The organism is Rhodococcus sp. NPDC057529 (genome assembly GCF_042802055.1).
Lineage (GTDB): Bacteria > Actinomycetota > Actinomycetes > Mycobacteriales > Mycobacteriaceae > Rhodococcus_F.
This window is the reverse complement of the sequence record NZ_JBHVEY010000009.1, coordinates 180,557-236,576: the sequence shown is the minus strand read 5'-3', so window position 1 is coordinate 236,576 and position 56,020 is coordinate 180,557. Positions and strand designations below refer to the sequence as shown.

The 56,020-nt window shown below is 69.3% G+C and carries 58 protein-coding genes and 1 pseudogene (2 of these 59 cut by a window edge); 20 read left to right on the top strand and 39 right to left on the bottom strand.

Features of this window, described 5'->3' with window-relative positions; genetic code table 11:
* Window positions 1-866: the 5' portion of an MFS transporter gene (locus ACFU5V_RS19890; protein WP_378701361.1), read on the bottom strand. The gene continues 415 nt to the left of window position 1, outside the view; only the first 866 of its 1,281 coding nucleotides appear in the window; it begins with the start codon at window positions 864-866; its stop codon lies beyond the left edge, outside the window.
* An 11-nt stretch (window positions 867-877) separates the two neighbouring features.
* Here ACFU5V_RS19890 and ACFU5V_RS19885 point away from each other — a divergent pair, with 11 nt between their 5' ends.
* Both ACFU5V_RS19885 and ACFU5V_RS19880 read left to right on the top strand, forming a co-directional pair.
* Window positions 878-1,816, top strand: coding sequence for a LysR family transcriptional regulator (locus ACFU5V_RS19885; protein WP_378701359.1), 939 nt, complete (start codon window positions 878-880; stop codon window positions 1,814-1,816).
* A 22-nt stretch (window positions 1,817-1,838) separates the two neighbouring features.
* Window positions 1,839-1,961: pseudogene (locus ACFU5V_RS19880) on the top strand (2-phosphosulfolactate phosphatase); the annotation flags it as partial.
* Between the two features lie 13 nt (window positions 1,962-1,974).
* On the opposite strand, the gene ACFU5V_RS19875 reads toward ACFU5V_RS19880, so the two are convergent.
* On the bottom strand, window positions 1,975-2,940 hold the full coding sequence (locus tag ACFU5V_RS19875; protein ID WP_378701357.1) for an NAD(P)-dependent alcohol dehydrogenase: 966 nt from the start codon (window positions 2,938-2,940) through the stop codon (window positions 1,975-1,977).
* 234 nt (window positions 2,941-3,174) lie between these two features.
* On the opposite strand from ACFU5V_RS19875, the gene ACFU5V_RS19870 reads away from it, so the two are divergent.
* The 3 genes from ACFU5V_RS19870 (at window position 3,175) to ACFU5V_RS19860 (ending at window position 4,827) form a co-directional block, all read left to right on the top strand.
* Window positions 3,175-3,819, top strand: a complete 645-nt coding sequence (locus ACFU5V_RS19870; RefSeq protein ID WP_378701355.1) for an LUD domain-containing protein — start codon at window positions 3,175-3,177, stop codon at window positions 3,817-3,819.
* Window positions 3,820-3,902: 83 nt separating this feature from the next.
* Window positions 3,903-4,355, top strand: coding sequence for a SixA phosphatase family protein (locus ACFU5V_RS19865; RefSeq protein ID WP_378701353.1), 453 nt, complete (start codon window positions 3,903-3,905; stop codon window positions 4,353-4,355).
* Window positions 4,356-4,389: 34 nt separating this feature from the next.
* Window positions 4,390-4,827, top strand: a complete 438-nt coding sequence (locus ACFU5V_RS19860) for a protein-tyrosine phosphatase family protein (RefSeq protein WP_378432211.1) — start codon at window positions 4,390-4,392, stop codon at window positions 4,825-4,827.
* 83 nt (window positions 4,828-4,910) lie between these two features.
* On the opposite strand, the gene ACFU5V_RS19855 is transcribed toward ACFU5V_RS19860, so the two are convergent.
* From ACFU5V_RS19855 to ACFU5V_RS19845, 3 genes are all read right to left on the bottom strand, one after another.
* Window positions 4,911-7,184 carry a polyribonucleotide nucleotidyltransferase gene (locus ACFU5V_RS19855; protein ID WP_015890378.1) on the bottom strand — a complete coding sequence of 758 codons (2,274 nt, stop codon included), beginning with the start codon at window positions 7,182-7,184 and terminating at the stop codon, window positions 4,911-4,913.
* Between the two features lie 313 nt (window positions 7,185-7,497).
* Window positions 7,498-7,767, bottom strand: coding sequence for a 30S ribosomal protein S15 (gene rpsO, locus ACFU5V_RS19850; protein WP_005240682.1), 270 nt, complete (start codon window positions 7,765-7,767; stop codon window positions 7,498-7,500).
* A gap of 110 nt (window positions 7,768-7,877) precedes the next feature.
* Entirely contained in the window at window positions 7,878-8,852 is a 975-nt protein-coding gene (locus tag ACFU5V_RS19845; protein ID WP_025432373.1) for a bifunctional riboflavin kinase/FAD synthetase, read from the bottom strand.
* A 176-nt stretch (window positions 8,853-9,028) separates the two neighbouring features.
* On the opposite strand from ACFU5V_RS19845, the gene ACFU5V_RS19840 reads away from it, so the two are divergent.
* A complete protein-coding gene (locus ACFU5V_RS19840; RefSeq protein ID WP_378431045.1) occupies window positions 9,029-9,742 on the top strand; it encodes a metal-dependent transcriptional regulator in 714 nt (237 codons plus the stop codon).
* Between the two features lie 4 nt (window positions 9,743-9,746).
* Here ACFU5V_RS19840 and truB read toward each other — a convergent pair whose 3' ends face one another.
* The 11 genes from truB to rimP form a co-directional block, all read right to left on the bottom strand.
* Entirely contained in the window at window positions 9,747-10,664 is a 918-nt protein-coding gene (gene truB / locus ACFU5V_RS19835) for a tRNA pseudouridine(55) synthase TruB (RefSeq protein WP_378701351.1), read from the bottom strand.
* A 38-nt stretch (window positions 10,665-10,702) separates the two neighbouring features.
* Window positions 10,703-11,386 (bottom strand): 4'-phosphopantetheinyl transferase Npt, encoded by a 684-nt coding sequence (npt, locus tag ACFU5V_RS19830; protein ID WP_378431043.1) that lies wholly within the window; start codon window positions 11,384-11,386, stop codon window positions 10,703-10,705.
* Window positions 11,383-12,312 (bottom strand): metallophosphoesterase, encoded by a 930-nt coding sequence (locus tag ACFU5V_RS19825; RefSeq protein ID WP_087555737.1) that lies wholly within the window; start codon window positions 12,310-12,312, stop codon window positions 11,383-11,385. Before ACFU5V_RS19825 ends, npt begins: the two co-directional genes overlap by 4 nt.
* A gap of 1 nt (window position 12,313) precedes the next feature.
* Entirely contained in the window at window positions 12,314-13,702 is a 1,389-nt protein-coding gene (locus ACFU5V_RS19820) for an MATE family efflux transporter (protein WP_378701349.1), read from the bottom strand.
* A gap of 12 nt (window positions 13,703-13,714) precedes the next feature.
* Window positions 13,715-14,716 (bottom strand): bifunctional oligoribonuclease/PAP phosphatase NrnA, encoded by a 1,002-nt coding sequence (locus ACFU5V_RS19815; protein WP_378431040.1) that lies wholly within the window; start codon window positions 14,714-14,716, stop codon window positions 13,715-13,717.
* 11 nt (window positions 14,717-14,727) lie between these two features.
* Window positions 14,728-15,216: a 30S ribosome-binding factor RbfA gene (gene rbfA, locus ACFU5V_RS19810; RefSeq protein ID WP_015890370.1), complete on the bottom strand. Its 489-nt coding sequence runs from the start codon at window positions 15,214-15,216 to the stop codon at window positions 14,728-14,730.
* 111 nt (window positions 15,217-15,327) lie between these two features.
* Window positions 15,328-15,618 (bottom strand): DUF503 domain-containing protein, encoded by a 291-nt coding sequence (locus ACFU5V_RS19805; RefSeq protein ID WP_015890369.1) that lies wholly within the window; start codon window positions 15,616-15,618, stop codon window positions 15,328-15,330.
* Between the two features lie 101 nt (window positions 15,619-15,719).
* The gene (gene infB / locus ACFU5V_RS19800) at window positions 15,720-18,629 is read right to left on the bottom strand and encodes a translation initiation factor IF-2 (RefSeq protein ID WP_378701346.1); all 2,910 of its coding nucleotides are present in this window, start codon (window positions 18,627-18,629) and stop codon (window positions 15,720-15,722) included.
* A gap of 105 nt (window positions 18,630-18,734) precedes the next feature.
* On the bottom strand, window positions 18,735-19,088 hold the full coding sequence (locus tag ACFU5V_RS19795) for a YlxR family protein (RefSeq protein ID WP_378431037.1): 354 nt from the start codon (window positions 19,086-19,088) through the stop codon (window positions 18,735-18,737).
* Between the two features lie 44 nt (window positions 19,089-19,132).
* Window positions 19,133-20,164 (bottom strand): transcription termination factor NusA, encoded by a 1,032-nt coding sequence (gene nusA, locus ACFU5V_RS19790; protein WP_072937876.1) that lies wholly within the window; start codon window positions 20,162-20,164, stop codon window positions 19,133-19,135.
* On the bottom strand, window positions 20,161-20,733 hold the full coding sequence (gene rimP, locus ACFU5V_RS19785) for a ribosome maturation factor RimP (protein WP_378431035.1): 573 nt from the start codon (window positions 20,731-20,733) through the stop codon (window positions 20,161-20,163). The genes nusA and rimP overlap by 4 nt, the downstream gene beginning before the upstream one ends.
* Before the next feature lie 197 nt (window positions 20,734-20,930).
* Here rimP and ACFU5V_RS19780 point away from each other — a divergent pair, with 197 nt between their 5' ends.
* From ACFU5V_RS19780 to ACFU5V_RS19765, 4 genes are all read left to right on the top strand, one after another.
* The gene (locus tag ACFU5V_RS19780; protein ID WP_378701344.1) at window positions 20,931-21,458 is read left to right on the top strand and encodes a hypothetical protein; all 528 of its coding nucleotides are present in this window, start codon (window positions 20,931-20,933) and stop codon (window positions 21,456-21,458) included.
* Window positions 21,455-21,898: a ferritin-like domain-containing protein gene (locus ACFU5V_RS19775; RefSeq protein ID WP_378701342.1), complete on the top strand. Its 444-nt coding sequence runs from the start codon at window positions 21,455-21,457 to the stop codon at window positions 21,896-21,898. Before ACFU5V_RS19780 ends, ACFU5V_RS19775 begins: the two co-directional genes overlap by 4 nt.
* A gap of 98 nt (window positions 21,899-21,996) precedes the next feature.
* Complete coding sequence (locus ACFU5V_RS19770; protein WP_378431033.1) at window positions 21,997-22,482, top strand: nuclear transport factor 2 family protein; 486 nt, start codon at window positions 21,997-21,999, stop codon at window positions 22,480-22,482.
* On the top strand, window positions 22,479-23,306 hold the full coding sequence (locus ACFU5V_RS19765; protein ID WP_378701340.1) for an SDR family NAD(P)-dependent oxidoreductase: 828 nt from the start codon (window positions 22,479-22,481) through the stop codon (window positions 23,304-23,306). The genes ACFU5V_RS19770 and ACFU5V_RS19765 overlap by 4 nt, the downstream gene beginning before the upstream one ends.
* Before the next feature lie 10 nt (window positions 23,307-23,316).
* Here ACFU5V_RS19765 and ACFU5V_RS19760 read toward each other — a convergent pair whose 3' ends face one another.
* Window positions 23,317-24,165 (bottom strand): ABC transporter permease subunit, encoded by an 849-nt coding sequence (locus tag ACFU5V_RS19760; RefSeq protein ID WP_378701338.1) that lies wholly within the window; start codon window positions 24,163-24,165, stop codon window positions 23,317-23,319.
* Complete coding sequence (locus tag ACFU5V_RS19755; protein WP_378431030.1) at window positions 24,162-25,100, bottom strand: ABC transporter ATP-binding protein; 939 nt, start codon at window positions 25,098-25,100, stop codon at window positions 24,162-24,164. The genes ACFU5V_RS19760 and ACFU5V_RS19755 overlap by 4 nt, the downstream gene beginning before the upstream one ends.
* Before the next feature lie 73 nt (window positions 25,101-25,173).
* On the opposite strand from ACFU5V_RS19755, the gene ACFU5V_RS19750 reads away from it, so the two are divergent.
* Both ACFU5V_RS19750 and ACFU5V_RS19745 read left to right on the top strand, forming a co-directional pair.
* Window positions 25,174-26,388, top strand: coding sequence for a sensor histidine kinase (locus ACFU5V_RS19750; protein ID WP_378701336.1), 1,215 nt, complete (start codon window positions 25,174-25,176; stop codon window positions 26,386-26,388).
* Complete coding sequence (locus ACFU5V_RS19745; protein WP_378701334.1) at window positions 26,385-27,053, top strand: response regulator; 669 nt, start codon at window positions 26,385-26,387, stop codon at window positions 27,051-27,053. Before ACFU5V_RS19750 ends, ACFU5V_RS19745 begins: the two co-directional genes overlap by 4 nt.
* Before the next feature lie 20 nt (window positions 27,054-27,073).
* On the opposite strand, the gene ACFU5V_RS19740 is transcribed toward ACFU5V_RS19745, so the two are convergent.
* On the bottom strand, window positions 27,074-28,519 hold the full coding sequence (locus ACFU5V_RS19740) for an MFS transporter (RefSeq protein WP_378701331.1): 1,446 nt from the start codon (window positions 28,517-28,519) through the stop codon (window positions 27,074-27,076).
* 101 nt (window positions 28,520-28,620) lie between these two features.
* On the opposite strand from ACFU5V_RS19740, the gene ACFU5V_RS19735 reads away from it, so the two are divergent.
* Window positions 28,621-29,220, top strand: coding sequence for a TetR/AcrR family transcriptional regulator (locus ACFU5V_RS19735; protein WP_072937867.1), 600 nt, complete (start codon window positions 28,621-28,623; stop codon window positions 29,218-29,220).
* Between the two features lie 57 nt (window positions 29,221-29,277).
* Window positions 29,278-29,925 (top strand): FHA domain-containing protein, encoded by a 648-nt coding sequence (locus tag ACFU5V_RS19730; RefSeq protein WP_072937866.1) that lies wholly within the window; start codon window positions 29,278-29,280, stop codon window positions 29,923-29,925.
* Here ACFU5V_RS19730 and ACFU5V_RS19725 read toward each other — a convergent pair whose 3' ends face one another.
* The 5 genes from ACFU5V_RS19725 to ACFU5V_RS19705 form a co-directional block, all read right to left on the bottom strand.
* Window positions 29,926-30,888, bottom strand: coding sequence for an alpha/beta fold hydrolase (locus ACFU5V_RS19725; protein ID WP_378701329.1), 963 nt, complete (start codon window positions 30,886-30,888; stop codon window positions 29,926-29,928).
* Window positions 30,889-31,261: 373 nt separating this feature from the next.
* Complete coding sequence (locus ACFU5V_RS19720) at window positions 31,262-31,561, bottom strand: hypothetical protein (protein WP_378431023.1); 300 nt, start codon at window positions 31,559-31,561, stop codon at window positions 31,262-31,264.
* A 124-nt stretch (window positions 31,562-31,685) separates the two neighbouring features.
* On the bottom strand, window positions 31,686-32,099 hold the full coding sequence (locus tag ACFU5V_RS19715) for a hypothetical protein (RefSeq protein ID WP_174705457.1): 414 nt from the start codon (window positions 32,097-32,099) through the stop codon (window positions 31,686-31,688).
* A 135-nt stretch (window positions 32,100-32,234) separates the two neighbouring features.
* A complete protein-coding gene (locus tag ACFU5V_RS19710; protein WP_378431022.1) occupies window positions 32,235-33,965 on the bottom strand; it encodes an acyl-CoA dehydrogenase family protein in 1,731 nt (576 codons plus the stop codon).
* Between the two features lie 68 nt (window positions 33,966-34,033).
* The gene (locus tag ACFU5V_RS19705) at window positions 34,034-35,779 is read right to left on the bottom strand and encodes a proline--tRNA ligase (RefSeq protein ID WP_378431020.1); all 1,746 of its coding nucleotides are present in this window, start codon (window positions 35,777-35,779) and stop codon (window positions 34,034-34,036) included.
* A 56-nt stretch (window positions 35,780-35,835) separates the two neighbouring features.
* On the opposite strand from ACFU5V_RS19705, the gene yaaA reads away from it, so the two are divergent.
* Entirely contained in the window at window positions 35,836-36,579 is a 744-nt protein-coding gene (gene yaaA, locus ACFU5V_RS19700) for a peroxide stress protein YaaA (RefSeq protein ID WP_378701327.1), read from the top strand.
* Window positions 36,580-36,635: 56 nt separating this feature from the next.
* Here the strand turns inward: yaaA and ACFU5V_RS19695 are convergent, their stop codons facing one another.
* Genes ACFU5V_RS19695 through ACFU5V_RS19680 form a run of 4 tightly spaced genes read right to left on the bottom strand, consistent with a single transcriptional unit; the run spans window position 36,636 to window position 40,111 of the window.
* A complete protein-coding gene (locus ACFU5V_RS19695) occupies window positions 36,636-37,028 on the bottom strand; it encodes a universal stress protein (protein ID WP_378431019.1) in 393 nt (130 codons plus the stop codon).
* Complete coding sequence (locus tag ACFU5V_RS19690) at window positions 37,025-38,584, bottom strand: tripartite tricarboxylate transporter permease (protein WP_378431018.1); 1,560 nt, start codon at window positions 38,582-38,584, stop codon at window positions 37,025-37,027. The genes ACFU5V_RS19695 and ACFU5V_RS19690 overlap by 4 nt, the downstream gene beginning before the upstream one ends.
* 1 nt (window position 38,585) lies before the next feature.
* Entirely contained in the window at window positions 38,586-39,125 is a 540-nt protein-coding gene (locus ACFU5V_RS19685; RefSeq protein ID WP_378431017.1) for a tripartite tricarboxylate transporter TctB family protein, read from the bottom strand.
* Window positions 39,122-40,111 carry a Bug family tripartite tricarboxylate transporter substrate binding protein gene (locus tag ACFU5V_RS19680; protein WP_378431047.1) on the bottom strand — a complete coding sequence of 330 codons (990 nt, stop codon included), beginning with the start codon at window positions 40,109-40,111 and terminating at the stop codon, window positions 39,122-39,124. Before ACFU5V_RS19680 ends, ACFU5V_RS19685 begins: the two co-directional genes overlap by 4 nt.
* A gap of 67 nt (window positions 40,112-40,178) precedes the next feature.
* On the opposite strand from ACFU5V_RS19680, the gene ACFU5V_RS19675 reads away from it, so the two are divergent.
* Both ACFU5V_RS19675 and ACFU5V_RS19670 read left to right on the top strand, forming a co-directional pair.
* Window positions 40,179-41,795, top strand: a complete 1,617-nt coding sequence (locus ACFU5V_RS19675) for an ATP-binding protein (protein ID WP_378701324.1) — start codon at window positions 40,179-40,181, stop codon at window positions 41,793-41,795.
* 30 nt (window positions 41,796-41,825) lie between these two features.
* Entirely contained in the window at window positions 41,826-42,500 is a 675-nt protein-coding gene (locus ACFU5V_RS19670) for a response regulator (RefSeq protein ID WP_087555714.1), read from the top strand.
* Between the two features lie 6 nt (window positions 42,501-42,506).
* Here the strand turns inward: ACFU5V_RS19670 and ACFU5V_RS19665 are convergent, their stop codons facing one another.
* The 10 genes from ACFU5V_RS19665 to mqo form a co-directional block, all read right to left on the bottom strand.
* On the bottom strand, window positions 42,507-42,887 hold the full coding sequence (locus tag ACFU5V_RS19665) for a hypothetical protein (protein WP_378701322.1): 381 nt from the start codon (window positions 42,885-42,887) through the stop codon (window positions 42,507-42,509).
* A 217-nt stretch (window positions 42,888-43,104) separates the two neighbouring features.
* Entirely contained in the window at window positions 43,105-43,476 is a 372-nt protein-coding gene (locus tag ACFU5V_RS19660; protein ID WP_206005232.1) for a glyoxalase superfamily protein, read from the bottom strand.
* Window positions 43,477-43,519: 43 nt separating this feature from the next.
* Window positions 43,520-44,953, bottom strand: a complete 1,434-nt coding sequence (locus tag ACFU5V_RS19655) for an MFS transporter (protein ID WP_378701517.1) — start codon at window positions 44,951-44,953, stop codon at window positions 43,520-43,522.
* A gap of 101 nt (window positions 44,954-45,054) precedes the next feature.
* The gene (cobA, locus tag ACFU5V_RS19650; protein WP_378431014.1) at window positions 45,055-46,281 is read right to left on the bottom strand and encodes a uroporphyrinogen-III C-methyltransferase; all 1,227 of its coding nucleotides are present in this window, start codon (window positions 46,279-46,281) and stop codon (window positions 45,055-45,057) included.
* Between the two features lie 47 nt (window positions 46,282-46,328).
* A complete protein-coding gene (locus ACFU5V_RS19645) occupies window positions 46,329-46,709 on the bottom strand; it encodes a cobalamin biosynthesis protein (RefSeq protein WP_378701320.1) in 381 nt (126 codons plus the stop codon).
* Window positions 46,702-48,102, bottom strand: coding sequence for a cobyrinate a,c-diamide synthase (locus tag ACFU5V_RS19640; RefSeq protein ID WP_378701318.1), 1,401 nt, complete (start codon window positions 48,100-48,102; stop codon window positions 46,702-46,704). Before ACFU5V_RS19640 ends, ACFU5V_RS19645 begins: the two co-directional genes overlap by 8 nt.
* The gene (gene cobO, locus ACFU5V_RS19635) at window positions 48,096-48,710 is read right to left on the bottom strand and encodes a cob(I)yrinic acid a,c-diamide adenosyltransferase (RefSeq protein ID WP_378431011.1); all 615 of its coding nucleotides are present in this window, start codon (window positions 48,708-48,710) and stop codon (window positions 48,096-48,098) included. Before cobO ends, ACFU5V_RS19640 begins: the two co-directional genes overlap by 7 nt.
* 36 nt (window positions 48,711-48,746) lie before the next feature.
* Complete coding sequence (locus ACFU5V_RS19630; protein ID WP_378701515.1) at window positions 48,747-50,660, bottom strand: VWA domain-containing protein; 1,914 nt, start codon at window positions 50,658-50,660, stop codon at window positions 48,747-48,749.
* A 211-nt stretch (window positions 50,661-50,871) separates the two neighbouring features.
* Window positions 50,872-51,405 carry a GNAT family N-acetyltransferase gene (locus ACFU5V_RS19625; RefSeq protein WP_378701316.1) on the bottom strand — a complete coding sequence of 178 codons (534 nt, stop codon included), beginning with the start codon at window positions 51,403-51,405 and terminating at the stop codon, window positions 50,872-50,874.
* A 64-nt stretch (window positions 51,406-51,469) separates the two neighbouring features.
* The gene (mqo, locus tag ACFU5V_RS19620; protein WP_378701314.1) at window positions 51,470-53,014 is read right to left on the bottom strand and encodes a malate dehydrogenase (quinone); all 1,545 of its coding nucleotides are present in this window, start codon (window positions 53,012-53,014) and stop codon (window positions 51,470-51,472) included.
* A gap of 121 nt (window positions 53,015-53,135) precedes the next feature.
* Here mqo and ACFU5V_RS19615 point away from each other — a divergent pair, with 121 nt between their 5' ends.
* From ACFU5V_RS19615 to ACFU5V_RS19605, 3 genes are read left to right on the top strand one after another with little or no spacing between them, the layout of a single operon-like run.
* Window positions 53,136-54,146, top strand: coding sequence for an alpha/beta hydrolase (locus ACFU5V_RS19615; protein ID WP_378431006.1), 1,011 nt, complete (start codon window positions 53,136-53,138; stop codon window positions 54,144-54,146).
* Window positions 54,143-55,528 (top strand): mycothione reductase, encoded by a 1,386-nt coding sequence (gene mtr, locus ACFU5V_RS19610; RefSeq protein ID WP_378701312.1) that lies wholly within the window; start codon window positions 54,143-54,145, stop codon window positions 55,526-55,528. Before ACFU5V_RS19615 ends, mtr begins: the two co-directional genes overlap by 4 nt.
* Window positions 55,525-55,854: a YnfA family protein gene (locus ACFU5V_RS19605; protein WP_015890329.1), complete on the top strand. Its 330-nt coding sequence runs from the start codon at window positions 55,525-55,527 to the stop codon at window positions 55,852-55,854. Before mtr ends, ACFU5V_RS19605 begins: the two co-directional genes overlap by 4 nt.
* Window positions 55,855-55,885: 31 nt before the next feature.
* On the opposite strand, the gene ACFU5V_RS19600 is transcribed toward ACFU5V_RS19605, so the two are convergent.
* Window positions 55,886-56,020 carry the end of an alpha/beta fold hydrolase gene (locus ACFU5V_RS19600; RefSeq protein ID WP_378701310.1) on the bottom strand. It continues 432 nt past the right edge of the window, so only the last 135 of its 567 coding nucleotides appear in the window; its start codon lies off the right edge, out of view; its stop codon occupies window positions 55,886-55,888.

Genomic DNA, 56,020 nt, shown 5'->3' with positions numbered 1-56,020 from the left:
ATCAGCGACACCACCGTCGGCGCGAGCTGGTAGGGGGCGGCCTCGAGCCGGAAGGGCAGATAGTTGAACACCGCCACCATGCCGCCGACGAGCAGCGCACCGATGCCGAACAGTGCCAGCAGCCGGACATCCCGCAGATGAACGGCGAGACCGCCACCGGACCGGACGGAGGAGCGCCGCCCCTGCCCGGCGGGTAACAACACCATCAGGACCGCCATCAGAATCGCCAGGACCACACCGAGAATCGCCAGCGCCGGACGCCACCCGAGGTGATCGGCCACCGGGACGACCAGAAGCCGGCCACCCAGCCCACCCAGAGATGTTGCAGCGACGTAGGAACCGGCCAGCACCGCGGTCCGCGCCGGGGCGGCGACCTCGTGGAGCAGCGTCATCGCCAGCGCGGGCAGCCCACCGAGTGCGACGCCCTGCACGAAACGTCCCGCCACCAGGGCCTCGAACGTGGGAAGCCAGGGGACGGCCACGGCGAGAAGCCCGGCAGTTGCCGCCGCATACCGCATCGCGGTAGGGCGTCCGACTCGATCCGAGAACCGGGCCCACGGCAGCACCGACAGCGCCAGCCCGAGGGTGGCCGCCGAGACCAGGAGCGAAGCCTGTGCGGCACTGACGGACGCGTCCTGCCCGATCTGCGTGAGGAGCCCTTGCGGCGCATACATCAACGCGAAGGTTGCCAGGCCCGCACACCACAGGGCCGCCGAGAGTCGCCGGTCCCGACTCGGCTCCTGCGGTACGTCTCGCGAGGCGACCGCCTCGTGGGTGTCCTTCTCGGTGAATTGCGTGGCGGACATGCAGTCGACGGTAAAGCGGCACGACCGATGAATCCAATGCAAGTTGAACGAAGAACTCATACAGTTGGGTCATGAATAGCGAGACGGTCAAGGCGCTGCTGCCGCACCTTCCCGTTCTCGTCGCCCTCGGCGAGGTCGAACACGTGACCGTTGCCGCCGCGATGCTCGGAATGCCCCAGCCCACGGTCAGCCGGATTGTCCGCCGGATGGAGAAGCAACTCGGCACACCACTCCTGGAGCCGGACGGGCGGGGCGTCCGGTTGACGGATGCAGGCCGGACACTGGTGCCGTACGCGCAACGCGCACTCGAGGCCGTGGTGGACGGCCTCGACGCCGTCCGGACCCAGGATCGCAGGACGCGGGCAACCGTTCGCATCGCCTTTCAGACGTCGCTCGGCGAGCTCCTCGTGCCCGAGTTGATTCGGATCGTCCGCGCAGAGGATCCGGCGATCCGTTTCGTCCTCAGCCAGGGTGCGCGGCGCACGTGCCTGAACACCCTCGTCGACGGGGAGGCCGATATCGCCCTCGTCTCTCGTCTCGACCCTCCGCCGGACGGACTGACGGTCACGCCGCTGTTCGAACAGCCACTCGTCGTCCTGGTGCCCGCCGAGCACCCGCGGGCCGGGGCGACATCGACGACGATCCGTGACCTCGCATCCGAGCCGATCATCACGCTCAAGCCGGGCTACGGCCTCCGCGGGTCCGTCGACGACCTGTTCGCACGGGCCGGCGCCCTCCCCACGATCGCGTTCGAAGGCGAGGACCTGCGGACCGTGTCCGGCCTGGTGGCCTCCGGCTTGGGCGTCGGCATCATGCCCGCCGCCGACACTCCCCCACCCGGCTGCGCGCAGATTCGCCTCGACGATCCCCGGGCGACCCGAGACATCGGCGCCGCGCTGCTGCCCGGCGTCCCGCGAACCGCGGTCACCACGGTGCTCACCGCCCTCGTCGCGCTCACTTCGACGGAGAACCGTCACGACGAGCAACCGAACCCGAGGGAGTCGACGTGAATCGCGAACACCTCCACGGTCAACGCCGGCATCGGTGGTGTCGGTGATCGCCGCCGGTGAGAGGTGGCCGGGCGGCGAACTCCGACCGGCGGTCGAAGATTTGTGGGGAGCGCGCGCCGCGATGTGCGCGCCGATCGCAATCGGATCGGCGTGATCGGTCAACCGCTGACGGTGACGGTCACGTTGCCGACCTTGTGGCCCAGTTCGACGTACCGATGTGCATCGACGATCCGATCCATCGGGAAATTGCGGTCGACGACGACGCGGAACCGCTCGGATTCGATCAGTTCCTTCACGTAGGCGAGGGCCTTCTTCTTCTCGACCGACATCCCCGGCCGCACGGTTCGTCCGCCGCGCAGCGCAGTCCACGCACCGAGCGGCCAGTTGATCAGGCCGGTCGTGGGGAGGTAACAGCCGCGCGGGGTGAGCGCCCGTCGGCATCGCGCGAACGAGGTCGCGGTGACGGTGTCGAAGATGACGTCGTACGTCTCGTGACGGACGGTGAAGTCTTCCGTGCGGTAGTCGACGACGTGATCGGCGCCCAGGTCCGTGACCAGATCGGCGTTACGGGAGCCGCACACGGCGGTCACCTCGGCACCGAGGTGTTTGGCCAGTTGCACAGCGGCGGTTCCGATGCTCCCGGAGGCGCCGATGACCACAACGTGCCGGCCGCTACGGACGTGTGCCTTGTCGCGAAGGAAGTAGAGCGCCGTCGAGGGGCCGTCGACCGCGGCGGCCGCCTCCGCGAAGCCGATGCCGGCGGGCTTCCGCTCGAGCGACGCGGACTCGGGCAAGCAGACGTATTCGGCACACGCACCCAGGTGAAATCCGGCGAATCCGAAAACCTGGTCGCCGGTGGCGAACCGGCGTACATCCGCGCCCGTCGCTTCGATCTCCCCGGAGAATTCGAGCCCGAGAATCCGCCGATTCTTCCGCGGCCGAGTGACACCGAGGACGACACGTCCCCAACGGGGCGACCCCCTGCGCATGAGGGTCTCGGCCCGCGTCACCGTCGTCGCGTGCACGCGCACCACAACCTCGTCCGGCTTCGGTGTCGGTCGCGCAACTTCACGGACACCGAGAACCTCCGGCGGTCCGAACTCGGTATACACGACTGCTTTCACCGGTCACTCCTGCTCCCGCGTGCTCATCCTGGATCGGTGCCGCGATCGATCTCATCATCGCGCATTCCGACGCCGAACGGACGAGCCGCCGGCTGATGACGCGGCGCTGCCGATCACATCGGCTGTTCGGCGACGGCTGCGCGATCGAGCGCGGGAGAATTGTGACCACTGTGCCGGCCGCAGAAGGGTGCGGGGTGCTCGCAGCCGCAAGCCGATATCGAGAGGATTCGCAACATGACCGAAAATCCCATTGTCGAACTCGCTGTGGACGAATCGTTCGCGGTGCCCGCAGACCCCGACCGAGTGGAGAGGGCAGCGGAAAGTCTGCGGCGCAACGGATTCACCGCGCACATCGCCGACACCATCGACGCCGCGCACACCCTCGTGACCGACCTGCTCCCGACCGACAAGACCATCTTCACCACGACCAGCGAGACACTCAGACACTCCGGCCTCGACGACACCATCAACTCGTCCGGAAGATTTCGCAGCCTGCGCGCCGAGCAATCCGACTGGGACATGAGCGCACGCCACGACGACGTACGCGTCACCCGCTCGGCACCCGACGTCGTGATCGGGAGCGTGCACGCGGTCACCGAGGACGGAAGGCTCGTCACCGCGTCCGCGAGCGGCAGCCAACTCGCCCCTTACGCATCCGGTGCCGACCTGGCGGTGTGGGTGGTCGGAGCCCAGAAGGTGGTGCCCGACCTGGCGACCGCTCTGCGTCGCATCGAAACCTATTCCTATCCCAGGGAAGACGCGCGCGCCCAACATGTTTACGGAGTCCGCAGCACAATCTCGAAGATCCTGATCAACGGACGCGAACTGGTCCCGGGCCGCGGGACCGTCGTTCTCGTCCGTGAAGCCATCGGATACTGAGAGCACGCCAAGAGCGTCACACTTCGGTGCCCCGGCGCCTATGCTGACCCGCACACGCACGCTCTCGTCGAGGGAGGCCCGGGATGTTCGTCCTGCTCCGGCACGCCCATGCGATAGGAAAGCAAGACTGGAGCGGGCCCGACGCCGACCGGCCCCTCAGCGCTCTCGGACGGGACCAGGCCGCCGGCCTCGTCGCCACGCTGACCGGAGTCGAGTTACGAGTCCTGTACTGCAGCCCGACCACCCGGTGCCTCGACACTCTCGCCCCCTTGGCCGCCGGCTACCGCCTGCCCATCCACGAGCATCCGCTGCTCGCCCCGGACGCGGCTCCCGACGAACTGTGCGCCGCGCTGGACACCATCGACCTCGACGGCACGTTGTGGTGCACCCACGGTGAAGTCCTCACCGGGCTGGCCGCATGCACCCGCGCTGACGGAACGCGCACCTACCCCATCGGGCAGACCGCGAAAGGCGGAGCCTGGCTGCTGAACGCACATGCCCCACTGCGCTATATCGGCCCCGTCCCGCCGCAGTAGAGCCACGGTGTAACTCCCGCATAGGGTGACGACCATGATCGACACCTGGGATGCCGACGCTCCCGGAATCCTCCGCCTGCCGTCCGGGCGTCTCGTCCGCGGCCGGGGGCTGCGACGACCGCTCCCCGACGGCCCCCTGCCCGATTTCGCCGTGTACCTGCTGGGGCGCACGCCGCCGCCGGTGCAGTGGGACTCACGGTGGGTCCGGTGGCCGGATTTCGCACTGCCCCGGGACCGCCGCGACACCCTGGATGCGCTGGGCGAGGTGTGGCGCCGTGCCGCATCCGAGCGGGTGGAGGTGGCGTGCGGAGGCGGCCGCGGCCGGACGGGCACCGCCCTCGCCTGCATCGCCGTGCTCGACGGGGTGCCTGCGCGGGACGCCGTCGCGTACGTGCGACAGCACTATCACCGGCACGCCGTCGAGACGCCGTGGCAGCGGCGGTATGTCGGACGGTTCACCGCCGCATCCTGACACCGCCGACCGGCACGACACGAGAACGCCGACGGCCCCGCACAGATTCGTGCGGGGCCGCCGGCGTGGTGACCGGGAGAAGACTACTTCTCGGCAGCCGCCTCTTCGCTCTGCTCGGCCGGAGCCGCAGCGCCGTCTTCCTCGACGGGGATCAGCGAGATCTTGCCGCGGTTGTCGATGTCGGCGATCTCGACACGCAACTTCGAGCCGACGCTCACGACGTCCTCGACCTTGGCGATGCGCTTGCCGCTGCCCAGCTTCGAGATGTGCACCAGCCCGTCGCGGCCGGGGAGGAGCGACACGAACGCACCGAAGGCGGTGGTCTTGACGACCGTACCCAGGAAGCGCTCGCCGACCTTCGGCAGCTGCGGGTTGGCGATGGCGTTGATCATGTCGATCGCGGCCTGCGCGGACGGGCCGTCCGTCGCACCGACGAACACGGTGCCGTCATCTTCGATGGAGATGTTGGCGCCGGTCTGCTCGGTGATGGAGTTGATCATCTTGCCCTTGGGGCCGATGACCTCACCGATCTTGTCGACGGGGACCTTGATGGCCGTGACGCGCGGGGCGAACGGGCTCATCTCGTCCGGGGTGTCGATGGCCTCGGCCATGACCTCGAGGATCGTGGCCCGCGCGTCCTTTGCCTGCGACAGCGCGCCGGCGAGGACCTTCGACGGGATGCCGTCGAGCTTCGTGTCGAGCTGCAGAGCCGTGACGAAGTCCTTCGTGCCCGCGACCTTGAAGTCCATGTCGCCGAACGCGTCCTCGGCACCGAGGATGTCGGTGAGTGCGACGTAACGGGTCTCACCGTCGACCTGGTCGGAGACGAGGCCCATGGCGATACCGGCGACCGGAGCCTTCAACGGCACACCGGCGTTGAGCAGTGCGAGCGTCGACGCACACACGGAGCCCATCGAGGTGGAGCCGTTGGAGCTGAGGGCCTCCGACACCTGACGGATGGCGTACGGGAATTCCTCGACGCTGGGCAGCACGGGCATGAGAGCCCGCTCCGCCAGCGCGCCGTGACCGATCTCGCGGCGCTTCGGCGAACCGACGCGTCCCGTCTCACCGGTGGAGTACGGCGGGAAGTTGTAGTGGTGCATGTACCGCTTGGTCGTCTCGGGTCCGAGCGAATCGACCTGCTGCGCCATCTTCACCATGTCGAGGGTGGTGACACCCAGGATCTGGGTCTCGCCGCGCTCGAACAGAGCGGAGCCGTGGGCACGCGGAACGATGGCGACCTCGGCCGACAGCGAACGGATGTCCGTGATGCCGCGGCCGTCGATGCGGAACTGATCGCGCAGGATGCGCTGACGGACCAGCTTCTTCGTCAGCGAGCGGAATGCCGCGCCGAGTTCCTTCTCGCGTCCCTCGAAGTTCGGGGCGACCTGCTCGAGGACCTCGACCTTGACCTCGTCGGTCTTGTCGTCGCGCTCCTGCTTGCCGGCGATGGTCAGCGCCGCGCTGAGCTTCTCCGCTGCGGCGGCCTCGACGGCGGCGAACACGTCGTCCTGGTACGCCGGGAAGACGGGGAAGTCACCGGTGGGCTTGGCCGCCTTGACCGCGAGCTGCTGCTGTGCGGTGCACAGGCGAGCGATGAACGGCTTGGCGGCTTCGAGGCCCTCGGCCACGATCGTCTCGGTGGGAGCCTGTGCGCCACCGTCGATCAGGGAGATCACGTTGTCGGTGGCCTCGGCCTCGACCATCATGATCGCGACGTCGGCGTCGTCACCGCTGCCGGAGACGATGCGGCCGGCGACGACCATGTCGAAGACGGCGTTCTCGAGCTGCTCGACGGTGGGGAATGCGACCCACTGGCCGGCCTTGTTCTCGTCCGACGTGATGAGTGCGACACGCACGCCACCGACGGGGCCGGAGAACGGCAGTCCGGCGATCTGGGTGGAGGCCGACGCGGCGTTGATCGCGACCACGTCGTACAGGTCCTGCGGGTTCAGGCTCATCACCGTGACCACGACCTGGATCTCGTTGCGCAGGCCGTCGACGAACGACGGACGCAGCGGCCGGTCGATCAGGCGGCAGGTCAGGATCGCGTCCGTGGAGGGGCGGCCCTCACGACGGAAGAACGAGCCGGGGATGCGGCCCGCGGCGTACATGCGCTCCTCGACGTCCACCGTCAGGGGGAAGAAGTCGAAGTGCTCCTTGGGGTGCTTGCTGGCGCTCGTCGCGGACAGCAGCATCGTCTCGTCGTCCAGGTAGGCGACGACGGCGCCGGCGGCCTGCTGCGCGAGGCGACCGGTCTCGAAACGAATGGTGCGGGTTCCGAAGGACCCGTTGTCGATCACGGCGGTGGATTCGAACACGCCCTCATCGACCTCTACTGCGGAATTCTCTGTCATCTCTTCTTTTCACTTCCCTCTCGTCTTCGCCGTACCCGCGGGGGCGTTCTCACCCTCCTGGCGAGAACTGCGCACCTGAGGGACATCCCCCTCTCGAGTTCTCGGGATGTCACTGTGCGGAGGCGGCCGTCGATCGAAGTCCGCCGGACCGTGTCCGGAAGACCACTACCGAAGACCGACACCACATTCTCGGGTGCATACGGTAGTGCTGCCCTCGGCAGCTAACACCGATAGCCAGCGAGGCCCAGTCTAAGCAAGGCCCCGCCGGCTACCGGAGTGATTTGCGATCGAAATGATCGCGATGTTGCGAAACTCAGCGACGCAGGCCGAGACGCTCGATCAGCGAGCGGTAACGCTCGATGTCGACCTTCTGGACGTACTTGAGCAGACGACGACGGCGTCCGACCAGCAGCAGGAGGCCGCGGCGGGAGTGGTGGTCGTGCTTGTGCATCTTGAGGTGTTCGGTGAGATCGACGATGCGCTTGGTGAGCATGGCCACCTGCGCCTCCGGCGAACCGGTGTCGGTCTCGTGCAGGCCGTACTCGCTCAGGACCTGCTTCTTCTCTTCGGTGGTCAATGCCACTGGTTCACTCCTGGTGATGACGTTCGCGTGCAAGGATCGAAACTCGGCGCGGCCGCCGCGAACCGCAGCGCACGCCAGCGGTCAACTTTACCAGCTGAAATGCACGTGCTTTACCGCACGTCCTCCGAGGCCGCGAGGATCGCGCGCGCACGCTCGGCGTCCTTGCCCATCGCGACGATCAGGTCGTCCACGGAATCGAACTTCTCCATCCCACGGAGACGCTCGACGAGGTCGACGGCCACGTGCTGGCCGTACAGGTCGGCTTCCCGATCGAGGACGAAGGCCTCCACGGTGCGCGTCCGCCCGGAGAACGTCGGGTTGGTGCCCACCGACACGGCAGCCATGTACCGCTCGCCGGACGTGACGGTGCCCAGGTCGACTCCGTGCCCGAGCACGGTGAACCAGGCGGCGTACACGCCGTCCGCGGGAATCGCGGCGTACATCGGCGGCGCGACGTTCGCGGTCGGGTAGCCGAGCTGGCGTCCGCGACCGTCGCCGTGGACGACGACGCCCTCGACACGGTGCGGGCGGCCGAGCGCCTCCGTCGCGGCGGCCATGTCACCGGCGTCCACGCAGGAGCGGATGTAGGTGGACGAGAACGTGACTGCGTGCTCCGCGAGCAATGTCACACCGTCGACCGCGAACCCGAACCGGTCGCCGATCTGCCGCAGCAGGTCGACGTTGCCCGCGGCCTTCTTGCCGAACGTGAAATTCTCACCGACGACGACGTCGGCCACGTGCAGGCGCTCCACGAGAATCTCGTGGGCGTACCGCTCCGGCGTCAGCTTCATGAATTCGGCGGTGAACGGCATGACGCAGAACACGTCGATGCCCAGCTCCTCCGCGAGCTCCGCCCGGCGGGCGAGCGTCGTGAGCTGGGCGGGATGACTGCCCGGTCGAACCACTTCCATCGGATGGGGATCGAAAGTCATGAGCACGCTGGGTATTCCACGCGTGCGGGCAGCCGCCACCGCTCGACTGATCAATTGGGCGTGACCTCGGTGCACGCCATCGAATACGCCGATCGTAAGAACACAACGACCCCAATCGGCAGGAACCTCGTCGAGACCACGCCATCTCAGCACGAGTGGCAGCCTACGGTGCCGCGCGCCGATGTTCATCTTCGGACCGGTCGTCCGGCGGTCCGGCGTGGCGGGGAAACGTCACGACCTCGCGGTTCGCCGTCGCCGGTGACGTCCCCCGGGGATCGATCAGGTGTGTCGATGTGTCTCGCCGGTAAGACTTGCCTAAGCTCGTTGGCGTGGCCGTGAACAAGAATGACCAGAGCGTGACCGAGGACTCGACCTCCGAGACCGGGGCGCTCTCGGCAGTGGCGCAGGACTACCTGAAGGTCATCTGGACCGTTCAGGAGTGGTCGCAGGAGCGGGTCTCCACGAAACTGCTCTCCGAGAAGATCGGGGTGTCCGCGTCGACCGTGTCGGAGGCCATCCGGAAACTGTCCGATCAGGGCCTCGTCGATCACGCCCGCTACGGGTCGATCGCCCTGACCGAGGCGGGGCGCGTCGCGGCCGTCGGAATGGTCCGCAGGCACCGCCTCATCGAGACGTACCTGGTGCACGAACTCGGCTACGGCTGGGACGAGGTGCACGACGAGGCGGAGGTGCTCGAGCACGCCGTCTCGGATCTGATGATCTCCCGGATGGACGCCAAGCTCGGCCATCCCGAACGCGATCCGCACGGTGATCCGATTCCCGCGGTCGACGGGTCGGTGCCCACTCCCCCGGCACGTCAGCTCAGCGACTTCGTCAACGGCGAGAGTGGCCGCATCGCCCGCATCTCCGACTCCGACCCGGCCATGCTGCGGTACTTCGATTCGGTGGGTGTGGCACTGGACGTGACGGTGACGGTGCTGGAGCGACGCGACTACGCCGGCACCGTGTCGGTGCGGATCGGCGCCCAGGATGACACCGTCGAGCTCGGAAACCCCGCGGCCCAGGCCATCTGGCTGGTGTGAGCCGCTACCTCAGGGTCGCGGGACGGACCACCATCACCGAACTCGCCCGCTTTCCCCGCTCCTGGAGCAGCGCGATGGTGTGCCCGCTCGGATCGATGGCGGCGTAGACGCCCTTGATGCCGATCGGCTCCAGCCAGCGGCCCTGACTGATCGCCTCGGCCTCGTCGGCGTCGATCTGCCGGTGCGGGAACGCGGTCTGCGCGGCGGCGTCGATGTCGAGGCTGACGCCCGGCTCCTCGGCCAGCTGTTCCAGCGTGCGCGCGTGTTCGAGGGTGAACGGTCCCACTCGGGTCCGGCGCAGCGACGTGAGGTGCCCGCCGACACCGATCAACGCGATCCCCAGATCACGTGCGAGCGCCCGCACATAGGTTCCGGACGAACATTCCACCTCGACGTCGAGGTCGACGAACGTGCCCTCGGTGCGCCTCGCGGTCACCTCGAACCGGGACACCGTGACCGACCGGGGCGCGAGTTCGAACTCCTCACCGGCGCGGATCAGCGCGTGCGCCCGCCGGCCGTCCACCTTGATGGCACTGACGCTCGACGGGATCTGCTGGATGTCCCCGGTGAGGGTGCGCACCTGTGCGGCGATCTCCTCGTGCCTCACCCCGGACGCATCGGCCGAGGCGACGACGTCCCCCTCGGCGTCGTCGGTGGTGGTGGCCTGCCCCAACCGGATCGTGGCCGTGTACGCCTTGGTGGTCAGCGCGAGAAGCCCCAGCAGCTTCGTCGCCCGCTCCACACCGAGCACCAGCACCCCGGTGGCCATCGGGTCCAGAGTGCCCGCGTGGCCGACCTTCCGGGTGCCGAGCAGCTTGCGGCACCGGGCCACCACATCGTGGCTGGTGACGCCCGCGTCCTTGTCGACGATGAGCAGTCCGGCGCCGACGAGACCGGAAGAAGGCTTTTCACGTGCAGACACGAGGCCCGATTCTGCCAGCCGCCGTCACGGCACCGAAATCAGTGCACCGCAATGGCGGTGATGATGAGGCCGTCGGACACCATCCACCGGCCGTCGAACGACGCCAGCGGTGGTCCGTCGACGGTCTCCCCGGAGATGAGGAGATCCGAATGGAACGTGCCGGTGCCGTCGCCGGACGCCTCGAACGTGATGTGCGCGTCCTCGAACCCGAGCCACCGGCCGGTGAGCGGGAACCACGCCTTGTACGTGGCTTCCTTGGCGCAGAACAGCAGCCTGTCCCGGTGCACCGGACCGCCGGTGGCCGAGCGCCACTGCCCGGAGTCCGCCGCACCCGACAGCCAGTCGCGCTCGGCGGGCAGGCTCACCGCGTCCAGCACCCCGTCGGGCAGCGCGTCGTGCGGTTCGGCGTCGATGCCGACGGACCGCACCTGCATCGCGTAGCCGAGCGCCGCGCCTCGGTACCCGTCGCAGTGGGTGAGGCTCCCGACCACGCCGCGCGGCCACACCGGGGAACCCTTGTCGCCCCGCAGAACAGGGGCCTGGTCCACACCCAGCTTCGTCATCGCCAGGCGGGCGCAGTGCCGCGCGGTGGTGAATTCGCGTCGCCGCTTCTCCACCGCCCGCCCGATCAGCGCCTCCTCCTGCGGGTGCGGACGCAGCCCCGCCGGGTCCTCGAACAGTTCCGAGGACACCACCCCGGCCGGCAGAATTCTCTCGATCACAGGGCCCCCCTCGCCCGCATCTTCTCCACTTCGGCTTCCTGTTCGGGAGTGACCTTGAAGTGGCCGCCCCACTTGTTCAGCGTGCCCGGCGGATACTCCGGCACCGGGAGGATCTGCCGCAGCAAATTGTCCGGGAGTCCCCGCCGCTGCCACTCCCGCGGGTAGCCCAGCGACACCTCCTCGAACCGCACCCCGTCGTAGTAGGTGGTGCGCGGAATGTGCAGATGCCCGTACACGGCGCAGACGGCGTTGTACCGGGTGTGCCAGTCCGCGGTCAGTTCGGTGCCGCACCACAGCGAGAACTCCGGGTACCACAGCACCTGCGTGGGCTGACGCACCAACGGGAAGTGGTTGATCAGGACAGTGCGGGTGCCGGCGGGGAGGGCGTCCAGCCGGGCCTTCGTCGTCTCGACACGGTTGCGGCACCAGGCGTCCCGGGTTCCGTACGGTTCGCTCGACAGCAGGAACTCGTCCGTGGCCACCACGTTCTTCTCCCGCGCGATCGCGAGGCCTTCCTCCTTGGTGGTGGCGCCGTCGGGCAGGAACGTGTAGTCGTACAGCAGGAACATCGGGACCAGCGTGACCGGGCCGTCCTCCGCCTCCCACACCGGGAACGGGTCCTCGGGGGTGATGACCCCGATCTCGCGGCACATGGTGACGAGGTAGTCGTAGCGGGCGGCGCCGTGGATCTGCACCGGGTCCTTCGCCGTCGTCCACAGTTCGTGGTTGCCGGGAACCCAGATGACCTGCGCGAAACGACTGCGCAGAAGTTTCAGCGCCCACCGGATGTCGTCCGTCTTCTCGGAGACGTCCCCGGCGACGATCAGCCAGTCCTCGGGCGAGTCCGGGTAGATGTCCTCGGTGATCGGGCGGTTTCCCCGGTGCCCCACATGGGTGTCGCTCACCGCCATCAGTTTGGGTGCCACGTCAACCACCTTTCCGATCGTGCTCCGCCGCCGGATCGCTGTCCGATCCGTGCCGTGCCTGCAGGTCGGCCCCCACCACTGCCCAGCGGCCCGATCCGACCCGCCACACGACCGCAAGCATCCGAAGTATCAAGAACACCGTGAGCCCCGTCCAGATTCCCGCCAGGCCCCAGTCGTTCAGCATCGACAGCCAGATCAGCGGCAGGAACCCGGCCAGCGCGCAGGACAGCGTGGCGTTCCGGAGGAAGGCGACGTCCCCGGCCCCGAGCAGCACGCCGTCGAGCGCGAACACGACGCCGGCCACCGGCATGATCGCTACGAAGAACCACCAGGCCACCGCCATCTCGTCGAGTACGGCCCGGTCGGAGGTGAACAGTGCGGGGATCACGCCGTGACCGAGGGCGAAGATCAGGGCGAGTCCGGTCGCGAAGATCGTGGACCATCGGGTGATGCGCCACGACAGTCGCGTGGCACCGTGGGCGTGCCCGGCGCCCAGCGCGGCACCGACGAGTGCCTGTGCGGCGATTGCCAGGGAGTCGAGGGTGAGGGCCACGAGGTTCCACAGCTGCAGCACCACCTGGTGGGCTGCGACCGCTGCGGCGCCGAACCGGGACGCGACGGCGGCGGCGGACAGGAAGCACGCCTGGAACGCCAGGCTCCGCAGGATCAGGTCCCGGCCGAGAACCATCTGGGCGCGCATGACGTGCCACCGCGGTCGCAACGGCACCCGCTCGACCACCAGCGCCCCGACGAACAGGCTCGCGGACACGGCCTGCCCGATCACGTTCGCGACCGCCGAACCCTCGAGTTCCAGCCGCGGCGCGCCCCACAATCCGTGCACCAGCACCGGGCAGGTCACGGCCGACACGACGAGACCGGCGATCACGAATCGCAGGGGCCGCACCGTGTTCTGCACACCACGCATCCACCCGTTGCCCGCCATCGCGACGAGGATCAGCGGGGCGCCGAACACCGCGATCCGCAACCAGCTTCCGGCGGCCGCCGCGATGTCGGAGCCGCCCGCGATCGCCGACGTGACCGGGCCTCCGAACAGGTGGACCAGCGCGATCACCAGCGCGCCGATGCCCAGTGCCAGCCATGTGGCCTGCACTCCTTCCCGGACCGCGCCGCGCTCGTCCCCGGCGCCGTGCATGCGGGACGCGCGCGCCGTCGTGCCGTAGGACAGGAACGTCAGCTGGGTGCTGACCTGGGCGAGAATGAGGCCGCCGACGGCAAGGCCCGCGAGCGCCAGCGCACCCAGCCGGCCGACGACAGCGATGTCGAAGAGCAGATAGATCGGTTCGGCCGCGAGCACACCGAGCGCCGGCAACGCCAGCCCGAACACCGTCCGGGCGGTCGCGTCGCCCGTGACTTCCGACACCTCAGCCAACGATTTCGGACCTCAGCCGAGCGATTCGACGAGCGCGGTCACGATCTCGTCCGCAGAGTTCACGGCCGTGTAGCCGGCAGCGAACCGGTGACCGCCGCCGCCGAGGTACCCGGCGACGATCGAGACGTCCACGTCGGACTTCGACCGCAGCGACACCGAATACGTGCCGTCGGCCGCCTCCTTGAGGACGGCCGCGACCTCGGCCTCGGACGTCGTCCGGACGATGTCGATGACGCTCTCGATCTCCTCCGAGCGCAGATCCCCGACGTAGGCCTGCCGGATGACGGCGTAGACGAGTCCGCGCCCACCGGCCGCCTCGGGGAGGAGCGTCGCCGATCCGAGCACCGAGGACAGCATCGGCAGCCACCCGAACGGATGGGTGTCGAGCAGACGGCGGGCGATGCGGGCACCGTCGATCCCGGTGGCGAGGAGCCGCTCCGCGAGAGTGTGCGTGCCCGGCTGCACCCAGCGGAACGAACCGGTGTCGGTCACGAGACCCGCGTACAGGCAGTGCGCGAGGTCGGTGTCGATGTCCACACCCCACACGTCGAACATCTGCGCCACGACAGCGGTCGTCGACTCCGCCGACTCGTCGATCAGGTTCATGCGACCGAACCGGGTGTTGGACCGGTGGTGATCGATGACGAGGGTCTCCCCCGCGTGCGCGAGCCGGTCGGCGAGCTTCCCGAGACGTCCGGCGCTGCCGCAGTCCACGGTCACGAGCAGATCGACGTTGCGGCGCACCTGGTCCGCGGGCACCAGCAGGTGCGTGCCCGGCAGTTCGCGCATCGACTCCGGCAGTTCGTCGGGCGCGCCGAACGCCACCTGCACCGGAATCCCCTTGCGCTCGAGCACCAATGCCAGGGCGAGTCCACTGCCGATCGTGTCGGCATCGGGTTGGACGTGACACAGAATCGTCACCGACGTCGCGTTCTCGAGAACGGCGACCGCCTGCGGCAGAAACACCTCGTGACGATCGAGATCAGACAGGGACGTCTCCTGAGTGTGGGTCATGTCGGTTCGTGTCAGTCCGCCTGGCGGGACCGGGACGGCTCGTCGACTTCGGCGTCGTCCGCGTCCTCGACTCGGGGTTCCTTGTACGGGTCGGGGTCACCCGCGGGGGACGCACCGGCCGCGACTCGCGCGACCTCGTCGTCGGCGGCGCGAGCGCGGGCGAGGAGTTCCTCCATGTGCCGCGCCGTGTCGGGAACCGTGTCCGCGACGAACGTCAGCGTCGGCGTGAACCGGACTCCGGTGCCTGCACCCACCTTCGAACGCAGAACGCCCTTCGCCTTCTCCAGTCCCGCAGCCGCGGACACGAGATCCGGTTCGGATTCCAGGTCGGCGCCCATCACGGTGTAGTAGACGGTGGCGTCGTGAAGGTCGGCCGTCACCTTGGTGTCGGTGATCGTGACGAACGCCAGGCGAGGGTCCTTGATCTCGTGATCGATCGCCGTCGCGACGATTGTGCCGATGCGCTTGGCGAGTTTGCGTGCCCGGGCGGGATCCACCATGACAATCAGACTCCTCTCCCTGGCCGCTCGATAAGTTGTGAAGTTGCGTGTAGCTGTAGTTCATTCTGCACGCCGGGCCGCGGACGCGGCGGGCGGGCAGGGCGCCCCGAATCAGTCCTCGGGGCCGAAAATCCTTCGCCGGACCGCAAGGAGTTGCAGTTCCGGCATCCCGGCGACGTGCCGTTCGCACGTGTCGAGCACCTCGTGTACGTGATCGACCGCCGAACTCGCCATCGTGACGCCGAGCATCGACCGGCGGTACCGATCCTGTTCCCCGGTCTCCGCCGCCGAGACGCCGTAGCGTCGCAGCTCCGCCAGAACCGGTTTGACCATTGCACGCTTCTCTTTGAGAGATCGCACGTCACCGAGCAAGATGTCGAGCTCGAGCGCACCGACGTACAAACTTTCCTCCTTCGGGGAGACGTGCGCTCCCCCGGCCGATCGAGTCGGCCGAGGAAGCGCACGCCGGATGACGCTGCTGCGTCACCCCAAACGGATGGCGACTAGTCGCGCGGCTTTTCCCGAAGCTCGTAGGCCTCGATGACGTCACCGACCTTGATGTCGGAGTAGGTGAGCGTCAAACCGCACTCGTAACCCTCGCGTACCTCGACGGCGTCTTCCTTCTCCCGCTTCAGCGAGGAGATGGTGACGGTCTCGGCGACAACCGTGTTGTCACGCAGCAGCCGGGCCTTCGCATTGCGACGGATGGTACCCGAGGTGACGAGGCAACCGGCGATGTTGCCGACCTTGGACGAACGGAACATCGCGCGGATCTCTGCCTTGCCCAGTTCGACCTCTTCGTAGATCGGCTTGAGCATGCCCTTGAGAGCCTTCTCGACCTCGTCGATGGCCTGGTAGATCACCGAGTAGTACCGGATGTCGACGCCCTCGCGGTTCGCCAACTCGGTCGCCTTGCCCTCGGCGCGGACGTTGAACCCGATGATGATCGCGTTCGACGCAGCGGCCAGGTTGACGTTGGTCTCGGTGACGCCACCGACACCGCGGTCGATGACCCGCAACTGCACCTCGTCGTCGATCTCGATGCCGTGCAGGGCCTCTTCCAAGGCCTCCACGGTTCCCGAGTTGTCGCCCTTGAGGATGAGGTTGAGCTGCGACGTCTCCTTGAGTGCCGAATCCAGGTCCTCGAGGCTGATGCGCTTGCGGCTCTTCGCGGCCAGGGCGTTGCGCTTCCGCGCATTGCGCCGGTCGGCGATCTGACGAGCGATGCGGTCCTCGTCGACCACGAGCAGGTTGTCGCCTGCACCGGGGACAGACGTGAAACCGACCACCTGGACGGGACGTGAGGGCAGGGCCTCGAGCACGTCGTCGCCGTGCTCGTCGACCATGCGGCGCACACGTCCGTATGCGTCGCCGGCCACGATCGAGTCGCCGACCCGCAGCGTTCCGCGCTGGATGAGCACGGTCGCGACGGGGCCGCGTCCACGGTCGAGGTGCGCCTCGATGGCGACACCCTGAGCGTCCATGTCCGGGTTGGCCCGCAGGTCGAGGGCGGCGTCCGCCGTCAACAGCACTGCTTCGAGCAGCGCGTCGATGTTGGTGCCCTGCTTCGCCGAGATGTCGACGAACATGGTGTCTCCGCCGTATTCCTCGGTGACCAGTCCGTACTCGGTGAGCTGCTGCCGGATCTTGTCCGGGTTCGCGCCTTCCTTGTCGATCTTGTTCACCGCGACCACGATCGGCACGTCGGCCGCCTGGGCGTGGTTGATCGCTTCCACCGTCTGCGGCATGACGCCGTCGTCGGCGGCGACGACCAGGATCGCGAGGTCGGTGGCCTTGGCACCACGGGCACGCATGGCCGTGAAGGCCTCGTGACCGGGGGTGTCGATGAACGTCACGAGACGCTCGTTGCCGTCGAGCTCGGTCAGCACCTGGTAGGCACCGATGTGCTGCGTGATGCCACCGGCCTCGCCCTCACGGACGTTGGCCTTGCGGATCGTGTCGAGCAGTCGGGTCTTACCGTGGTCGACGTGGCCCATGACGGTGACCACCGGCGGCCGGGACTCGAGGTCCTCTTCGCCGCCTTCGTCCTCGCCGTAGGTGAGGTCGAAGCTGTCGAGCAGCTCGCGGTCCTCGTCCTCCGGGCTGACGACCTGGACGACGTAGTTCATCTCGCCGCCGAGCAGTTCCAGCGTCTCGTCGTTGACCGACTGGGTCGCCGTCACCATCTCGCCGAGGTTGAACAGTGCCTGCACCAACGCTGCGGGGTTCGCGTCGATCTTCTCCGCGAAGTCCGACAGGGAGGCACCGCGGGCGAGGCGAATGGTCTCGCCGTTGCCACGGGGCAACCGCACGCCGCCGACGGCGGGCGCCTGCATGGAATCGTATTCCTGGCGCTTCTGACGCTTCGACTTGCGACCACGACGCGGGGCGCCACCGGGACGACCGAAGGCACCTGCTGCCGCACCGCGCTGACCGGGGCGTCCGCCGCCACCGGGACGACCGCGGAAACCACCTGCGGGTGCTCCGCCACCGGGCGCGCCTGCGCCGGCACCGGGTGCTCCGCCGCCGCGGTATCCACCGCCGCCGCCACCGGGACGACCGCCGGGGGCTCCGCCGGGACGGCCGGGACGACCGCCGGGAGCGGGACGTGCCGAACGAGCGGGCATCGCGCCCGGGTTCGGGCGAGGAGGCATCGAGCCGGGGCTGGGACGGGGTCCACCCTGCCCCGGTGCCGGACGGGGACCGCCCTGACCGGGAGCCGGACGAGGACCGCCCTGACCGGGAGCCGGACGAGGACCGCCCTGACCCGGTGCCGGACGAGGACCGCCCTGACCGGGAGCCGGACGGGGTGCACCCGGGCGCGGCGCGCCGGGAGCGGGCCGGGGTGCCGGACGCTCCGCGGGAGCCGAGGAGTACGGGTTGTTACCGACGCGCGGAGGCTTCGGGCCGGGACGCGGTCCGCCGGGCTTGGCGCCCGTGGACGGAGCCGCGGGTGTGCTGGCCGCCGCAGGGGCGGCCGGCGCTGCCGGAGCCGGGGCAGCCGGGGTGGGGCGACCGGGCTTGGGAGCGTTGCTCGCCGGTGCGGCCGGGGTGGCTGCGCTCGCTGCGGGTGCGGCCGGAGCCGGGGCCTGGGGTGTGGCCGCGGGGGCTGCTGCAGCGGGTGCGGCCGGAGCCGGGGCTGCCGGCTTGGGGCCGGGGCGGGGTCCGCCCGGCTTGGCCGAGGTCGCGGGGGCACTCGGCGCGGGCGCGCCGGGCTTGGCAGCCGGACGGGCTGCGGAATCGGCCGACTTCGCCGACGGGAAGGATTCCCGCAGACGCCGGGCTACGGGCGCCTCCACCGTGGAGGACGCCGACTTCACGAACTCGCCCTGCTCCTTGAGCGTTGCGAGTAGTTCTTTACTTGTGACACCGAGTTCTTTAGCCAACTCGTGCACGCGGGCCTTGCCTGCCACTGCTCTCCTCACTGATGAGGTCGAGCAGGAGGCTCCCCTGAGAGGGGCCCGCACGACCTCGGGTTATCTCCGATGGACGATCATCGCTGGTGCTTCACGGTGTGCTCATGAGTGCTTGTGCCTGTTCTGTTCGAGAGGTACTGCTCTGGGTGGGTGCCCTGCGCGTACCCAGTGGTCGACTTCTGACGTGTCGACACTTCCGGACACTCGCAGCGCTCTGCCGAATGCTCGGCGTCGTTCCGCGAGACTCAGGCAAACCTCGACGGGGTGCAGCCACGCACCTCGACCGGGAAGCCTGCGCCTCGGGTCCGGGGCGAGAACATGACCTTGCGGCCCGCTCTCACCAACCACAACCCTGAGCAGATCGACAGCCAGCGCGCGCTCCCTACATCCTATGCATGTTCGGACCGGAGAACCGGTAGGAACGCGCGCAGAATCGGGATGCTCATGCTGAACCATTGACCACTCTACCGCCGACTTGCCCCGATCTCCGCATTCCCGGCTCAACGACTGGTCGCGGCGGGTCCGCCTGCCGACTCGGGAGCGGGTGCGGCGTCGCTGCGGATGTCGATTCGCCACCCGGTCAAGCGCGCAGCAAGACGGGCATTTTGCCCTTCCTTGCCGATCGCGAGGGACAGCTGGAAGTCGGGGACGACGACACGCGCGGCGCGGGCCTCCGGATCCACGACAGTGACGGAGACCACTTTCGACGGCGACAGTGCGTTGCCGACGAACCGGGCCGGGTCGTCGTCGAAGTCGATGATGTCGATCTTCTCGCCGGCGAGTTCACTCATCACATTGCGCACCCGCTGACCCATCGGACCGATGCACGCACCCTTCGCGTTCAGCCCCTGCACCCGCGACTGGACGGCGATCTTCGACCGGTGGCCTGCCTCGCGGGCCACGGCGATGATCTCGACCGAGCCGTCCGCGATTTCCGGAACCTCGAGCGCGAACAGTTTACGCACGAGATTCGGGTGGGTGCGCGACAACGTGATCTGCGGCCCCCGCTGCCCGCGGGCGACACCGACGACGTAGCACTTGAGCCGCTCGCCGTGCTCGTAGTTCTCGCCGGGCACCTGCTCGGCGGGCGGGATCAGGCCCTCGGCGCCGCTGGCCTCGCTCCCGATCCGCACCACGACCATGCCGCGCGAGTTCGCCCGGGTGTCGCGCTGGATCACGCCGCCGACGATCTCACCCTCGTGGGTGGAGTACTCGCCGAAGCTCCGCTCGTGCTCGGCGTCGCGCAGCCGCTGGAGGATGACCTGGCGCGCGGTGGTCGCCGCGATCCGGCCGAACCCTTCCGGGGTGTCGTCCCATTCCTCGCCGACCATGTTGCCGTCGGAGTCGACGTCGTGCGCCATCACCCGCACGATGCCGCTCTTGGTGTCGACGTCGATCCGGGCGTGCTGCTGATGCCCCTCGGTGTGCCGGTAGGCGGTGAGCAGCGCCGTCTGGATCGTCGAGATGACGGTCTCGATCGAGATGCCCTTGTCGGCTTCGATGGCGCGCAGCGCCGCAATGTCGATATTCACTTGTCCAACCCCTCTACTACTTCTTCATCTTCCGACGCGTCTGCGTCCGCGGGTGCCACGCGGCCCTCGGGTATTCCGCCCGCGAGTTCCAGCTCCCTCGGGTCGGGTTTCGAGAATTCCACCTGCACAACAGCTTTTTGAATCTCCGGGAGCGCGATGCGCCGAACGTCCGGACCGGTGCGCGAGCCGATCACCACCGCGACCGAGTCGCCGTCGAGGGTTCCGATCCGGCCGACGACGGTCTCGTGCGCAAGGTCGATACGGGCCTTGCGGCCGCGGGCCCGCCGCCAGTGGCGCTCGTGCGTGAGTGGCCGGTCGATGCCGGGAGACGTGACCTCGAGCGTGTACGGGGACTCCCCGAAATCGGACACCGCATCGAAGACTTCGGAGATCTCGTGGCTCAGGTTCGCGACCGCGTCGAGTTCGAGCCCGGCGTCGCTGTCCACCATGATCCGGACCGCGCTGTGTCTGCCCGCGAGGGTGACCGCAACGTCCTCCAAGTCGTAGCCCTGGCGTTGCACCAGATCGGAGATGAGCTCCGTCACCCTCTCCTTGGATGGAACCGGCATCGGGGAAGCTCCTCGTTTCAGTTGTCGCTCGTCGTGTGTCGTGGTCTGCAGGTCACCGTGCCGCACAGGGCAGCACCTCGAACCCGCCGGGACGGGTTCGAGCATCTAAGAGTAACGCCGATTCGAGGCGCCCGTGACCAGCCCCGGTGCTCGATTCCCGGGATCGCGGCCCGACCTGGCACCATGGACCGGTGCTCATGCCCACCGTCTCCCGGCCCCCGACATCCGGTCCGGCCGTGTCCCGGCGCACCGCTCTCCGGTTCGCAGCCGCCTCCGCGTTCGGCATCGCGAGCGTCCCCCTGCTGGCGGGGTGCGCCGACGGCGAGGACGCCGACACCGAGGTCGATTCACTGGTCGCGCAGTCGCGTCTGGCACGTCGCGACGCCGCGGGCGCGGCGGCGACCATCGCGCTGCTCCCCGACCGCGGCGCGGCACTCGAACTGGTCCGCGCCCAGCGCACCGCGCACGCCGACGCGCTGGACGCCGAAATTGCCAGGGCCGCAGGAACGTACCCGGACGGCACCGCGCCGACCACGTCCGCTCCCCCGTCGGCGACACCGACTGCACCCGCGCCTCCGCCCGGTCTCGAGCAGTTGCGGGCCGACCTGGCCGAGTCCCAGCGCAGTGCGGCCGACTCGGCCCGCGCGCTGACCGCGTACCGCGCCGGACTGTGCGCGTCGATCAGCGCCGCGTGCGGAACGTACCTGGCGGTGGTGCTGCCGTGACGACACCCACCGAAGCCGAGAGCACGAGCCTCGGCGACGCGCTGGCCGCCGAGCATTCCGCGGTGTTCGCCTACGGGGTGGTCGCCGCCTTCTCGAATCCCACGCGGGCGGAGCAGGTGGCCACCGCCGCCGCGGCCCACCGGGCCCGCCGGGACGAACTCCTGGACACGCTGACCGCGGCGGGTCTGACGGCCCCGGCCGCCGAAGCGGGCTACACGTTGCCGTTCCCGGTCGCCGACCCCATCACCGCCGCGCAGCTCGCGGCCCAGGTCGAGGCGGACACCGCGGTCGCGTGGCGGGCGGTCGTCGAGCACGGCGAGACGGCGGACACCCGCACGCTCGGCGTGACCGCGCTGACCGACGCCGCCGTCCGGGAGGCCACCTGGCGCGTGGCCCTCGGAACCGATCCGGTGGTCGACCCGTTTCCCGGCCAACCCTGACACGCAGGTTCCCGCCCACCGGGATCGTGCCCCCACCCGGCGCGCTCCCGGCTTAGCGTCTCTTCCGACACACTGAACGGCAACGGGAGGACGGCGGCGTGGACGAACGCTCGGTGGAGCAGCGTGTGGCGGACCTGGAGCGGGTGACCGCGATCAAGGCCCTCAAGTACCGCTACTGGCGAGCGTGCGACGGCAAGGATCCGGACGCGTTCCGTGCCTGCTTCGTCGCGTCCGGGGCGTCCGTCGACTTCGGCCCCCTCGGCCGGTTCGACGACGCCGACCGGCTCACGGACGTCTTCCGCAGCATCGCGCTCCACGAGGTGGACGGCGAGCACGTGATCCTGGACATGCACCACGGCTTCCATCCGGACATCGTGCTGCACAGCGACACCGAGGCGACCGGTACGTGGACGCTGCAGTTCCGCCAGGTCGATCTGCTGAAGCGGACGGAGACCGTGTCCGCCGGCGAGTACGACGACGCCTACCGCTTCGAGGACGGTGAATGGCGAATGTCGCGATGCCACTTCACCACTCGATGGTCGATCACCCGGCCGCTCACCGAGGACACGGTGGTCGTCCGGTGACCGCGCGGGTAGCTCTGGTCACCGGGGGAAGCCGCGGCGTCGGCAAGGGCGTCGCGACCGCGCTGGGAGCCGCCGGGTGGACCGTCTACGTCACCGGACGCGGCCCGGTCACCGCGGACAGCCCGTTGTCGGCGTCCGCGCGAGCGGTCAGCGACGCCGGGGGCAGCGGCATCGCGGTGGCGTGCGATCACCGCGTCGACGAGGAGGTGCACGCCCTGTTCGCCCGGATCTCGGACGAGCAGTCAGGCCGACTCGACCTGCTGGTCAACAACGTGTGGGCCGCCCCCGCGGGATTCGGCGGGTTCAGCACACCGTTCTGGGAACGGCCCCTCGGCGACTGGGACTCGCTGATCGGCGTCGGACTGCGCGCCCATTACGTCGCGTCGGTGGAGGCAGCCCGGTTGATGGTGCCCCGGCGGTCCGGGTTGATCGCGAACATCTCGTCGTTCGGGACCCGGGGACATCTGCACTCGGTGCTCTACGGCATGTCCAAGGCCGGGTTGGACAAGATGGCCAGCGACATGGCGGCGGAGCTGGCTCCGCACGACGTCCGCGCGGTCTCGCTGTGGCCGGGCATCGTGCGCACGGAGATGATCGTCGCCAGCGGGATGGAGACCATCGCCGGCTTTCCCGTGGCGGACGCCGAGTCTCCCGAGTTCGTCGGCGAGGTGATCAGCGCCCTCACCGCGGACCCCACCCTGCCCGACCGCAGCGGCCACACGTTCGTGACGGCGGAGCTGGCCGTCGAGTACGGCATCACCGACACGCAGGGCCGCACCCCGCCGTCGCACCGGGGACCGTTCGGCGGCGGTCCCCTGTTCTGAGCCGTGGCCGTCAGGTCACGTCGCGACAGCGGACGAGCCAGATCGTGCCTGCCGCGAACGCGGCGACGTAGCCGGCCAGGACGAGCACCGACGTGCCGCCGTCGAGGATGTTCAGGACTCCCGGGGTGGTGTCGCCGCCGAAGTCGCGCGGCGAGCCGGCCAGCGAGCCCGCGGCGGTGCCGGGGAGGAAGTCCGTCACCACCGACACGGGGTCGAGGACGGCAGCGACTCCGCGGAGCAGGTTCTCGACCACCAGCACCCACACGAGGCCGAGACCGACGGACAACGCGGGCCCCCGCGCGAGGGCGCCGACGAGGACACCCGCCGCGGTCCACATGGCGAGGATGAGCATCCCGGAGGCGAGGGCCTTCAGCATCGCCGAGGCGGCAGGCAGATTCGCCGGCTCCGATTCGACCGTGGCGACGACGGTGGCCACCCCGACGTCGACGGCCGCCACGGTGAGGACGAGTCCGATCACCACGGTCAGCAGCGCGAGGAGTGTTCCGGCGAGTGCGGCCGATCGCGAAGGGCCCTGGGTGAACACGGTCTTCCATGTCCCCCACCCGTAGCCGCTGCCGATGGTGAGCGCGCCGAGGATGAGCATCAGCGCACCCCCGAACATGGCCATGCCCTGGGTGAACACCTGGGGCACCGCCGAGGGCAGCATCTGCGCGAGCAGCACGTCCGGGGGCGCCGACGACGCCATGTCGGTGGTGCCGCCGGTCGCATAGGTGATGTAGTTGAACAGATAGACGAAGACCAGGTTCAGCACGATCCACGCGGCGAGCAGCACCCACATCGACGGCCACTTCCGCAGTCGGAGAAGCTCGGCTCGCGTACTGGCGATCACTGCATTCATGACATTCTCCTCGGTTCGTTGCTCGCCGTGCGGTCGCCGTGACTGCTGTCGGACGTCATCGCGAAGAAGACGTCCTCGAGCGACCGCTCCCGCCGCGACAACTCGTGCAGGTCGATTCCCGCGTCGACGAGAACACGGGCCACCTTCGGGGCCAGTTCCGGCGACACGGCGACGGCGAGCGCGTCACCCACCGTGTCGACGACGTCGCGCCCCAGCAGTTCCGCGAGGACCGCCGCGGCCCGTTCCCGCGGATCGGCGCGCACCAGCAGGCTGGTGCCGCCGCGCAGTTCGGCGACGGTGGACTGCGCGACCAGCTCCCCGCGTGAGATCACGCCGACGCGATCGCAGATCTCCTGCACCTCGCTGAGCATGTGGCTGGACAGCATCACGGAATGCCCGGAATCGGCGAGTTCGACTATCAGTTCCCGCATCTCGGCCATCCCCGCCGGGTCGAGACCGTTGGTGGGTTCGTCGAGGATCAGCAGGTCGGGGTCGCCGAGGAGTGCGGCCGCGACACCGAGGCGCTGCTTCATCCCGAGCGAGTAGGTGCGGAACCGGTCGTGCCCGCGATCGCGCAGACCCACCCGGTGCAGCGCGGATTCCACCGCGTCGTCCGGCAGCCGGCGGTATCTGCTCAGTACCCGCAGGTTGTCGCGCCCGGACAGGTAGGGGAAGAATCCGGGGCCTTCGATCAGCACACCGGTGCGCGCCGCCACCCCGCCGTCACCGGGTGCGCGCCCGAAGAGGGTCGCGGTCCCGGAGGTCGGCCGGACGAGGCCCGTGAGCATGCGCAGTGTGGTGGTCTTGCCTGCGCCGTTCGGTCCGAGGAACCCGTACACCTCGCCCGCCCGCACGGTCAGGCTGACGGCAGCGACCGCCGTGTGTTCGCCGTAGCGTTTGGTCAACCTGTCGGTGACCACGATGTCGGAAGTCATGGTTCCAGCCTCGGCCCCGCGGACGGCGCGCACATCCGCCTGCGCGCGTCTTCTCGCGTACGTGCCGCGGACGATGACAGCGTCGACGGATCGGGTCTACGTTCGGGTGGTGCACACCGACCGGAGGGACACGTCGATCACCCCGCGGGACGTCCTGATCGTCCTGGGCGTCGCAATCGTGCAGGTCGTCGGCAGTGTCGGCGCCAACCACAACCAGTCGTGGGCGACGCCGCTGGACGCGGCGGGCTTCGTGTTGCTGGTGTGCGGTCCGCTCGCGCTGCTCTTCCGGCGACGGTCGCCGGTCACGGTCCTGCTCGTCGTTCTCGCCGTCACGGTCCTGTACGTCGGAAGGAGTTACGGGTACGGCCCGGTGTTCCTGTCGCTCGTGGTCGCGTTTCTCGGCGCGGCGACGGCCGGGTCGCGCTGGCACACGTATCCGGCCCTCGCGGTCGGTTACGTGCTGATCGTCTTCGCCGTGCCCGCCGTCTCGGCCGCCGAGACTCCGTCGCTCCTCGCTCTCACCGGCATCGCGGCCTGGCTGCTGGTGCTCCTCGCCGCCGCCGAGATCATCCGTCAGCGACGCGGGACGCTCGACGCCCGCAGGCAACGCGCCGAGGCGGCGCACCGCAGCACCCTGGACGAGCAGCGCCGGCGGGCCAGCGAGGAGCGGCTCGCGATCGCCCGCGAGCTGCACGATGTTCTGGCACACAGCCTTTCGCTCATCAACGTGCAGGCCTCGGTCGCACTCGAGCTGTGGGACAGCAGACCCGAACAGTCACAGGAGGCGCTGGCCGCGATCAAGATCGCGAGCCGCGACGCGATCGGCGACGTCCACACACTGCTGACGTCACTGCGCGGCGGCGACGGCCCGCCCACCGCGCCGACCGCCGGGATCGTGGACCTGGACGGCGTGGTCGAGCGTGCCCGTGCCGCGGGTCTCGCGGTCACCACGGTCGTCGAGGGCACGCCGCGGCCGTTGCCTGCCGTGGTCGACGTCGCTGCGGCGCGCATCGTGCAGGAGTCGCTGACCAACGTGGCCCGCCACTCCGGCGGCTCGTCCGCCGACGTCACGGTGACGTACTCGCCCGAATCCGTCCGCGTCCGGATCGACGACGACGGCCGGGGCCCGGACGGCGCGCCGTCCGGTGGCGGCGGAAACGGCATCCCCGGCATGCGGGAACGCGCCCGCGCCCTCGGCGGTGAGCTGACCGCCGGGAGCGGACCTGGTGGCGGCTTCCGGGTGCAGGCGACACTCCCCCTCGCCCACGACACGGCGGGCCGGGCATGACGATTCGCGTCCTCGTCGCCGACGACCAGGCCCTCGTGCGGGCGGGTTTCGCCGCCCTGCTCGACGCCCAGCCGGACATCACCGTGGCCGGTCAGGCCGAGAACGGTGAGCAGGCGGTGAGCCTGACCCGGACTCTGGTTCCCGACGTCGTCCTCATGGACATCCGGATGCCGGTGCTCGACGGACTGGAAGCGACCCGGCGGATCGCCGCCGATCCCGCGCTGTCCGGTGTGCGGGTGGTGGTGCTCACCACGTTCGAACTCGACGAGTACGTCTTCGAGGCCATGCGCGCGGGGGCGACGGGTTTCCTGGTCAAGCACACCGAACCCGCCGAACTGGTGCGGGCGGTCCGTGTGGTGGCCGACGGGGATGCGCTGCTGTCGCCGTCCGTGACGCGGAAACTGGTCGCGGAGTTCGCGACCCATGCCAAACAGCCACCCCACTCCAGCCGCCTCGACGGCCTCACCGATCGTGAACGCGAGGTGATGATCCTGATCGCCGAGGGTCTCACCAACGCCGAGATCGGCTCGCGGCTGTTCCTGAGCCCGGCCACCGCCCGCACGCACGTCAGCCGGATCCTGCTGAAACTCGGCGCCCGGGACCGCACACAACTGGTGGTCCTGGCGTACGAGTGGGGCCTGGTCCGGCCGGGCTGGCAGGACTGACGACGACCGGTCCTGCCCGCTCAGGTCGACGCCAGGACCGCCTTCGACCGTCCCGGCATCAGGGCGGCGGCGGCGACCGCGACCGCCACGGATCCGGCTCCCACGTACAGAGCCGGCGCGAGGGCGTCGATGTACCCGGTCGGCGTGAGGCTGCCGCCCGCACCGAGGAACACCGCGGTCAGCAGCGCGATCCCCAGCGCGACTCCGATCTCCCGGAGCGTCGCGTTGGTCGAACTGGCCGTGCCGTGGTCGGCCTCGGGCATGTCGGCGAGGACGGCCGTCGCGTTGGGGGCGAACGTCAGACCCATTCCCGCACCGGCCATCACGAACGCCGGAACCATGCTGCCGTAGGTGGCGCCGGGGACGATGAGCGACGCCATCCAGAGCAGTGACAGTCCCTGCAGCACCAGTCCGGTGACGAGGAGGGTCCGGACGCCCAGCCGAGGCGCGAGCAACCCCGCGATCGGCGCCACCACCATCGGTGCCGCCGTCCACGGCAGCGTTCTCAGGCCGGCCTCGAACGGGGAATATCCCATGACGATCTGGAGGTACTGCGACAGGAGGAAGACGGCACCCATCATTCCCAGCGTGAACGTCAGCCCGATCACGTTGGCCAAGAAGAACTGACGGGACCGGAACAACCGCAGCGGCATCACGGGAAACGGTGTGCGCAACTCGCGCACCACGAACGCCGCGAGTAGCACCCCCGCTGCGACGAGGGCACCGAGAACCGTGGCACTGGTCCAGCCGTCGTCGTTGCCGTGCACGATGCCCCAGACTCCGAGGAACACCGCGGCCCCGGCCAATACGACGCCGAGCGGATCCAGCGGTTGCCGCTTCCCCTTCGACTCGCCGAGCGCGTAGAGCGCCAACGGGATCGCGACCGCGGCGACGGGAACGTTGATCCAGAACACGGCCTGCCACGACACCCCGTCGACGACGGCGCCGCCGATCACCGGGCCGAGAGCGATTCCGAGCCCCGAGACGCCGCCCCAGATCCCGATGGCGAGGGCCCGCGCCGCGAGCGGCACGGCCCCGGCGAACAGGGTGAGCGAGAGCGGCATGATCGCGGCCGCGCCGACGCCCTGGACGGCCCGCGCCGCGATCAGCATCTCGGAGGTGGTCGACAGCGCCGAGGCGATCGACGCCAGCGCGAAGAGCACTATGCCCCAGAGGAATACACGCCGGCGCCCGAGCCGGTCGCCGAGCGCCGACAGCGTCAGCATCAAGGTCGCGAAGGCCAGCGTGTAGGCGTTCATGAACCACTGCAGCTGCCCCACCGACGCACTCAGGTCGCGTTGGATCACCGGCAGGGCGCTGGTCATCACGAGGTTGTCGAGCGTGGCCATGAACATCGGGATCGAGGCGGCGGTGATCGCCAGCCACACCGGCACCGTCCGGCCGCGGCGATGCCCCGGGGGCGGCGCCGCCGACTCGTGGTCGAGGCGTTCGGAGAGTGTCGTCATGACGGGACCTCACATCCGAGTCGGGGTTGAGGAAGCAGAAGTTGTAAGCATCAGATGATTACTTATTTCGGAGACTAGTAATCAACTGATAACATGTCAACATGGCCTCGCCCGTGAAACAGACCCGCATGAGCGCGACGGAACGGCGTGAACTCGTACTGGCGGCCGCCTCCCGCGCGTTCGCCAGGGACGGCTATCACGGCACCAGCACCGACGCCGTCGCACGCGAGGCGGGGGTGTCGCAGCCGTACGTGGTCCGCATGTTCGGTTCGAAATCGCGGCTGTTCGCCGACGTCTTCGACCGCGCGATGTCCCGGATCCTCGAGACCTTCGAGCCCTGGTTCGACGGTGTCGCCGCCGACCCCGAGAACGACGAATCGTGGCTCCCGATGGGCGTCGCGTACACCGAACTGCTCGAGGACCGCGACCTCCTGCTGGTGATGATGCACGGCTTCACGTCCGGCGCGAACCCGGAGATCGGCGCACTGGCGCGCGACTGGATGTCCCGGCTCTACACACAGATCCGTACGCGCACCGGCTGCAGCCCCGAACGGGCCCGCACCTTCATCGCCAACGGAATGCTGCTCAACACCCTGCTCGCCATGCAGGTGCCCGAACATGCCGGGCAGGATCCGGCGCTCGAGGAACTCGCCGTGTGCGCGTTCGGGAACACCCTGGACGCCGCGAGCTCCGAGAACTGATCCGTGATCGGCGATTTCCGCTCTTGATCTTGCTCATCGGACACACGGCGGGGCACGATGGAAGCGTGCGGAAGGGGTGTAGCCGTGGACCGAGCCGTTGAGTCTCGACTGAGCTATTCCGACAGGGAGGGTCACCACCACACCGTGGACCTCTCCCCCACTTCCGCGCGCGTCACGATCGGACGGTCGCCCGGCTCCGATCTACTCCTCACGGAGGACGACGAGGTCTCGCGCCTCCACGCCGTGCTCGAATGCGTCGGCTCGCACTGGACCATCCTCGACGACGGACTCTCGCGTAACGGCACGTTCGTCAACGGCGAGCGGCTCGCCGGCCGGCGCCGGCTCCGGCAGGGCGACAGCATCCGCATCGGCGGAACCAAGATCCGGTACCTCGAATTCGGCGGCGCCCTCGACGAGGCCACCCGGATGGGGACCGACATGCCCGACGTCCGGTCCCTGACCGACACCCAGCGAGCGGTCCTCACGGCGCTGTGCCGGCCGTACAAGCACGGCGCCGCGTTCGCGAATCCCGCGTCGAACCAGCAGATCGCGCAGGAGTTGTTCCTCAGCGTCGACGCGATCAAGACGCATCTGCGCGCATTGTTCGCGAAATTCGGCGTCGGCGATCTTCCGCAGAATCAGAAGCGGGTCAGCCTGGCCGAGCGGGCCATGCGCAGCGGCATCATCAACGAGCGCGATCTCTGATCAGCACGCGGCCATCAGCTCGCGGTCGTGCGCGGCCGTCTCACCGTGGGCGATCCGCTCGACGAGTCCGATGATGGCGAGCGCGACGTCGGCCGCACGCTCGAGGATCACCGAGTGACCCGCCCCGTCGACGCTCACGAGTTCCGAAGCGGGGAGCTTCGAGGCCATCGCGACCGAATGCTGGAGCGGGGTGAGCATGTCCACCGAGCCGCACAGGATCAGCGACGGGATGTGCGCGAGCGCGGCGAGGGAGTGCCGCTCGTCGAACCCGAGCAGGGATTCCAGGAAGCTCGACATGGTGACGACAGACGTGGTGTTGGCCATCGCCGCGACCAGTGCGGCCAGGCGGGGGTCGACGACCCGGTTGCGGGCGCCTGCCGCGCGAGCGATCGCCGTGCAGACGGTGCGGCCTACCCGCTTCGATCCGTGCACGACCCGCGGCGCGCGACGCACCGCGGTGCGGAACAGCGACACCGCGGGGCTGCGCAGGTGCCGGCCGAGGCCGGCCTCGGCGAGATCGCACGCCGCGGTGGAGATCAGGGCCATGCCCACGATCCGCGAACCGATGGTGTGCGGGTTCTGCCGGGTGTAGGACAGCGCGGTCATCCCGCCCATCGAGTGCCCGACGAGGACGACCGGGCCGTGCGGTGCGACGGCGTCGAGCACGGAACCGAGGTCGCGGCCGAGCTGATCGATCGTGTAGGTGGCGGCCGGCGCCTCCCCCGACTCACCGTGCCCCCGGTGATCGTAGAAGACCATGCGAACATCGTTGCGCCAGAAGCGGACCAGCTGTTCGCGCAGCGCCCACCAGGATTCGGTGCGCAGGCAGTGACCGTGGACGAACACCACCGTGGTGGCCGCGTCGGGCGAACCGAACTCGCGAACCGCGAGCGGGACCCCGTCGTCGGTCCTGACCGTGAGGCGACGACCTTCGTGCTCATGTGCAACCGGGGTGTTCGTCATGATGGCCTCCTCGGTTTCTTCGCTCGCGGCTGGTGAAGCGTTACGTCCTTGCTTGTCCCCTACTCTGCCGCGCACCGTCTGCACCAACCAGGACCCCCAGTGGTGGCCACCGCACCCGGAGGTGTCGCGCATTCCACCCCTGGGGTGGGTGGACACGGGCATGCCGGTCATCCCCCTCGGCGAGGAGGCATCCGCATGCAGTGCCGGCGCGGAAGGACCCCGGATTCGTCCCCTCGTGAGTTCCGATTCCGGGGTCCCCGCCGCGACGAAGCAACCGGTCCGGGTCGCCCGCGACTGGAGGGTGTTCTCTGCTGCCGTTTCAGGATGCGGTGTCCGGACGGGCACCACCAGGCACCCCGGGGTGGGGAACCCGTCACCCCCAGGGAAGGCCCGGACCGCCCTGGCCGCCGAAGTCGTGGCCGCCGACGCTCGTTCCACCGGGCCCGGCCTTGATTCCGTCGACGGCGATCGGCCCGACGTGCGGGCCGCCGATGTCGACGTTGCCGCCCTGTGCGTTCGGTCCGGGAGCAAGGGTGCTCACGGAGGGATCGTCGGACGGGGCGTCCGGCGCCGCCGACGCGATGCCTGAGCCCGCCGCGAGGACGAAGAACGCGGCCGCGACGGTGGCACCCGTGCGTGTGAGGACAGTGGAGAAGCCGAAGGACGTCGACATGGGAAGAACCTTTCGAAGTGCGTGACAGGGGGCGGGGTGGGCGGTACGGGCATGGCGCCGAGGGGCCGGCACCTGACGGTGTCGACCCCTCGGCGTTCAGTGAGATCGAGCGATCACGACTCGGTCAGAAGCAGAAGACGAACCCGCAGTTCTGGGTGTTGTCCGTGGTGGTCGTGTCACCGGCACCCGCGCCTCCGTTCGCGGAGCCGCCGTTCGCATCCCCGGCATTGCCTCCATTGGCATCCCCGGCGTTCCCGCCGTTTCCTCCGTTGCCACCGTTGCCGGCGTTCTGGGGACCGGTCGTGGTGCCCGGGCTGCCGATCACCGGACCGCCCAGCACGACGTTTCCACCGGAGCCGTTGCCGCCGTTGCCGCCGGCACCGCCCTGAGACGTGCCGCCGTTGCCACCCTGCGAGGTGCCGCCCGGTGCCGTGCCGCCGTTGCCACCCGGATCGGCGGAGGCGATTCCCGCTCCGGCCGTGAGGGCGAAGCCCGCGATCGCGAGAGCGGAGAGGGTGCGCTTGAAGGTGTGTGCCATGTGTGGATCTTTCTGTGGGGGTGGGGTTTTGCTTGCCACATAAGAATGCGCTGAGAGCGCCCACCCGGACAGATACCCCAGGGGGCGCAAGCGGCACCCCGAGGGATGACGCCGCCCCACCCCGTGGAGCCGGGACTACGGGCGCATTTCGTACGCCCCGTCGTACCCTTCCACCTGCGCCCACACCCGCGAGAATCGTTCCGCGTCCACGACGGGCCGGCGGATCGCGCCGAGCGCCCACTGCTGCTGAGCCTCCGTGGCGGACGATTTACCGTGCAGCGCAACGGCATAACGAGAGAAGTCGCGAATCTGGAAGTCGAAGATCTGGTCGATCAGGTCGCGGTCGATGCCGGCGATGCCGGCCTGCTCGAGAATCAGGTGCCCGTACACCACGAGCGAGAACAGGTGCCCGAGGTCGAGCAGGAAGTCGAGGTCCTTCTGCTGGTCGGCGTCGGGCGGGGCGGTGGTGAGCAGTTCCCGCAACGCCGTCGCCTGCTCGTGGAACCGGGCCACGTTCGGGACGTCCGAATGCGCCTCGTACACCGTCGTCCAGTCGTGGAACCGGATCTTGCCCGCACCACGGGTCGGTCCCTGCGCCCAGAAGAAGGCGTCGTCGGCGGCGTCGAGCCGGGTGCCGACCTCCGGGTACTCCGCCGGGTTGAGCAGGTAGTTCGGCATGAACTTCAGGATGAGGCCGACGTTGACGTGCACGGTGCCCTCGAGCTTCGGCAGGGTGCCGATCAGCTGGGCGGCCTCCCGGAAGTAGGTGTTCTTCTCGTAGCCCTTCGCCGCGATCACGTCGTGCAGGAGCGCGATCACCTTCTCCCCCTCGGAGGTGACCTTCGCCTTCGTCATCGGGTTGAACAGCAGGTACCGGCGGTCGTCGAGACCGGCGCTGCGGAAGTAGTCGACGGAGCGGGCGCTGAACAGCTTCATCGCGACCAGCCTGCTGTAGGCGTCGACGAAGTTTCCGCGCACATGCGGGAAATCGGTGACGGGGTTTCCGTACAGAATCCTGTTGCGCGCGTGGGTGATCGACTCGTAGAACGCATGCTCGGAGATACCGATAGAACCCGTGCACAGGTTGAACTTGCCGACGTTGACCGTGTTCAGCGCGGCCTCGAACGCGGCGACCCCGGTGTGCAGGATGTCCTCTTCCCGGACCGGGTAGTCCTCGAGCCGGAACGTGCTGACGTACATCTGGCCGTGCACCACGTTGCCCTGCAGGTGGTACGCCGGGTGGCGGCTGTCCGCGACGAAGAAGACGTAGCCGTCGCTGCCCTCGACATCGGTGCGCCTGCCGAACACCGACACCATGCCCGCGACGTTGCCGTTGCCGATGTAGTACTTGTCGCCGCTCGCGGTGAACGCGAGATCCGGGTCACCCTCGGCAGGGGTCAGCAGCATGTCCGTCGAGTAGACGTCCGCACCGTGCTCGCGCTCCGACAGACCGAACGCCAGCACCCCACCGTCGTCGAGGAGCCTCGCGGCGCGATCCTTCGCAGCCCGGTTCCCGCTCATCCAGATGGGGCCGAGACCCAGAACCGTCACCTGCCACGCGTACCAGTACGCCAGCCCGTAGAACCCGAAGATCTCACTGAGCGCGGCGTTGCGTGCGGCATCCCAGCGTTTGCCCGGATCGCCGCCCGCCGACTCGGCAGGCGTGAGGAACGTGGCGAACAGCTTCTCCCGTTTCACGAACTCCAGGAAGTCCTCGGGCCAGACCGCCTCGAGATCGTCCTCGATGAGCCGTTTCTTACCCCGCGACTCGAACCACTCGATCAGCGCCCGCAGCAGTCTGCGCGTCTCCGGATCGAAATGCTCGGGATCGTAGGAGTTCGGATCGAACAGCAGGGAGTTCGTCACAGCAGGCCTTTCGTCCGGACGTGTCAGGCCAAGCTAACAGTCCGGGCGAAAGGCGTGGGGCGGTTTGATCAGCCCCTGACGGTCTTGACGATCTCGCTCAGCGCGGACTCCGCGGCCACCTCGCGGCTCTCGCCGGTGAAGCGGTCCCGCACCTCCACCTTGCCCTCGCCCCAGCCGCGGCCGACGACCACGACCAGCGGGACACCGAGCAGTTCGGAGTCCTTGAACTTCACGCCCGGCGACGCCTTGCGGTCGTCGAGGATGACCTCGAGACCGGCCTTGTCGAGGTCGGCGGCGAGCCCCTCGGCGCCTTCCCGGGCGGTGTCGTCCTTGTTGGCGATCACCACGTGCACGTCGGCGGGCGACACCTCGGCCGGCCAGCGCAGGCCCTTCTCGTCGTGGTGCTGTTCCGCGATCACCGCGACGAGACGGGAGACGCCGACGCCGTAGGACCCCATCGTGGGCCGGACGGGCTTGCCGTTCTCGCCGAGCACGTCCACGGAGAACACGTCGGTGTACTTGCGACCCAGCTGGAAGACGTGACCGATCTCGATGCCCCGCGCCGCGACGAGTTCACCGGCGCCGTCGGGTGACGGGTCGCCGCCGCGGACCTCGGCGGCCTCGATGGTGCCGTCCGGGACGAAGTCGCGGCCCGCGACGAGCCCGACCACGTGCTTGCCCTTCTCGTCGGCTCCGGTGATCCAGCTGGTGCCGTCGACGATGCGCGGATCGACGAGGTACCGGACGCCGTTGGCCTGCAGCGCCTTCGGTCCGACGTACCCCTTGACCAGGAACGGGTTGGCCTCGAAGTCCGCTTCGGTGAGCAGTTCGAACTCGGCGGGCTCGAGCGAGGCGCCGAGACGCTTGTCGTCGACCTCGCGGTCGCCGGGGACACCGATGGCGAGCAGTTCCCACTTCCCGCCGGGCTGCCGGACCTTGACGAGGAGGTTCTTCAGCGTGTCCGCGGCGGTGACGGTCCGGCCCAGGTCGGCGTCGTTGGCCCACGCGACGAGCGTCGCGATCGTCGGGGTGTCCGGCGTGTCGTACACCTTCGCGGCGGGCAGTCCGTCGAACGGAATGGGCTCGGGAGCGAGCGTCTTCACAGCCTCCACGTTGGCGGCGTAGCCGGACTCGAGGCAGCGGACGTACGTGTCCTCACCGATCTCGCTCTCCGCGAGGAACTCCTCCGACGCGCTGCCGCCCATCGCACCGGACGTCGCCGACACGATCACGTACTTGACGCCGAGCCGGGCGAAGATCCGCTCGTAGGCGTCGCGGTGCGCCTGGTACGACTCGGTGAGGCCGTCGTCGGTGAGGTCGAAGGAGTACGAATCCTTCATGACGAACTCGCGGCCGCGGAGGATGCCGGCCCGCGGACGCTCCTCGTCGCGGTACTTGGTCTGCACCTGGTACAGGGTGACCGGGAAATCCTTGTACGAGTTGTATTCGCCCTTGACGGTGAGCGCGAACAGTTCCTCGTGGGTGGGCCCGAGCAGGTAGTCGCCGCCCTTGCGGTCCTTCAGGCGGAACAGTCCGTCGCCGTACTCGGTCCAGCGGTTGGACGCCTCGTACGGTTCCCGCGGGAGGAGTGCGGGCAGGGAGATCTCCTGCGCACCGATGCCGTTCATCTCTTCCCGCACCACCCGCTCGACCTCGCGCAGCACGCGCAGACCCAGCGGCAGCCACGAGTAGACGCCGGGCGCGATTCGACGCACGTAACCGGCGCGGACCAGCAGCTTGTGGCTGGGGACCTCGGCGTCGGCGGGGTCGTCGCGCAGCGTGCGGAGGAACAGGTGGGACAGGCGGGTAATCACGGGATACCAGAATAGTCGGCTGGGACGAGGCCGGGCGCGTCGGTAGGGTTTCGTGCGTGCTGGTGCTACTTCCTCCCTCCGAAACCAAGTCCGACGGCGGCGCCGACGCGCCCCTCGACCTGGCCGAGCTGTCCATGCCGCAGCTCACCGAAACCCGTGAAATGCTGGTCCAGTCGCTGGTCACACTGGCCGCGGACGGGGAGGCGTCGCAGCTCGCGCTCGGCCTGGGCCCCACGCAGGCCGACGAGATCGAGCGCAACGCCAAATTGTGGGTCTCCCCCACCCGGCCCGCACTCGAGCGCTACACGGGTGTGCTGTTCGACGCGCTCGACGCGAAGTCGTTCACCAGGGCGCAGAAATCCAAGGCGCTGTCCCGGCTCGCGATGGGGTCCGCACTGTTCGGTGCGGTGCGCGCCGGCGACCTGATCCCCGCCTACCGGCTGTCGGGCGGGTCGAAGCTTCCCGGGCTGAGCACCCTCCGGGCGTTGTGGAAGCCGGAACTGTCCCGGGCGATCACCGCCGAGGCGGACGGTCTCGTCGTCGACCTGCGGTCGGGGACGTACCAGCAGCTCGGACCGATCCCCGAGGCGGTGATCGCCACCGTCCTCACCGAGAAGCCGGACGGCACCCGCAGCGTCGTCAGCCATTTCAACAAACACCACAAGGGTCTGCTGGCCCGGGCGCTCACCGTGTCCCGCGCCGAACCCCAGGACGTTCGCGGGGTGGCGCGGGTGGCGGCGAAGGCCGGACTGCGCGTCGAGGTGGCGTCGGACCGCGAGCTGATCATCCTCACCGACTGACCGCCACCCGTGAGTACTTCTCAACCGCGGGCGGTTAAGAAGTACTCACGGGTGCGTCAGCGCTCGTCGGGCTTGACGGCGAGGACCGGTTTGCGGCAGGACAGCAGCAGCCGCTGGGCGGTGCTTCCCATCAGCAGCTTCCCGACGGGGGTGCGGTCGCGGATGCCGATCACGAGCAGTTCCGCGTTCGGCGCCGTCATCGCCTCGAGGATCACGTCGACGGTGTCGTCCCCGACGATCTGCCGGACCTCGTGGTCGATCCCGCTCGCCGCCAGTTTGCCTTCGAGTTCCTGCAGGTGCGCGTTGTCGGCGAACGACTGATCGGCGAGGGAGTCGCCCTTCGACGAGTTGATCACGAGCAGCGACGTTCCGCGCAGCTGCGCCTCGGCGACGCCGTGTTCGAGGGCCGCCCCTCCGAACTGGTCGGGGGTGTATCCGACGACGATCATGCGTGTGCCTTCTCTCTGGTGTCGGTGGCGTCGCCGCCGGCCGGTCCGTCGGGGAAATCGGGTGCCGCGACGGGGTAGTGCGCGCGGACGACCTTGGCGACGAGCGGTGCGATGAGGAGCACGGCGATCACGATGTAGACGATGATCGCGACGGGCTCGGTGAACAGGCTGCCCCAGTCGCCGCCGCCGAGTTGCAGGCTCTGCCGCAGTTGCCGTTCGATGCGCGGCCCGAGGATGACGCCGATGATCAACGGCAGCACCGGCAACCCGAACCTTCGCATCATCAGACCCAGCAACCCGAACGTCAGCAGCAGCGCCAGGTCGAGCCATTGCAGGTTGACGGCGAACGCGCCCAGGGCGGCGAAGAACAAAATGCCCGCGTACAGGTAGGGGCGCGGGGTGCGAAGCAGCTTCGCCCACAGCGGCGCGAGCGGAAGGTTGAGCACCAGCAGCAGGAAGTTACCGATGAACAGGCTGGCGATCAGCGTCCAGATCAGCAGCGGTTCCTTCTCGAACAGGGTCGGTCCGGGCTGGATGCCGTACGACACGAAGGCCGTCAGCATGACCGCGGCCGTGGCGTTGGTCGGCAGACCCAGCGACAGCATCGGCACGAGCGTGCCCGCCGCCGACGCGTTGTTGGCGGCCTCCGGGCCTGCGACACCTTCGATGGCGCCCTTGCCGAATTCGTCCTTGTGCTTCGACAGCTTCTTCTCGGTGATGTAGGAGAGGAACGTGGGGAGTTCCGCGCCGCCCGCGGGCAGCGCACCGAACGGGAACCCGTACGCGGTGCCCCGCAGCCACGGCTTCCAGGAACGCTTCCAGTCGCTCTTGCCCATCCAGGGCCTGCCGACGGGGATGACCTCGGCGGGTGTGCGGCGGAGGTGCGCGGCGACCCAGAGTGCCTCCCCCAGCGCGAACACGGCGACCGCGACGACGACGATGTCGATCCCGTCCGACAGCTGCGGGATGCCGAACGTGGCACGCGGCTGGCCGGTGAGGAAGTCGATGCCGACCAGCCCGATCGCGAGGCCGAGTAGCAGGGAGATGCACCCACGGAGTTTGGAAGTTCCGAGGACCGCCGTGACGGCGACGAGGGCGAGCAGCATGATCGCGAGGTACGACGGCGCACCGAGGGTGACCGCGAAACTCGAGACGGCAGGCGCGAAGAGCACCAGGAGCATCGTGCCGATGGACCCGGCGACGAAGGAACCGATCGCGGCGGTCGCCAGGGCCTGCGCGGCCCTGCCCGCTCTCGCCATCTTGTTGCCTTCGATCGCGGTGATCACCGAGGACGACTCACCCGGCGTGTTCAGCAGGATCGACGTCGTCGACCCGCCGTACATTCCGCCGTAGTAGATGCCGGCGAACATGATGAACGCGGCGCTCGGGCTGACGTTGTAGGTGACGGGCAGCAGCAGGGCGACGGTCATGGCCGGTCCGATGCCCGGGAGCACACCGACGGCCGTGCCGAGCAGGACGCCGATGCAGGCGTAGAGCAGGTTCATGGGGGTGGCCGCCTGCTCGAACCCCTGCAGCAGCCAGTTCAGATTGTCCATGTCAGAGAATTCCGTCCAGAATGCCTGCGGGCAGCGGTATTCCGAGCCCGACGTAGAACGCGTAGAAGCTTCCGAATCCGAGCACGGCCCCGATCGCGATGTTGCGCACCCAGTGCCTGCTGCCCAGAATGGTTGCGGCCCCGGCGAACAGGACGGTGCCGATGATCGCCCATCCCAGGAAGTCGACGAGCGCGATGGTCAGCACGAACAATCCGACGAGCAGACCGACCGTCTTCCAGTCGCCCGGAGAATTCGGGTCGACGTCCTCGCCGCTGTCGGCGTCCCCGGTGGAGCCGCGCAGGATCGCGACGGCGAACACCACGGACAGCACCAGCAGTCCCCCGCCGATGACGAGCGGGAACAGTCGCGGGCCCACCGGGTCCACCTTCGCGAAGCCCTCGCTGAGCGACAGCGCGTCGACGACGAGGAACACCCCGATCACGGCCATCACCGCGCACACGACGAACTGCGCGTAGTCCCTCCGCTTCGGCTTCGGCGTCGTGTCCGCGGAGACGGCCGCGGGATCTGCGGGCGCGGTCATGTCAGCCCCAATTCGGCCAGCGTGGACGAGACCCGCTCGTCCTGGTCCCGGAGGAACTGCTCGAACTCCGGTCCAATCATGAAGGCGTCACTCCAACCGTTCTTCACCAGGGCCTCCTTCCATTCCGGTGTGTCGTGCAACTTCTGAAGCGCCTCGACCATGTCGGCCTTGGCACCCTCGGACAGCCCGGGAGGCGCCAGGACGCCCCGCCAGTTGGTGAAGGTCAGATCCACTCCGGCTTCGGTGAGCGTCGGCGCGTCGACACCGTCGACCCGCTCGTTTCCCGACACCGCGAGGACCCGCACCTGGCCGGCCTCGATCTGGTCGACGTACTCGCCGAGCCCCGACGTGCCCGCGGTGATCTTCTTGCCGAGCAGGGCCGTCAGCAGGTCGCCGCCGCCGTCGTAGGACACGTAGTTCACCGCGTTGGGGTCCACGCCCACCGCGCGTGCCGTCTCCATCGGGAACAGGTGGTCGGGGCCGCCGGGCGAGGATCCGCCGCCGATGGTGATCGACGCCGGGTCGGCGCGCCACGCGGCCACGAAATCGTCGATGTTCTGAAACGGCGAATCCGCGGGCACGAGAATGCCCTCCTGCTCCTCGACCACCTTGGCCAGCGCGGTGGCATCGGAGACCCGTGCGGTGGATCCGTTGGTGTAGCCGGCGCCGACGACGCCGAGGCCCATCATCATCATGAGGTCGTCGTTGCCGGCCTCGTTCATCAGCCGGGCCATCGCCACCGTTCCACCTGCGCCGATCACGTTGAAGACCTCGACGCGGCCGGTGATGTCCTCGTCTTCCATGATCTTCACCGCGGTCCGCGCCGTGAGGTCGTAGCCGCCGCCCGGACTGTTCGGAACCATCATCCGCACCCTGTGCAGGCCCTCGTCCTCGCCGCGGGTGACCCCGCAGCCGGCCACGAGGAGGCCCACGAGCGCGAGCAGGAGCAGCGCGCGTACCCTGCTCCCGCTACCTGTTCTCGACATCGTTCCCCATTTCGCCATGAATGTGATCTTCCGCAATACTGAACCTCGGGCGTGATGCACGTCACCTATGCGAACGAAACGGAACTTAAGTTCATTGTGGTCACCACTTCATCCCCGCGTTCGTAGCCTCGCGGGCCAGGTCCTGCTTCTCCAGCTCGTCGTCGTCGCCGTCGTGCTGCTCGCGGTGGCCGCGGTGTCGGTCCACCAGTCGACCGTGGAGTTCCGCGACCTCCAGGGACAGCGCATGATCGCGGTGGCCGAGAACGTGGCGTCGACGCCGGTGGTGCGCGACCAGCTGTCGGACCGCTCGGTCGAGCGGGTGCTGGCACCGGAGGTCGATCGCGCCGTCAACCTGTCCGGCGCCACGCTCGCGGAGATCGTCGCACCGAACGGGGCGGTCTCCGTGTCGTCGGATCCGACCCGGCTCGGGGTTCCCGCGGAACTCGGGGCCAGCGACGTGATGACCGGACGCGCCTGGTCGGGCGACGTGGACGTCGACGGGCGCCGCGCCATCGTCGGGCACGTCCCGATCCTGTCCGCCACCGGGGACGTCCTCGCGGTCGTCTCCGTCAGCGACGACTACCCGTCCATCTGGGACCTGCTCAGCAGCGCGGGGGCGCGCCTGCTCCTGTACCTCGGGATCGGTGCCGGTCTGGGGCTTCTCGGCTCGTGGCTGCTGTCCCGCCGGATCAAGACCCACACCCGCGGACTCGAAATCGCCGAGATCGCAAGCCTTGCCGACCATCGCGAGGCCCTGCTGCACAGCATCCGCGAGGGGGTGGTCGCGGTGAACCCCGACGGCGTGATCACCGTGCTCAACGACAGCGCCCAGGAACTGCTCGACCTCACCGGCGACTCCGTCGGCAGGCACGTCGACGACGTCACGCTCGACCCCGCCGTCCGGCAGTACCTCCTCACCGGGGAGGACGGCCGCGACGTGGTGCTGTCGACGTCGTCGCGAATGCTCGCGCTGAGCCGTCGCGCCGCCACCAGCCAGGGCCACAAGATCGGCACCGTCACCACGATGCGCGACAGCACCGAACTGGCGTCGATGCAGAGCCAGCTGTCTTCGCACAAGAGTGTCACCGACACCCTGCGGGCGCAGACGCACGAGTTCGCCAACCAGCTGCACACGATCTCGGGGCTGACGCAGCTCGGCGACTACGACGCGGTCACCGAGTTCGTCGGCACCCTCACCCGCCGCCGGGCGGAGATCAGTGACGCTGTCACGCAACGTATCTCGGATCCTGCCGTGGCCGCGCTGCTGATCGCGAAGACGTCGCTCGCCGCCGAGACCGGGGTGTCGCTGACGCTGGAACCGGACTCACACCTGCACGCCCTCGGCCCCGAACTCGCCACCGACGTGATCACCGTGCTCGGCAACCTCATCGACAACGCCGTCGACGTGTCCGAGGGCGGCCGGGACGCACGGATCTCGATCCGGATCACCGACGACGACGGCATTCTCATCGAGGTCGCCGATTCCGGTCCCGGAGTTCCCGAGACGATGCGGGAGGAGATCTTCTCCCGCGGGGTCACCTCGAAGCCCGGCACGCCCGGTGGCCGCGGAATCGGGCTCGCCCTGGTCCGTCTCGTCAGCTCCCAGCACGGCGGGACCGCGGCCGTCTCGGACGCACCCGGCACCGGTGGTGCCTTGTTCACCGTCCACGTGCCGCGTAGCTAGACTCTCCGATCATGACGGGACGGCGTGGCGATGTATGAGGTCCTGGTCGTCGACGACGACTTCATGGTCGCGGAGATCCACCGCCGATTCGTCGACAAGACACCGGGGTTCACCACCGTCGGGGTGGCGCGGACCGCCGCGGAGGCCCTCGAATCGGTGCGCACCGGCAACCCCGACCTCGTGCTCCTGGACGTGTACCTGCCGGACATGTCCGGCCTCGACGTCCTGCAGCGACTGCGCGCCGAGGGCAACGCCGTGGGCGTCATCATGATCACCGCCGCCCGGGAGATCGACACCGTCAGCCGCGCCCTGCACGGCGGCGCCTCCGACTATCTGGTCAAGCCGTTCGACTACACGCAGCTGCAGGAGAAGCTCGAGAACTTCCGGCGCCGCGCCCGCGCCCTCGAATCACAGTCCGGCGCAGACCAATCCCTGATCGACTCCCTGTTCGGGGGCAAGGGCAAGAATCCGGAACCGAGCCGGCTCCCGAAGGGGCTCAGCGCCGAAACCGGCCGCCTCGTGCTCGACATCCTGCGGTCGAAGGGCGAACTGTCGTCGACCGAATGCGCCGAACTCGCCGGACTCTCCCGGGTCAGTGTGCGCCGCTACCTCGAGCACTACCTGTCCGAGGGGCTGCTGGAGGTCCGGCTGGAGTACGGGGGTGCGGGCAGGCCCGTGCGCCGGTACCGGCCGGCACCCCGCTGATCCGCGTCAGGATCGGGTGCAGATGCCGGGCAGCGCGAACGGTGTCGAGTCCCCGGCGCCGCGGCTCTCCGCGCGCTGCAGAAGGTTGAAGGTGGCGGCGCCGAAGGCAGGTGAGTAGGACACCGAGTCGGTGCACCCGCCGTGGTCGAGGCCCCCGACGAGGGCGACGACCCGCGGACCCGCCACCCACGGGCCACCACTCGTTCCGTCGCTGAGACCGTCGCAGACCACCGTCGGATAGCTGTCCGTCGACGTGGTCGCGGCCGTGCACGACACCGGACTGTCACCCAGCGCCGGGTAGCCGGTGACCGCCACGGTGGTCTCGGCTGCCGGGGCGGGCGCCAGTTCGAAGCCGCCACCGACCACCGCTTCGACGGGGGCGGGCACGGTGGTTCCACTCGGCGCCACCCGGAGGACGGCGTAGTCGTGCTGGGGGTCCTGCGACTCCCGCCAGCGGTGGCCGGAACCCCGGCCACCCAGGCAGCCAGCAGCAGGCCTGCTGCGACTGCCCCCATGCCGGACGTGCGGGTGGGTGTGAGCACAGGACCATCATGCTCCGCCCGGCCTGCGCGGGCGGGCCGATTTCTGCGACCCGCCGTGCCGGTCAGCCGCGTTGCGGAAGCTGCTGCAGCGCCCACTGGTTGCCGTCGGGATCGGCGAAGTACACGAAACGCCCCCATGCCAGATCCTGCACCTCGCTGACGGGCACACCGCGGGAGGACAGTTCCGCGTGGGCGGCATCGGCGTCGTCGATGACGATCTGCAACCCGTGCACCGAGCCGGGCGGGGTGTCGACCAGGCCCTCGCCGACGGCGATCGAGCAGGCCGATCCGGGCGGGGTGAGCTGGACGAACCGCACATTCTCGTCCACGCGGTGATCGTGGTCGACGACGAAGCCGACCTGGTCGGCGTAGAACGCCTTGGCCCGGTCCACGTCGGACACCGGCAGAATGATCAGCTCGATTTTGTAGTCCATGACCGGATGCTAGCGACGGTCTCCGGTCACCGGGCCGAAACGCTCACGCCTGCTGCGCGGCCTTCTCGGCGGCCTGCGCCTGCGCGACCTGTTGCGGGGTGAAGCGGATGAACAGCGCGGCGAATCCGGCGATGAGGGCGCAGCCGGCGCTGCCGACGAGGGCGAAGGTGTACCCGTTGCCGAGTGCCTCGAGTTGCGCCGGATTCATGTCCGCGACCTTGCCGGAGATGCCGCCGAGCGACAGGGTGCGCGACGTGGCCATCGCCCCGATGACGGCGAGGGCGAGGGGGCCGCCGAGGGTCTGCGCCACCTGCGCGATGGCGGCGAGCGGCCCGATCTCGGTTTCCGACACCCCGGCGATGGCGCACAGCGGGAGCGGGACCACGGCGAGTCCGACGCCGAACCCGATGCCGACGACCGGTACGAACAGGTTGGCCAGATAGGTGGCGGAACTGTCGAGGGTCGACCCGTAGAGCAGCCCGACCACCATGATCGTGGCGCCGGCGACCACCAGCCACCGCGGCTGGATCCGCACGGCGAGCTTGGACGCCACCGCGGCCGCGCTCCCGAGGCCGAACGCGAACGGGATGAACGCGAGGCCCGCCTCGAGGGGGCTGTAGCCGAGGATGTCCTGGACGAACAACGCGACGAACGCGGCGACCGTGAACATGACGGCACCGGCGAAGAAGATCGCGACGAGCGTCGCCACCCGGTTCTTGTCGTGGAACAGCGAGAACGGCAGCAGCGGGTTGTCGGCGGTCCGTTCGACGTACAGGAACGCGCCGAACAGCAGCAGCCCGGCGATGAGCGCGCCGATTACGTACGGACTCCCCCAGCCGAGTTCCGGGCCCTCGGTGAGCGCGAACACCACACCAGTCGCCGCGACCGTCGCGAGGACCGCGCCGGGAACGTCGAGGGCCAGGCGTTCGCCCGCGGTCTCCTTCAACGCCACGAACGCGCACCCGACGATGACGACCCCGATGGGCACGTTGATGAGGAAGATCAGGCGCCACGACACCTCGGTGAGGGCGCCGCCGATGATCAGGCCTGCGATGGACCCGATGCCCGTCATGGCCGCGAAGATCGCGATGGCCTGGTTGCGTGCGGGTCCGGCCGCGAATGTGGTCGCGACCAGGGCCAGCGCCGTCGGCGAGGCCACCGCGGCGCCGACGCCCTGCAGGAACCGGGCCGCGATCAGCATGAACTCGCCCACCGCGAGACCGCACAGCAGCGAGGCGATCGTGAACAGGGCGACACCGCCGACGAACATCTTCTTCCGGCCGAACGCGTCACCGAGCCGTCCGCCCAGCAGCATGAGGCCACCGAATGCGAGCGCGTACGACGTAAGCACCCAGTTGCGTCCGCTGTCGCTCAGACCCAGGTCGGCCTGCAGCGGCGCGAGGGCCAGGTTCGCGACGGTGCCGTCGAGGACCACCATCATCTGCAGCCCGCTCAGCACGACGATCGCCAGCCCCATCACGCGGGTGGCGGCGGGCGGATTCACCGTGGTTCTCGCCGCAGACTGGTTCGACGCCGGCGCGCCTTCGGGTACTCGGGATTCAGACACGGGGGTTCACGTTACCCAGCGTCCACAGAAAACCCGGCCACGGGCCCGATGACCACGATGGCGGGGGGACGGATCTGCTCTTCCTTGACCCGCGCGGCGACGGTCTGGAGATCGGCCCGCACGGTGCGCTGCGTCCGCAGCGTGCCCTCCTGGATCACCGTGACCGGGGTGTCCACGGGACGCCCGCCGTCCATCAGGACGGTCGCGAACGCCTCGATGCGTTCGACGGCCATCAGCAACACGATCGTGCCCTTCAACCGGGCCAGCGCCGACCAGTCGACGAGGGAATCCGGGTGGTCGGGGGCGACGTGACCGCTGACGACGACGAACTCGTGGGTGACGCCCCGGTGGGTGACCGGGATGCCGGCGGCCGACGGCACCGAGATGGCGCTGGTGATGCCGGGGACGACCGTGACGGGCACACCTGCCGCGGCGCACGCCTCCAGTTCCTCGTAGCCGCGCCCGAACACGTACGGGTCGCCGCCCTTGAGCCGCACCACGAACTTGCCGGCCTTCGCGCCGTCGATGAGGGCGGCGTTGATCGCCTCCTGCGCCATCGCGCGGCCGTACGGAATCTTCGCGGCGTCGATGACCTCGACGTCCGAGCCCAGTTCGGCGAGCAGTTCCGGCGGGGCGAGGCGATCGGCGACCACCACGTCGGCGCGGGCGAGCAGTCGACGGCCGCGCACGGTGATGAGGTCGGGGTCGCCGGGACCTCCGCCGACCAGTGCGACGCCGGCCGCAGGCGACTCGGCGGTATCGGCGACCGCACCGGATTGCAGGCCCTCGACGAGGGCCGTGCGCACGGCCGCGGACCGGCGGTGGTCGCCGCCCGCCAGCACGCCGATGCTCATTCCGTCGTAGCTCGCGCTGGCCGGGGTGACGGCGGTGCCGTAGCGGGCGTTGTCGGCGCGGACGCAGAAGACACGGTTCCGTTCGGCCTCGGCGACGATCGCCGCGTTGGTGTCCGGCTCGTCCGTGCACGCGATGGCGTACCAGGCGTCGGCGAGGTCGCCGTCCCGGTACTCGCGAAGTTCCACTGTGATCTGTCCCGCAGTGGCCATTCCCTCGACGGCCGGCGTGACCGCGCGGCTGATCAGGTGGACCCGTGCACCCGATGCGATCAGGAGCCCGAGCCTGCGCTGTGCGACTGTTCCGCCACCGACCACGACCACACGACGATCGGCCAAATTGAGTCCGACCAGGTAGTTGGTCTCGTCTCCGGTGGCAGCAGTCACGCGCTCTCCCCGTTTCTCCTGAAAATCCTGCACGGCTCGTCTCGAACCTACGAAACTTTACGGGCTGCCGCGACGACGACGCCATTCGCGGACCACTTGGTCACCATCAGCGGCCCGCCGCCCGCGCCGAGCACGGCCGCCGCTTCCGCGACGCTCGGCGATCCCGTCGCCGACTGCACCCGGTCCGACGGGTTGGCGACCTCGACGGCGGCCAGGTCGGCCGCGGCGAATCCGCGGACGGGGACGCCCAACTCCGACGCGGCGTCCAGCAGGGCCGGTTCCGCAGCCTTGCGGTCGAGGGTGCACAGGCAGTCCAGAGCCCCGTCCGACACGTGGTTCGCGGCGGCCAGCACGTGCAGGACGGCGGCGACGATGTCGGCGCCGTCCGCCGCCGCGCGGAACCCGACGCCGACGCAGACGTCAGCCATGCGCGGCGAAGGTGCGGGCCGCGGCCACGAAACGGGCGATCGCCGCCGGGTGACCCGCAGGGTGGGTGTGCAGGTACGAGGCGTGCACACCGCCGCGCACGAAACCTTCCCGCGCAGGGTCACCGTCCCAGGGGCGCCACCCCCACGCGGGTGCGAAGCCGTCCGCGCCCGCCGCGGCGAGGGACGTGCGATGGAACTCGTGGCCGACCACCCGCTCACCCGCCGCGAACAGGGTGGAGTCCGTCACCGCCACCGCCTCGCGGTACCCCAGTGTCAGGCGAGACCCGAACGAGGCGTCGACCCCGACCACGGAGGCCATGTGATGACCGTCCAGGCTGCGCGCGAGGTAGAGCAGACCGGCGCATTCGGCGTGGATCGGTGCCCCCGCGGTGGCGAGTGCGCGGATCTGCGCCAGGAGCGCCGTGTTCCCGGCGAGCTCGACGGCGTGCTCCTCGGGGAAACCACCGGGCAGCACCACGCCGCTCGCGCCGGGCGGCAACGGGTCGTGCAGGGGGTCGAAACAGGTCACGTCCGCACCGGCCGCGTCCAGGAGTTCGCGGTGCTCGGCGTACCCGAACGTGAACGCCCGGCCGCCGGCGATCGCCACCGTGGGACGCGGGCCGGGCGGAATCGGTCCGACCTCCGCGGCGGGATCCCACACCGGGCCGCCGACCGCCGAGGACGCGAGTGCGCGGATGGCGGTGAGGTCGAGGTGGCGGGCGGCGAGGCGGGTCATCGCGGCCACGGCGTTCACGGCGTCGGCGCCGTGTTCGGCGGCCGGGATCAGCCCGAGGTGACGCGAGGGGACCTCCAGTTCGGTCATCCGCGGCACGGCGCCGAGCACGGGAAGCCCGACGCGCTCGCACGCCTGCCGCAGCACCTGTTCGTGGCGCGGGCTGCCCACCCTGTTGAGGATCACCCCGCCGATGCGGACCCCGGAGTCGTACGTGGAGAAGCCGTGCAGGACCGCGGCCAGACTCTGACTGTGGCCGCGCGCGTCCACCACCAGCACCACGGGGGCACCGAGCAGCGCGGCCACCTGGGCCGTCGACCCCTCGGCCGACGGCTCGTGGGACGCGGCGTCGATCTTGCCGTCGAACAGCCCCATGACGCCCTCGACGACCGCGACGTCGCACCCCGAACTCCCGTGCCGGTACAGCGGCGCGATCCTCTCCGCGCCGACCATCACCGGGTCGAGGTTGCGTCCCGGGCGTCCTGCCGCGAGCCCGTGGTACCCGGGGTCGATGTAGTCGGGGCCGACCTTGAACGGGGCCACCGCGCAGCCGGACTCGCGCAGGGCCCCGACCAGACCGGTTGCGACGGTGGTCTTTCCGCTGCCCGACGCGGGTGCGGCGATGACCACCGCGGGCACCGAGGGGAGGGCGGTCACCACTCGATGCCTCGCTGGCCCTTTCGGCCGGCGTCCATCGGATGCTTGATCTTGGTCATCTCCGTCACCAGGTCCGCCGCGTCGATCAGCGCCTGCGGGGCGTCGCGGCCCGTGATCACCACGTGCTGGTTGCCCGGCCGGTTCCGCAGGACCTCGACCACCTCGCCGACGTCGACCCACCCCCACTTCAGGGGATACGTGAATTCGTCGAGCACGTAGAAGCGATGTTCCTCGGCACCCAGTCGGCGCGCGATCTCGGTCCACCCCTCGGCGGCCGCGGCGGCGTGGTCTTCCTCGGTGCCGTGCTTCCGCGTCCAGGACCAGCCCTCGCCCATCTTGTGCCATTGCACCGCCCCGCCGACACCGGTGTCGTCGTGCAGTTGGCCGAGGGCGCGGAACGCTGCTTCCTCCCCCACCTTCCACTTGGCGCTCTTGACGAACTGGAACACTCCGACGTCGAATCCCTGATTCCAGGCACGTAGTGCCATGCCGAACGCGGCCGTCGACTTCCCCTTGCCCGGTCCGGTGTGGACCGCGAGCACGGGAGCGTTGCGCCGTTGACGCGTGGTGAGGCCGTCGTTCGGAACGTTCTCGGGAACACCCTTGGGCATGTGTCTTCTCTCTCCCTACCGAATTCCGCGTCCGGGTCAGGCCGCGGCGCGGACGACGCCCGCGACCTGCTGCGCGGACAATTCGCCGAGGCGGACGTAACCACCCCGCAACCGGCGGGACAGTTCCGCGGCCAGCCCGAGCCGGACCATCCCGCTCTCGCAGTCGACGACCACCGACGCGACCGCGCTGTCGGCGAGCAGCCCGGCCGCCACCTTCGCCCGGTGCAGTGCATCCTTGCCGCCGGTCGCGCGTCCGTCGGTCAGCGCGACGACGAGCGCGCGGCGCTGCGGGTCGCGGAGCCGCTCCCGCAGCACGACCTCGCGTGCGCGCAGAAAGCCTTCTGCCAGTGGGGATTTGCCACCCGTCTTCATTCCCTGCAGGCGGCGGACGGCGATGTCGACCGACGAGGTGGGCGGCAGGACGAGTTCCGCGGCCCGTCCCCGGACCGTGATCACCGCCACCTTGTCGCGGCGCTGATAGGCGTCGCGGAGCAGTGAGACGACCGCGCCGGTCACGGCCGACAGCCGGTCGCGGGCCGCCATCGACCCGGATGCGTCCACGACGAACACCACGAGGTTGCCCTCGCGCCCCTCGCGGATCGCTCCGCGCAGATCCGCGGAATCGAGGATCATCCGCCCGGCGGTCCGGCCGCGCGCCACCTGCTGCCCGGCGGCGGCGAAGAGCGTGCCCACCAGGTGGAGTCCGTGCCCCGACTCGGTGGTGGAGCGCACCGCGCGACCGCGCGACGAGCGGGAACGCGAGCGCCGGCCCGGCGCGCCCTCGCCGACTCCGGGTACCTCGAGAAGCTTGGTGGTGAACTGGGGGGCGGTCGGCCCTGCCGGGCGTTCCGGGGGTGCCGGTGCGCCGCCTCCGGGCCCGTCGGGATCGTCGGGTCCTTCCGGGTCGGTGTCCGTGCCGTCCGCCGCGGGCGGTGCGCCGGGCGGGGATCCGGGTTCGGGCTCCGGCGGTTCCCCGGCACCGGACCGCGCGTCCTCGTCGGCCTGCCGGAGCGCGTCGTCGAGTTGCTGTTCGTCGAGACCGGGTTCGTCGAACGGATCCCGGCGGCGACGGTGCGGCAGAGTCAGTTCGGCGGCCACCCGCACGTCCTCCGCCTCGACGGCGCCGGCGCCCCGCCACGCGGCGTGCGCGGTCGCGGTGCGGGCGAGAACGAGATCGGCGCGCATGCCGTCCACGTCGAACGACGCACAGAGAGAAGCGATTCGGCGTAACTCGACGTCGTCGAGCACGACGGAGTCGAGCCGGTCGCGGGCCTCGAGGATGGCGGCGGCGAGGGCGGCGTCCTGCTCGGCGTAGCGCTCGACGAACTGTGCGGGATCGCGTTCGAAGTCCAGCCGACGCCGGACCACCTCCATCCGCACGTCCACCTCCCGCGACGCGGCGACGTCGACGGCCAGCCCGAACCGGTCGAGGAGCTGCGGCCGGAGTTCGCCCTCCTCCGGATTCATCGTGCCGACCATGACGAACCGGGCGGCGTGCGAATGCGAGATGCCGTCCCGTTCGACGTGGACGCGGCCCATCGCCGCGGCGTCGAGAAGCACATCCACCAGGTGGTCGTGCAGGAGATTGACCTCGTCGACGTAGAGCACACCCTGATGGGCAGCCGACAACAGTCCCGGTTGAAACGCGCGCTCACCGTCGCGCAGCACCTTCTCGAGATCGAGGGAACCGACGACGCGGTCTTCCGTGGCCCCGACCGGCAATTCGATCAGCCTCGCCGGGCGGGTGCCGTTCTCGTCCTGCACCGCCGGGAGCAGGGCGGTCAGAGCGCGAACAACCGTCGACTTGGCCGTCCCCTTCTCGCCGCGGACGAGCACTCCGCCGATACCGGGATGGACCGCGCAGAGGACGAGGGCCAGCCGCAACCGGTCCTGGCCGACCACCGCACTGAACGGAAAACCCCACGAAAAGTCGGGTCGAACCTGGTCCACTTCACGATCCGCACGCACGCTGCATCCCTTCACGTCCCGGTTTCCTCGCCGAGAGCTTTGGCCGGTACGAACGCCGCGGCAATCTGGCTGGGAGACCGGATCGGCAACCAGGGTGGTGGCAGCCGGTCAGAGATCCGTCACAGTGGCGGGACCGCGCCTGATTCGAACAGGACTTCCCCGCGGACATTCACCTGACGACCCTAGTCGGCGCTCACTTCCCAGCGCTCGACGGGGCCGCCTCCGCCGCGTCGTACGCAGCACCACCGCCGGCATCATGGGCGGCACCGCCGGCACCGCCGCCGCGACGCATGGGGACGTGCGGAATGCCGTCCTCGACGAACTCTTCGCCGTCCGGCCGGAAACCGTGCTTGGCGTACATGTCCACCAGGTACGTCTGCGCGTTGATCCGGCACGGCGCGTCCCCGACCTCGGCGAGCGCGGCGCGCAGCAGACGCGTGGTGTGCCCCTGACCGCGCGCAGGCCGCGCCGTGCACAGCCTGCCGATGCGGAACGACTTGGTGCCGTCGGCGTGCTCCTCGAGGAGGCGGAGCGTGCAGACCACCTGACCGTCCTGCTCCAGCCAGAAGTGACGCGTCTCGGCCAGCAGGTCCCGGCCGTCGAGTTCCGGGTACGGGCACGCCTGCTCGACGACGAAGACCTCTACGCGGAGCCTGAGCAACTCGTAGAGCGTCTTGTTGTCGAGATCGAGTGCCCACGAACGCTTGAGTGCTGCGGTTGCCGTCATGACAGGCAACTATCGCACAGCACCCGGGAGTGCGCGCGTCCGTGGACCCGGGCCGAGCGGTCGGTCAGACCGCGACCGACGCGTCCTCCACCTTGCTGGTGTCGAGCTGGAGCACCTTCGACGTCCAGTCCCACACCTGCGAGAACAGGCCGGTGTCGTCGGAGAGCTTGACTCCGAGCGAGGGCACCATTTCCTGGAGCTTCGGCCTCCACGACTCGTACTGCGTCGGGAAGCAGCGCTGCAGCACGTCGAGCATGGCGGGCACCGCGGTGGACGCGCCCGGCGACGCGCCGAGCAGGCCTGCGATGCTGCCGTCGCCGGCGTTGACGACGGCGGTGCCGAATTCGAGGACGCCGCCCTTGCCCTTGGCCCGGCGGATGACCTGGACGCGCTGGCCCGCGGTGATCAGCTCCCAGTCCTTGCCGAGCGCCTTCGGGACGAACTCCCGCAGGGTGTCGATGCGACCGGCCTCGGACATCGCGAGTTCACTGATCAGATACTTGACGAGACCGAGTTCGCTGACGCCGACCCCGAGCATCGACAGCAGGTTGTTCGGCTTGACCGAGCTGGGCAGGTCGGTGACCCGGCCCTGCTTGAGGAACTTGGGCGACCAGCCGGCGTACGGTCCGAACAGCAGTCCGGGCTTGCTGCCGATCACGCGGGTGTCGAGGTGCGGAACCGACATGGGGGGCGCGCCGACGGCCGCCTTGCCGTAGACCTTCGCCCGGTGCTGGTCGATGAGCTCCGGGTTGGTGCAGCGCAGGAACGCGCCGCTGACGGGGAACCCACCGAAGCCCTTGGCCTCCTCGATGCCGGACTTCTGCAGCAGGTGCAGCGCACCGCCGCCGGCGCCGACGAACACGAACTTGGCGCGCACGACCTTCTTGGCACCGTTGCGGCGGTTGGTGACCTTCACCACCCAGCTGCCGTCGGACTGCTTGGTGAGGTCGGTGACCTCGTGCCCGAAGTGGACGACGCCGCCGGACGCGCCGACGTAGCCGAGGAGCTGCTTCGTGAGGGCGCCGAAGTCGACGTCGGTGCCGTCCTGGGTCCAGTTGAGGGCGATCGGATCGCTGAAGTCGCGGCCCTTCGCCATCAACGGCAGCCGCCGGGTGAACTCGTCGGGGGCGTCGACGTACTCCATGCCCGCGAACAGGGGGTGGCCGGCGAGGGCGTCGTAGCGGGCCCGCAGGTACTTCGCGTTGGCCTCGCCGTGCACGAAGCTCACGTGCGGGATGGGGTTGATGAACTCCTTGGGCTGCGTCAGCACACCGCTCTCGACGCCGTGCGCCCAGAACTGCCGCGACACCTGGAACTGCTCGTTCACGTTGACGGCCTTCGTGATGTCCACGGTGCCGTCGGCGTTCTGCGGGGTGTAATTGAGCTCACACAGTGCGGAGTGGCCGGTGCCCGCGTTGTTCCACGGGTCACTGCTCTCGGCGGCTACTGCGTCGAGCCGCTCGAATGCGGTGATCGACCAATCGGGCTGCACCTGACGCAGGATCACTCCCAGCGTCGCGCTCATGATGCCCGCGCCAACCAGCACTACATCCGTTTTCGTCTCTACCGCATTCTGATCTGACACTGGAGTATCGACTTCCTTGTCCATAGCCGTACGCGCATACGCCTGCCGTGTTCGCCGGATAGGTTACCCGCGCGTATGAGCGAAAATCACCTGCCCCAATTGTGCGCCTCCCCGCACCCCCGGAACGCACATTAGATTGTGATCTGTGACTACTTGGGCTCCCGACGTTCTCGGCGACGGTTATCAACAGCTGACCATCCCTCTCGGCACCGACCCCGACGGCGAGGGCGAGGTGAAGGCGACGCTGATCCGCTACCAGCCCCCGCAGGAGACGAAGAAGACCGGCCGCGCCGTGCTCTACGTCCACGGATTCACCGACTACTTCTTCCAGAAGCACCTGGCCGAGCACTTCGCCGCACAGGGTTACGCGTTCTTCGCCCTCGATCTGCGCAAGTGCGGGCGCTCGCTCGAACCGGGGCAGACGCCGCACTTCGTCTCCGATCTGAGCCTGTACGACACCGAACTGGACGAGGCGTTGCGCCAGGTCCGGGAACAGACCGGCGACGGAGAGGTCCTGCTGGTCGCGCATTCGACGGGCGGCCTGGTGCTGCCGCTGTGGCTGCACCGCCGGCAGCGCACGGCGGGCGGCACCGCGGCCCTCGGCATCAGCGGGGTCATCCTCAACAGCCCGTGGTTCGATCTGCAGGGTCCGTCGTACCTGCGGAACGTCGGGACGGTGGCCGTCGACGCGGTCGGGCGGGTCAAGCGCAAGTCGATCATCCCGAAGACCGGGCTCGACACGTACGGCGTGAGCCTGCACGTGGAGGGCAACGGCATCTGGAACTACAACCTCGACTGGAAGCCGCTGAGCGGTTTCCCCGTCACGTTCGGGTGGCTGCGCGCGGTGCGCCGCGGGCACGCGCAGTTGCACCGGGGACTCGACATCGGGGTTCCCGCCCTGATCCTGCGTTCCAAGGCCTCGTACTTCGCGCCGCGGTACGACCCCCGGGTCGACACCGCCGACGCCGTGCTCGACGTCCGGCAGATCGCGCGCTGGGCGGGGTGCCTCGGCGACCGCACCACGATCGTGCCGATCGCGGGCGCCCGGCACGACGTGTTCCTGTCCGCCGATCAGCCCCGCGCCGAGGCGTTCGCCGAGGTGGACCTGTGGCTCGAGTGGCTGCACGGCCACAACGCGGCGGAGGCGAACCGGTGACACATTTCGATCTGGCGATCATCGGTTCCGGGTCCGGCAACTCGCTGCCCGACGAACGGTTCGCGGACAGGAAGATCGCGATCCTGGAGGAGGGCACGTACGGCGGGACGTGCCTGAACGTGGGCTGCATCCCGACGAAGATGTTCGTCTACGCCGCGGAGGTGGCCCGCACGGTCACCGGTTCCGCGAAGTACGGCGTCGACGCCCAACTCGAGGGTGTGCGCTGGCCCGACATCGTCAAACGGGTCTTCGGCCGCATCGACCCGATCTCGGCCGGCGGCGAGCGCTATCGCGCCGAGGACAGCCCGAACACGACGCTGTTCCGCGGGCATGCGACGTTCGTGGGTCCGCGGACCCTCGACACCGGGACCGGGGAGGTGATCACGGCCGATCAGGTGGTCGTCGCCGCGGGATCACGGCCGATCATTCCCGACGTCGTCCGCGAATCGGGTGTGCCGTACTACACGAACAACGACATCATGCGGCTACCGGAACTGCCCGAACGGATGGTGATCATCGGCGCGGGATTCATCGCCGCCGAGTTCGCGCACGTGTTCTCCGCGCTGGGCACCCGGGTGTCGCTGATCGCGCGCAGCTCACGCCTGCTGCGCCACCTCGACGAGGACGTCTCCCGCCGGTTCACGGATCTCGCCGAGCAGAAATGGGACGTGCACCGCGGGCACGCCGTGACGGCCGTGCGCCGGGACGGTGACGGCGTCGCCGTCGAACTCGCGGACGGTACCGTCGTCTCGGGCGACGTTCTCCTGGTGGCGACCGGGCGGCAGTCGAACGGCGACGCCGTCGGGGCCGCCGCCGGCGGCATCGATCTCGACGACGAGGGACGCGTCGTGGTCGACGAATTCCAACGGACCAGTGCCGAAGGTGTTTTCGCGCTCGGCGACGTCTCCTCGCCGTACCAGCTCAAGCACGTCGCCAACCACGAGGCCCGGGTCGTTCAGCACAATCTGCTGCAGGACGCGTGGAAGGACACGTCGGGGCTGCGCGCCTCGGACCACCGGTTCGTTCCCGCCGCCGTGTTCACCGACCCGCAGATCGCGCACGTCGGGCTGACCGAGGCCGAGGCCCGGGAGGCCGGCTGGGACGTCACGGTGAAGGTGCAGGCGTACGGCGACGTCGCGTACGGGTGGGCGATGGAGGACGACGAGGGTCTCTGCAAGGTCGTCGCGGAACGGGGCACCGGGCGCCTGCTGGGGGCACACGTGATCGGCGCCCAGGCGCCGACCGTGATCCAACCGCTGATCCAGGCGATGAGCTTCGGGTTGACGGCGCAGCAGATGGCGCGGGGACAGTACTGGATCCACCCGGCGATGCCCGAGGTGGTCGAGAACGCTCTCCTCGGCCTCGACGTGCCGTTCGAGTGACGGTCGCCAAATCCGTCGCGCTGTTCGCCGTCGCGGCGCTGTTCGAGATCGGCGGCGCGTGGCTGGTGTGGCAGGGCGTCCGCGAACACCGGGGCTGGATCTGGATCGGCGCCGGTGTCGCGGCGCTGGGGGCGTACGGGTTCGTCGCGACGATGCAGCCGGACGCCAACTTCGGCCGCATCCTCGCCGCCTACGGCGGGGTGTTCGTCGCGGGCTCGCTGATCTGGGGCATGGTGGCCGACGGTTTCCGCCCGGACCGCTGGGACGTCTCGGGCGCCCTCATCTGCCTGCTGGGCATGGCCGTCATCATGTACGCCCCACGCTGAGCCCGGTCGTGCCCGGCGTGGGGCCGCACGTCTACCAGGGGCTGGTGCGGAGCACGATCTCGGTGGCCAGCTCCGCGGCCGCGGCCGCGGGGACGTTGCTGACGCCGTCGAGTTGGACGACGCGGAAGTCGGAGTAGACGAAGCGTCCGCTGGCGTCCGCCTCGGC

Excerpts from the sequence above, each read along its gene's own strand:
- ACFU5V_RS19885 (WP_378701359.1), top strand. The coding sequence starts at position 878 with ATGAATAGCGAGACGGTCAAGGCGCTGCTGCCGCACCTTCCCGTTCTC.
- ACFU5V_RS19870 (WP_378701355.1), top strand. The coding sequence starts at position 3,175 with ATGACCGAAAATCCCATTGTCGAACTCGCTGTGGACGAATCGTTCGCG.
- ACFU5V_RS19865 (WP_378701353.1), top strand. The coding sequence starts at position 3,903 with ATGTTCGTCCTGCTCCGGCACGCCCATGCGATAGGAAAGCAAGACTGG.
- ACFU5V_RS19860 (WP_378432211.1), top strand. The coding sequence starts at position 4,390 with ATGATCGACACCTGGGATGCCGACGCTCCCGGAATCCTCCGCCTGCCG.
- ACFU5V_RS19855 (WP_015890378.1), bottom strand. The coding sequence starts at position 7,184 with ATGACAGAGAATTCCGCAGTAGAGGTCGATGAGGGCGTGTTCGAATCC.
- ACFU5V_RS19815 (WP_378431040.1), bottom strand. The coding sequence starts at position 14,716 with ATGACCCACACTCAGGAGACGTCCCTGTCTGATCTCGATCGTCACGAG.
- rbfA (WP_015890370.1), bottom strand. The coding sequence starts at position 15,216 with ATGGTGGATCCCGCCCGGGCACGCAAACTCGCCAAGCGCATCGGCACA.
- ACFU5V_RS19795 (WP_378431037.1), bottom strand. The coding sequence starts at position 19,088 with ATGGTTCAGCATGAGCATCCCGATTCTGCGCGCGTTCCTACCGGTTCT.
- rimP (WP_378431035.1), bottom strand. The coding sequence starts at position 20,733 with ATGCCGGTTCCATCCAAGGAGAGGGTGACGGAGCTCATCTCCGATCTG.
- ACFU5V_RS19780 (WP_378701344.1), top strand. The coding sequence starts at position 20,931 with ATGCCCACCGTCTCCCGGCCCCCGACATCCGGTCCGGCCGTGTCCCGG.
- ACFU5V_RS19760 (WP_378701338.1), bottom strand. The coding sequence starts at position 24,165 with ATGAATGCAGTGATCGCCAGTACGCGAGCCGAGCTTCTCCGACTGCGG.
- ACFU5V_RS19755 (WP_378431030.1), bottom strand. The coding sequence starts at position 25,100 with ATGACTTCCGACATCGTGGTCACCGACAGGTTGACCAAACGCTACGGC.
- ACFU5V_RS19750 (WP_378701336.1), top strand. The coding sequence starts at position 25,174 with ATGACAGCGTCGACGGATCGGGTCTACGTTCGGGTGGTGCACACCGAC.
- ACFU5V_RS19745 (WP_378701334.1), top strand. The coding sequence starts at position 26,385 with ATGACGATTCGCGTCCTCGTCGCCGACGACCAGGCCCTCGTGCGGGCG.
- ACFU5V_RS19740 (WP_378701331.1), bottom strand. The coding sequence starts at position 28,519 with ATGACGACACTCTCCGAACGCCTCGACCACGAGTCGGCGGCGCCGCCC.
- ACFU5V_RS19735 (WP_072937867.1), top strand. The coding sequence starts at position 28,621 with ATGGCCTCGCCCGTGAAACAGACCCGCATGAGCGCGACGGAACGGCGT.
- ACFU5V_RS19730 (WP_072937866.1), top strand. The coding sequence starts at position 29,278 with ATGGAAGCGTGCGGAAGGGGTGTAGCCGTGGACCGAGCCGTTGAGTCT.
- ACFU5V_RS19725 (WP_378701329.1), bottom strand. The coding sequence starts at position 30,888 with ATGACGAACACCCCGGTTGCACATGAGCACGAAGGTCGTCGCCTCACG.
- ACFU5V_RS19720 (WP_378431023.1), bottom strand. The coding sequence starts at position 31,561 with ATGTCGACGTCCTTCGGCTTCTCCACTGTCCTCACACGCACGGGTGCC.
- ACFU5V_RS19715 (WP_174705457.1), bottom strand. The coding sequence starts at position 32,099 with ATGGCACACACCTTCAAGCGCACCCTCTCCGCTCTCGCGATCGCGGGC.
- ACFU5V_RS19695 (WP_378431019.1), bottom strand. The coding sequence starts at position 37,028 with ATGATCGTCGTCGGATACACCCCCGACCAGTTCGGAGGGGCGGCCCTC.
- ACFU5V_RS19690 (WP_378431018.1), bottom strand. The coding sequence starts at position 38,584 with ATGGACAATCTGAACTGGCTGCTGCAGGGGTTCGAGCAGGCGGCCACC.
- ACFU5V_RS19685 (WP_378431017.1), bottom strand. The coding sequence starts at position 39,125 with ATGACCGCGCCCGCAGATCCCGCGGCCGTCTCCGCGGACACGACGCCG.
- ACFU5V_RS19680 (WP_378431047.1), bottom strand. The coding sequence starts at position 40,111 with ATGTCGAGAACAGGTAGCGGGAGCAGGGTACGCGCGCTGCTCCTGCTC.
- ACFU5V_RS19675 (WP_378701324.1), top strand. The coding sequence starts at position 40,179 with ATGCGAACGAAACGGAACTTAAGTTCATTGTGGTCACCACTTCATCCC.
- ACFU5V_RS19670 (WP_087555714.1), top strand. The coding sequence starts at position 41,826 with ATGTATGAGGTCCTGGTCGTCGACGACGACTTCATGGTCGCGGAGATC.
- ACFU5V_RS19660 (WP_206005232.1), bottom strand. The coding sequence starts at position 43,476 with ATGGACTACAAAATCGAGCTGATCATTCTGCCGGTGTCCGACGTGGAC.
- ACFU5V_RS19655 (WP_378701517.1), bottom strand. The coding sequence starts at position 44,953 with ATGGGGCTGGCGATCGTCGTGCTGAGCGGGCTGCAGATGATGGTGGTC.
- ACFU5V_RS19645 (WP_378701320.1), bottom strand. The coding sequence starts at position 46,709 with ATGGCTGACGTCTGCGTCGGCGTCGGGTTCCGCGCGGCGGCGGACGGC.
- cobO (WP_378431011.1), bottom strand. The coding sequence starts at position 48,710 with ATGCCCAAGGGTGTTCCCGAGAACGTTCCGAACGACGGCCTCACCACG.
- ACFU5V_RS19625 (WP_378701316.1), bottom strand. The coding sequence starts at position 51,405 with ATGACGGCAACCGCAGCACTCAAGCGTTCGTGGGCACTCGATCTCGAC.
- mqo (WP_378701314.1), bottom strand. The coding sequence starts at position 53,014 with ATGGACAAGGAAGTCGATACTCCAGTGTCAGATCAGAATGCGGTAGAG.